Source organism: Pseudoalteromonas sp. S2893 (assembly GCF_005887105.1).
In the GTDB taxonomy this organism is placed as follows: Bacteria; Pseudomonadota; Gammaproteobacteria; order Enterobacterales; family Alteromonadaceae; genus Pseudoalteromonas; species Pseudoalteromonas atlantica.
In genome coordinates this window covers 115343-173013 of sequence record NZ_PNCY01000016.1, presented here as the reverse complement: position 1 = coordinate 173013, position 57671 = coordinate 115343, and the positions used below count along the sequence as shown (strand labels likewise).

The 57671-nt window shown below is 41.5% G+C and carries 42 protein-coding genes and 1 tRNA gene (2 of these 43 running past the window's edge); 10 read left to right on the top strand and 33 right to left on the bottom strand.

What is annotated here, in order from left to right:
• The 5 genes from CWC04_RS10755 to CWC04_RS10735 form a co-directional block, all read right to left on the bottom strand.
• Positions 1-203, bottom strand: partial view of an EpsG family protein gene (locus CWC04_RS10755; protein ID WP_138685399.1) — the 5' end (the start) only. Its footprint begins 871 nt before the window's first position; the window shows 203 of its 1074 coding nt (coding positions 1-203); the start codon lies at positions 201-203; its stop codon lies beyond the left edge, outside the window.
• 214 nt (positions 204-417) lie between these two features.
• Positions 418-1380: a Wzz/FepE/Etk N-terminal domain-containing protein gene (locus CWC04_RS10750; protein WP_138685398.1), complete on the bottom strand. Its 963-nt coding sequence runs from the start codon at positions 1378-1380 to the stop codon at positions 418-420.
• A gap of 244 nt (positions 1381-1624) precedes the next feature.
• Positions 1625-4303 (bottom strand): SLBB domain-containing protein, encoded by a 2679-nt coding sequence (locus CWC04_RS10745; RefSeq protein WP_138685397.1) that lies wholly within the window; start codon positions 4301-4303, stop codon positions 1625-1627.
• A gap of 121 nt (positions 4304-4424) precedes the next feature.
• A complete protein-coding gene (locus CWC04_RS10740; protein ID WP_029773724.1) occupies positions 4425-5207 on the bottom strand; it encodes a DUF481 domain-containing protein in 783 nt (260 codons plus the stop codon).
• A 190-nt stretch (positions 5208-5397) separates the two neighbouring features.
• Positions 5398-6216, bottom strand: coding sequence for a mechanosensitive ion channel family protein (locus tag CWC04_RS10735; protein WP_024032471.1), 819 nt, complete (start codon positions 6214-6216; stop codon positions 5398-5400).
• A 264-nt stretch (positions 6217-6480) separates the two neighbouring features.
• On the opposite strand from CWC04_RS10735, the gene CWC04_RS10730 reads away from it, so the two are divergent.
• The 7 genes from CWC04_RS10730 (at position 6481) to CWC04_RS10700 (ending at position 21584) form a co-directional block, all read left to right on the top strand.
• A tRNA-His gene (locus CWC04_RS10730) sits at positions 6481-6556 on the top strand.
• A 234-nt stretch (positions 6557-6790) separates the two neighbouring features.
• Entirely contained in the window at positions 6791-8119 is a 1329-nt protein-coding gene (locus tag CWC04_RS10725; protein ID WP_138685396.1) for a porin family protein, read from the top strand.
• A gap of 11 nt (positions 8120-8130) precedes the next feature.
• Entirely contained in the window at positions 8131-9261 is a 1131-nt protein-coding gene (locus tag CWC04_RS10720) for a FecR family protein (protein ID WP_138685395.1), read from the top strand.
• A gap of 86 nt (positions 9262-9347) precedes the next feature.
• A complete protein-coding gene (locus CWC04_RS10715; protein ID WP_138685394.1) occupies positions 9348-16871 on the top strand; it encodes an Ig-like domain-containing protein in 7524 nt (2507 codons plus the stop codon).
• Positions 16872-16874: 3 nt separating this feature from the next.
• A complete protein-coding gene (locus tag CWC04_RS10710; protein WP_138685393.1) occupies positions 16875-17723 on the top strand; it encodes an MBL fold metallo-hydrolase in 849 nt (282 codons plus the stop codon).
• 80 nt (positions 17724-17803) lie between these two features.
• Positions 17804-19951: a CHASE2 domain-containing protein gene (locus CWC04_RS10705; protein WP_249326127.1), complete on the top strand. Its 2148-nt coding sequence runs from the start codon at positions 17804-17806 to the stop codon at positions 19949-19951.
• Positions 19923-21584, top strand: a complete 1662-nt coding sequence (locus CWC04_RS10700) for an HD family phosphohydrolase (protein ID WP_126005727.1) — start codon at positions 19923-19925, stop codon at positions 21582-21584. The genes CWC04_RS10705 and CWC04_RS10700 overlap by 29 nt, the downstream gene beginning before the upstream one ends.
• A 446-nt stretch (positions 21585-22030) precedes the next feature.
• On the opposite strand, the gene CWC04_RS10695 is transcribed toward CWC04_RS10700, so the two are convergent.
• The 12 genes from CWC04_RS10695 to prlC form a co-directional block, all read right to left on the bottom strand.
• Positions 22031-23458, bottom strand: coding sequence for an NAD-dependent succinate-semialdehyde dehydrogenase (locus CWC04_RS10695; RefSeq protein WP_138685391.1), 1428 nt, complete (start codon positions 23456-23458; stop codon positions 22031-22033).
• A gap of 396 nt (positions 23459-23854) precedes the next feature.
• Positions 23855-24193, bottom strand: coding sequence for an ISC system 2Fe-2S type ferredoxin (gene fdx, locus CWC04_RS10690; RefSeq protein WP_004585776.1), 339 nt, complete (start codon positions 24191-24193; stop codon positions 23855-23857).
• A 10-nt stretch (positions 24194-24203) separates the two neighbouring features.
• Entirely contained in the window at positions 24204-26066 is a 1863-nt protein-coding gene (gene hscA / locus CWC04_RS10685; RefSeq protein ID WP_138685390.1) for a Fe-S protein assembly chaperone HscA, read from the bottom strand.
• A gap of 41 nt (positions 26067-26107) precedes the next feature.
• Positions 26108-26635, bottom strand: a complete 528-nt coding sequence (hscB, locus tag CWC04_RS10680) for a co-chaperone HscB (RefSeq protein ID WP_004585774.1) — start codon at positions 26633-26635, stop codon at positions 26108-26110.
• 96 nt (positions 26636-26731) lie between these two features.
• On the bottom strand, positions 26732-27055 hold the full coding sequence (gene iscA, locus CWC04_RS10675) for an iron-sulfur cluster assembly protein IscA (protein ID WP_138685389.1): 324 nt from the start codon (positions 27053-27055) through the stop codon (positions 26732-26734).
• Positions 27056-27064: 9 nt separating this feature from the next.
• The gene (iscU, locus tag CWC04_RS10670) at positions 27065-27448 is read right to left on the bottom strand and encodes a Fe-S cluster assembly scaffold IscU (protein ID WP_004585772.1); all 384 of its coding nucleotides are present in this window, start codon (positions 27446-27448) and stop codon (positions 27065-27067) included.
• A gap of 42 nt (positions 27449-27490) precedes the next feature.
• On the bottom strand, positions 27491-28708 hold the full coding sequence (locus tag CWC04_RS10665; protein WP_004585771.1) for an IscS subfamily cysteine desulfurase: 1218 nt from the start codon (positions 28706-28708) through the stop codon (positions 27491-27493).
• Between the two features lie 25 nt (positions 28709-28733).
• Positions 28734-29225 carry a Fe-S cluster assembly transcriptional regulator IscR gene (iscR, locus tag CWC04_RS10660; protein WP_004585770.1) on the bottom strand — a complete coding sequence of 164 codons (492 nt, stop codon included), beginning with the start codon at positions 29223-29225 and terminating at the stop codon, positions 28734-28736.
• A 220-nt stretch (positions 29226-29445) separates the two neighbouring features.
• On the bottom strand, positions 29446-30174 hold the full coding sequence (gene trmJ / locus CWC04_RS10655) for a tRNA (cytosine(32)/uridine(32)-2'-O)-methyltransferase TrmJ (protein WP_054982876.1): 729 nt from the start codon (positions 30172-30174) through the stop codon (positions 29446-29448).
• A 99-nt stretch (positions 30175-30273) separates the two neighbouring features.
• On the bottom strand, positions 30274-31029 hold the full coding sequence (locus tag CWC04_RS10650; RefSeq protein WP_138685388.1) for a class I SAM-dependent methyltransferase: 756 nt from the start codon (positions 31027-31029) through the stop codon (positions 30274-30276).
• 50 nt (positions 31030-31079) lie between these two features.
• Positions 31080-32261, bottom strand: a complete 1182-nt coding sequence (locus CWC04_RS10645) for a response regulator (RefSeq protein WP_138685387.1) — start codon at positions 32259-32261, stop codon at positions 31080-31082.
• A 131-nt stretch (positions 32262-32392) separates the two neighbouring features.
• A complete protein-coding gene (gene prlC / locus CWC04_RS10640) occupies positions 32393-34444 on the bottom strand; it encodes an oligopeptidase A (protein WP_126005717.1) in 2052 nt (683 codons plus the stop codon).
• A 226-nt stretch (positions 34445-34670) separates the two neighbouring features.
• Between prlC and gorA the strand changes: the two genes are divergently transcribed.
• From gorA to CWC04_RS10625, 3 genes are all read left to right on the top strand, one after another.
• Complete coding sequence (gene gorA, locus CWC04_RS10635; protein ID WP_055254577.1) at positions 34671-36032, top strand: glutathione-disulfide reductase; 1362 nt, start codon at positions 34671-34673, stop codon at positions 36030-36032.
• A 313-nt stretch (positions 36033-36345) separates the two neighbouring features.
• Positions 36346-36921, top strand: a complete 576-nt coding sequence (locus tag CWC04_RS10630; protein WP_249326125.1) for a hypothetical protein — start codon at positions 36346-36348, stop codon at positions 36919-36921.
• A gap of 209 nt (positions 36922-37130) precedes the next feature.
• On the top strand, positions 37131-37967 hold the full coding sequence (locus CWC04_RS10625; RefSeq protein WP_055254579.1) for a mechanosensitive ion channel family protein: 837 nt from the start codon (positions 37131-37133) through the stop codon (positions 37965-37967).
• Positions 37968-38017: 50 nt separating this feature from the next.
• On the opposite strand, the gene tldD is transcribed toward CWC04_RS10625, so the two are convergent.
• The 16 genes from tldD to CWC04_RS10545 form a co-directional block, all read right to left on the bottom strand.
• Positions 38018-39457, bottom strand: coding sequence for a metalloprotease TldD (gene tldD / locus CWC04_RS10620; RefSeq protein WP_024032486.1), 1440 nt, complete (start codon positions 39455-39457; stop codon positions 38018-38020).
• Complete coding sequence (locus CWC04_RS10615; RefSeq protein WP_138685385.1) at positions 39454-40281, bottom strand: carbon-nitrogen hydrolase family protein; 828 nt, start codon at positions 40279-40281, stop codon at positions 39454-39456. The genes tldD and CWC04_RS10615 overlap by 4 nt, the downstream gene beginning before the upstream one ends.
• Positions 40278-44135: a YhdP family protein gene (locus CWC04_RS10610; RefSeq protein ID WP_138685384.1), complete on the bottom strand. Its 3858-nt coding sequence runs from the start codon at positions 44133-44135 to the stop codon at positions 40278-40280. Before CWC04_RS10610 ends, CWC04_RS10615 begins: the two co-directional genes overlap by 4 nt.
• The gene (rng, locus tag CWC04_RS10605; protein ID WP_004585759.1) at positions 44135-45607 is read right to left on the bottom strand and encodes a ribonuclease G; all 1473 of its coding nucleotides are present in this window, start codon (positions 45605-45607) and stop codon (positions 44135-44137) included. The genes CWC04_RS10610 and rng overlap by 1 nt, the downstream gene beginning before the upstream one ends.
• 1 nt (position 45608) lies before the next feature.
• Positions 45609-46178, bottom strand: coding sequence for a Maf family protein (locus CWC04_RS10600; RefSeq protein ID WP_024032489.1), 570 nt, complete (start codon positions 46176-46178; stop codon positions 45609-45611).
• Positions 46178-46657 carry a rod shape-determining protein MreD gene (gene mreD / locus CWC04_RS10595; RefSeq protein ID WP_004585757.1) on the bottom strand — a complete coding sequence of 160 codons (480 nt, stop codon included), beginning with the start codon at positions 46655-46657 and terminating at the stop codon, positions 46178-46180. Before mreD ends, CWC04_RS10600 begins: the two co-directional genes overlap by 1 nt.
• The gene (gene mreC, locus CWC04_RS10590) at positions 46650-47492 is read right to left on the bottom strand and encodes a rod shape-determining protein MreC (protein WP_024032490.1); all 843 of its coding nucleotides are present in this window, start codon (positions 47490-47492) and stop codon (positions 46650-46652) included. The genes mreD and mreC overlap by 8 nt, the downstream gene beginning before the upstream one ends.
• Positions 47492-48535 (bottom strand): rod shape-determining protein, encoded by a 1044-nt coding sequence (locus CWC04_RS10585; RefSeq protein ID WP_002958401.1) that lies wholly within the window; start codon positions 48533-48535, stop codon positions 47492-47494. The genes mreC and CWC04_RS10585 overlap by 1 nt, the downstream gene beginning before the upstream one ends.
• 136 nt (positions 48536-48671) lie before the next feature.
• Complete coding sequence (locus tag CWC04_RS10580; protein ID WP_004585755.1) at positions 48672-50711, bottom strand: SUMF1/EgtB/PvdO family nonheme iron enzyme; 2040 nt, start codon at positions 50709-50711, stop codon at positions 48672-48674.
• 176 nt (positions 50712-50887) lie between these two features.
• Positions 50888-54568 (bottom strand): H-type lectin domain-containing protein, encoded by a 3681-nt coding sequence (locus CWC04_RS10575; protein ID WP_249326123.1) that lies wholly within the window; start codon positions 54566-54568, stop codon positions 50888-50890.
• A 56-nt stretch (positions 54569-54624) separates the two neighbouring features.
• Positions 54625-55110 carry an agglutinin biogenesis protein MshP gene (locus CWC04_RS10570; protein ID WP_249326121.1) on the bottom strand — a complete coding sequence of 162 codons (486 nt, stop codon included), beginning with the start codon at positions 55108-55110 and terminating at the stop codon, positions 54625-54627.
• Positions 55100-55939 carry a PulJ/GspJ family protein gene (locus CWC04_RS10565; protein ID WP_138685381.1) on the bottom strand — a complete coding sequence of 280 codons (840 nt, stop codon included), beginning with the start codon at positions 55937-55939 and terminating at the stop codon, positions 55100-55102. The genes CWC04_RS10570 and CWC04_RS10565 overlap by 11 nt, the downstream gene beginning before the upstream one ends.
• Complete coding sequence (locus tag CWC04_RS10560) at positions 55939-56481, bottom strand: type IV pilus modification PilV family protein (RefSeq protein WP_138685380.1); 543 nt, start codon at positions 56479-56481, stop codon at positions 55939-55941. Before CWC04_RS10560 ends, CWC04_RS10565 begins: the two co-directional genes overlap by 1 nt.
• On the bottom strand, positions 56468-56959 hold the full coding sequence (locus tag CWC04_RS10555; protein WP_121636902.1) for a type IV pilin protein: 492 nt from the start codon (positions 56957-56959) through the stop codon (positions 56468-56470). The genes CWC04_RS10560 and CWC04_RS10555 overlap by 14 nt, the downstream gene beginning before the upstream one ends.
• Positions 56960-56968: 9 nt before the next feature.
• On the bottom strand, positions 56969-57514 hold the full coding sequence (locus CWC04_RS10550) for a prepilin-type N-terminal cleavage/methylation domain-containing protein (protein ID WP_138685379.1): 546 nt from the start codon (positions 57512-57514) through the stop codon (positions 56969-56971).
• Between the two features lie 22 nt (positions 57515-57536).
• Positions 57537-57671, bottom strand: the 3' end of a protein-coding gene (locus tag CWC04_RS10545) for an agglutinin biogenesis protein MshB (RefSeq protein ID WP_126005698.1). The gene runs 450 nt beyond the window's last position; only the last 135 of its 585 coding nucleotides appear in the window; its start codon lies beyond the right edge, outside the window — the gene reads right to left on this strand; it ends in the stop codon at positions 57537-57539.

The following is a 57671-nucleotide window of genomic DNA, read 5'->3' as shown; positions in this document are numbered from 1 at the left end:
ATATAATTGTAAATAGCTAAGTACGTAGCAAAATCTTGTCCTGTATGCCAACGGACAGCTGATATGACAATTAAACAAGTTGCTATAACTAGTGAAAGAGTACTTTTGACACCTAGGCTCAATGTTCTTGTTTTGTCTATTTTAATGTTTTCTATATAGATAAAACTACAAAGAAACAAAAATAATAAAGCGTAAATAAGCATTTCTAACCTTTCAATACTGAAAAAGTTACACAAAGCCTAAAATGCTAGGTGCAAAATAAATAAGAAGTTCTTAAAGAGTAATTATACTATATAATTAGTGCGACAAAACTCCCATACTGAATAGTTTACTTAGCTATTCTCAAATTCCATAGCATCTTATATAACATTGTAATTACTCGCTTTTAGATTCTAATTAAAAGATGATTCAATCACCTTATTTGCTCTTAGGAATATAAAATCTAATAAGCACTATGATGACTCCAAAAAAACCGCCTAAAAGAGCACCTAATATACAAATGAGTGCGCGTTGAGGGGCTGATTTTTTCTCGGGTACTATAGCTGGGTCAATAGTTTTAAATACATATTCATCACGTACATTAGCGAACATAATTGTTTTTGCTTGTTCTTCTATCAAGTTATATAAAACTGTACGTATATCTGCGACTTGGGTTTGCTTCAATTGACGCATTAAAAATTCAGTACTTCGATTAGCTTCTTCAACATCACGGGTTTTCATTTCTAAATTAATATCTTCAATTAGCCAACTGACCCATTGCTTTGCGATAAAAGGAGATTGATGTTCTACTGATATGATGAACATTCCAGTCTTTTCGTCTGCATTAGCTCTCATTACTTCGCCGAAGACACTAAAAGCTTCTTGCATTGATGGTTTTGACTGGTAAGGAGCTTTAACTTCACGAACCCATTTATCGTTGGCTTTATCATAAAGTTCATCGTCATAAGTGATGGTATTATTTTTATGTTGCCACTCATTAATAGCCATTAAATCTGGTAAGATTTTATGCTTTTTTATAAAATTGGCTGCGAACTGCCGTGATTTAATCACCTCTAGCGCAAGCTGTGCTTTATTTATTGAGCCGCCCCCCAAACTCCCCCCAGCCAAACTTGCCAAACCGCCAAACTGGCTTGCCAATGCGCCTAAACCACCTTGCTGCTGAGCTTCTGCTGGTGCCAATAACGCTTCAGATTTATAAACATTCGGAAGACTAATAGCGTAAAAAACTGATGCCACAGCAAATAAAGTAGTTAAAGCAATAACTATCAACTTGCCTTGCCAAATAACGGTAAATAGCTCACGAAGGTCTATCTCATCATTGGTAATATTATCAGTCACTGAACCATTTGCTTGCTTTAGGTTATTTGAGTTGTTTTCCATCTAAATCTCATAAGTTTAGCTATCAAAATTGTACAAAATGAATATTACGTCTAGTTAGTGTATTAGAGCTAGGAGCTTTTCGTGCTACCCGACCCCAATAACAACAAATAGACCGCCTACCGTTGCATTTACGCGGTTTAATACTACGTCTACAGGTGCGCTTTAAACACGAGAGTATACTGAAGCGTTAAGAAGAAAACGTTTTTCAAATAAAGTCATTATCTTCCTGACGCCTCTATAAATATTAGATACCGCTTATAGCCGCTACTGCCACACCTAATTGGTATACAATTTGCGTTGCAGTACTCCAAAGCGTTAGTTTGTCCATATGGCTTGCATCCATTGGTATTACTATTGTATCACCAGGTTCTAACTGCTCTGAGTTATTAGCCGCAAACCAGCCGCCTGTGTTTGGTATTTTTACTGAGCCATTTGCTTTAATTATGTAAATACTGTCTTCATCAGCACGATCTTTAAGGCCACCACTTAAATCAATGTATTCATCAACACTTATACCTGCTTTGTATAAATGAGAGGTAGAGTAATTAACTTCACCTATTACGCTGATAGAGTCACGCTTACTTGGCACATATAAAACATCGCCGTCTTGAAGCACTAAGTTTTGTTTGTTTTCAACAATAAGTGGTAAGTCGATAACTAAACGCCCTACCGCTTCAACACTCGCTAAGTCATTTAATAACTTATTCATTTCATCATAAGAAAGTGAATTACTACTTACTGAGTTTTGAAAGCTCTTTGATGCAATATCACGACGTAACTCGGTTGATAAGCGAGCTAGCTGTTGTTGTTCTTGTTCTTTAATTGAGGCACGGGTGAATACAGCTGCTTTTTGTTCTGCAAACTCTGAGAAGCCACCTGCACGCTCAAGTAACTCAGTTAGTGTTTCGCCGCGGCGAATTGTGTATGTACCAGGGAACCTTAGCTCACCTTTAAGCTCTACTTTTACGTTTTCTTGCCAATTTGGGATAGCGAATACGTTAATGCTGTCTTTACTTTGCAATGTAATGTTGCTTTGTAAATCACCACGCATTGCACTTTCAAGGTCTAAACGTAAGTGTTCTATTTTAGACGCGTCACTTGCAACAATACGCGTAATCTCAGCTTGTTTTACGTAGGCAGATTCTAGCAAGCCACCTGCTGCGGTTACTAAATCACGTACATCACCGCCTACCATTAACGGGTAAACACCTGGGAATGTAACGTTGCCGCTAATTTCTACTAGCTGCATAGCCTGCTCAACTGAGGCTTGCTGCTTAAATTTGGCAATAATGGGGGCTAAAAGGTTATGGCGGCTAAATAAAGCGTAATCTTCAGGCTTTAACTCTAGCTCGGCTTCTTCTTTTGCTTTACGTTTTGAAATTTCGGCGATAGTAAGGGCTTTATTTTCTTCAAAAATAAACTCCTCTTCTTCTTGGTTTATACCGATGTATTTTTCAAACTCTTTTTGCTGATATGTATGCCATTGCTCAGCTTTAAGCTGTTGTTCTTGCTGCTCTTGGCTCAACGCCATATTAGCAAGTGCTGATTTTTCAGCTTCTTTTTCTTCAAAGCGGCTAAATACTATGATTTTGTCATTAGCTTTTAATGCTAAATTGTTTTCAGGGTTTTTAATAATTGCTTGTGCTACATCAAACTGGTGCGCTTCTATATCACCATTTATGTTAATTTCGCGAATAACTAAGCCGTAGCTTAAATCTGCTTGTGGCAACAAATCGCCACGTACTGATTTTAAAACATCAGAAATACGCTTACCTTGATACCATTGGTAATTCCCTGGGCGCGCTACAGCACCAATTAAGCTGATAGAGTTTTGGTATTGTGAGCTTACAGAATTAAAGCGTACACGGTCGCCATCTTGCGGGATGTAGTTAATTTGTGGCTTAGTAAAATCTACTGATAGCACTTCTTTGCGATCAAAATTGAAACGCTCTACCACTGCATTTTTAGCATAAGCACCCGGCCTTAGGCCCCCTGCCATAGTGAGTAACTGCTTAGCTGTTTCGCCTTTTTTAAGTTCAAATATTGCAGGGCGTTTAACTAAGCCATCTACAGTAACTTGGGCACCTACTGGTGGTACAAAAACAACATCGCCAGGCTTTAGTACTATATCGTTGCTGCTATCGCCATTGATTAGTAAATCGTAAAGGTCGAAATTAGCTACTGTTTTACCCGCGCGTTTTACTTGTATGTTACGCAGTGAAGCAATTTCAGACACACCACCACTTACAAACAAAGCATGTGATACGGTTGTTAAAGACGATACGCTGTAACTGCCTGGTTTGTAGGCCTCACCTAATACAAGTATGCGCATACTACGCAGTTGGCCCAGTGATACAAAGGCTTTTACGCCTATCACTTCTTGCTCAACTTTTACTTTTATTAGCTCTTTAATTTCGGCAAATGTTAAGCCTGCTACTTCTACAGGGCTTAAATCGGGAATGCTAATACGCCCTTCACGGTCAACAGTTACATCAAAACTATCGCTTTCTTTCCCGTAAAAGTTAATCTTTAGTTGATCCCCTGGACCTACTATATAAGTATCAGGTACGGCTGCATTTTCACTAGGCATAAATGTGGTGGGTTCACCGGCAAAAAGCTCGTAGCCGTAAGGCTTTAATTCTTCTGTTTTTGGCTTAAAACGCTCTTCGTCAGTTAAGTCTTCTTGTTCTTTTTCTGGGCGTTCGCCGATAGTTGACTGCTGCTCATTTGAGTCTGCGTCATTTGATTGATTAGCGCCGGTGATCGTAGAAATATCTACACCGTATTGTTTCGCTAGGGCTTCTTGCTGGGCTTTTGGCAACTTTTTAAATTGCTCAATTTGTGAGGCCGTTGGCGTAAAAGCCATGGTACTAAAACTACAAAGTAGAATAAAAGCACTAAAAAATTGTGTAAAAACTTTCACGAGTAGGTATATCCCTAGGTCTACAACCAAAATTGGTGGCTATAATACATTAAATCTAAACAAATAAAAAAGGGACTTTCGTCCCTTTTGTCACTTAAATGTCATTAAATACGGTTTTTGGTTAAAAACTGTAAACTAACGTTAATGATGTCTCTGTATCTGTGCTTTCTTCGTCATCAGCAACATCTGAGTTGTTGGTAACATTAAAAGCGACTTTCATTTGCAGCGAGCCATTTATTTTTGCTAGCAATGCAGTTTCTGAACGCGTTTTGGTGTTTGAGTCACCGTACTCAACTGATACAAGTTGAGTAAAACGTGCACTGTCTGAAATCTGCCAGTTGTAATCAAGTTTACCTAAAGCAATTACTTCACTGTCGCTTTCGCCTGCAAGTAGGTTACCGTCGTCATCAACTTGCGTGCTGTCGTCTGAGTATTCAAAAAATTTGTAACCCGGACCAAACTCTGCATTTAACCACATATCTGGTTGGTCAATTAAACGTAAGCCGTAACCAGCAGAAATTACAGATTCAGTTCTATACGCGCCAAAGTAGTCTGAAACGTGTGAACCATAAATGAATAAATGAGAATTCTTTTCATTTAATTTGTAATTACCTTGCGCAGATGCAGAGTACTTTTCGTTCGTACGCTGTTTGTCTTTGTCGCCGTTGTCATCCTCTACTTCATCTTCTTTATAGATGCCGTCGATTTTGTACTCGTTATTCCAGTTTTCTAGGTGATGTAATACCTTTAAACCGCCTTTTAACGTTGTAGTTTCAGTGTTACCACTAGTGACAATAGCACCTAGCTCGCTTGTTACTTCCCACGTTTTTTTCTCTGCGTCTTCAGCGAATGCGTTAGTTGCAGCAGATGCTGCAACTAACAGTGTTAAAAGCTTTAATTTCATTAAAAATAACCTATTTAATCCTAAAAATTATACTAATTCGCTTAATTAAGTAATCTATTTTGAGGCTGGAAAAACGTGTTGATAGCCAGGCAAAAAATTCGCTATTTAGTTGTTCTAAATGAGAATTTTTTAACGCAGTAAGCGACACGTTTAACCCCGCAAAATGATTAAGTATTATTGCGGATTTGTATTAGTCTTGCTTGTGTAAATGTACATCCATTTGTGGAAATGGGATTGTAATGTCTGCATCATCTAATGCAATTTTAATGTTCTCTAATAATGCCCAGTACGTTGGCCAGTAATCACCAGAGTTTACCCAAGGACGCACAATAAAGTTTACGCTTGAGTCTGCAAGTTCAGAAACTGCAACAGTATATGCAGGATCTTTAAGTAAACGAGTCTCTGCGTCAAGCACTGACTGTAATACTTCTTTTGTTTTACGTAAATCAGCATCGTAGCCTACACCAATTACTAAATCGATACGGCGAGTAGACTCACGCGAGAAGTTAGTAATAGCACCAGACATAATTTGTGAATTTGGTACGATAATTACTTTGTTATCTGGGGTGCGAAGCTCTGTAGAGAATATTTCAATTTTTTTAACTGTGCCCATTTTACCGCCAGCTTCAACAAACTCACCTGATTTAAATGGACGAAGTAATATAATAAGTACGCCAGATGCAAAGTTAGACAGCGAACCTTGCAGCGCTAAACCAACAGCTAGGCCAGCCGCACCTAAAATAGCAATAAACGAGGTTGTTTCTATACCGATTTGCGAAAGTGCCATTAAAATAGTGGCAGCAAATACGATGGCATAAACTATACTCGATACAAATGAGCCTACAGCTTTATCAACTTTCTTTTTATCGAATGTTTTTTCTGTTAAACCTGCACAAAACTTGGCAATACGGCTACCAAGTAAAAAGATAACAAGCGCAATAACTGCTTGAATACCGTAGTGTAAAATTAGGCCTGAGTTTTCGTTTAGCCAAGTAAGTATTGAATCCATAGTAACTCCAAATAGTTTTTATTAAGCAATTTCCCGCAAGTGAGTATACATTAATTTACATTTTATTCTCATTAAATAGTAAATTATCACTACAAAATAGTTTTTATTGTCAGCGCTATTACGCTACACACTCTTTATGAACCTTTACTGATTAGTGGGCAATTTTATGAAATATTTATTTTTTTTGATTTTTTTTAATTTTAGGCTTCACAACATTTATAATATTATGTATTATGCGCGCCACACCAAACGAGGTGTGTAGTGGCGGTTGTAGCTCAGTTGGTAGAGCCCCGGATTGTGATTCCGGTTGTCGCGGGTTCAAGCCCCGTCAATCGCCCCATTCTTTTCCTTTTGTTCCTGTTTTATCCTCCGTTCGTTTTTTCAATCTAAACTTACTCATCTATCTAATTTACCGAATATCTTACTTGATCAGATACTAATTAGTTTGCTGTTTACAATCGCACAATAATGCACCAATATACTTTACATATAAACAGAAAGTGCTACCTTATTAACGTTTAATAGCATTTAGTATTAGCAAACCACCACTTCTTCTTGGGATATTCTAACGAGCATGATCAAACACGCTATTTTTATTTTATTACTTGGTTACCTTTCTTTTGCTAGTTTGAATGCAAAAGCTCAAAATAATATTTCCTATGTAAAGCTACTTGGTGAACTGCAATATTTAATTTCGCAAAAGCAATTTGATGAAGCATACAAAAGCAGTCAAAAAAACTATAAATATTTGGGCGAACCTGACTTTGACTATTTGCTTGGGGTTTCAGCACTAAATTCTGGTCTTTCTGCTCCGGCGGTATTTGCTTTTGAGCGAGTAATAGAAGCAAAACCACAGTGGTATGAAGCACGTTTATATTTAGTAAAATCTTATATTGCTGCCAATAATTTACCTGCAGCTAACGCTCAAGCGACTTTATTAATTAATACTGATACTTCACCAGAAGGTGTAAAAAAAGCGGCTCGTTCTTTATTAGCAACATCACAGAACAAGCAGCGCTTAACAGAGCGTACATATGATCAGAGCATTGAGCTTGCATATGGTGTAGATGGTAACGTTAATGCAGGCACCTCTGAGGATACAATTTTAATCCCTAATTTGGGTGAGTTTTTACTATCACCAGAAAGTAAAAGCACCGACGATAATTATATAAAGCTAAATTATAAAGGGCGGTACTTTCACCCCATTGACCAGCGAAGCTCTTTTGCTTTAGGTGTAAATACCGATTGGTATAAATTTAATGAGCTATCTGAATACGACCGTATTAATACCAATATATCAGGTCGATACCAACAAAAGATAAATGATAATACCCTGTGGTATTTGCAAGCTGGTATTACGCCTTTACTGTTAGATGGCGAGCTATACAGAACAGAGACATCATTAACAAGTGGAGCTAGTTACCAATTTGATAAACAATTAAGTGTATTTGGAGCGCTATCAATTGGCCTTATGAATAATACATTTGACGAGAAACTAGATAACTCCTTTTACACTCTTAATATAGGTGCAAGTTATCTATCTCAAAAATGGTACCAAAGCGTTAGCGCAAACTTTAAAAATGAAAGCGCTAACATTGACGAAGGTGAGTTTAATGCAAGAAGCATTAGCGGAATTTATTACCAAATAAATGCATTACTTAGCCAACAATGGCAAGTCTCTGCACAAACGGGGTATCAATGGATTGAATATCAGGATGAGCACCCGCTATTTCTTCAAGAGCGAAGCGATAACCTATTGATACTTTCTAGCTCGTTACGCTACTTAGTTAATAAAAGTTTAGCGTTGCAATTAGCATTGAACTACCAAGACAAAACCAGTGATATTTCTTTGTTCGAATACGATCGCTTTGATACCAATATAAGCGCAAGTTACTCATTCTAATTAAGGTACTTATGAAACATTTAATTCCGGTATTAACCACCTTACTTTGTGTGAGTTTTTATTCTCAAGCGAGCACAACTGTTGCAGGAAAAACTATTTTAGCTCGGGGCGCTGTACTTGCTACAGATGCCGAATCCGCCCAACAACGAACACTTAAGCGACGCGACACGGTATATGGCGTTGATAAAATAACGACTGGCGAAAAAAGCAAAGCGCAATTTTCAATGTCTGATGGCGGCTTAATAGCATTAAAAGAAAACTCTGAGCTAAATATTGCTAACTATGAGTTTAATACAATGACTCAGCAAGGCTCTGCCTCTATTGAGCTAATAAAAGGCGGGCTACGCTCTATTTCGGGTGTTATTAAAAAAAATGGTGGCGCATACAGTGTTAAAACACCGGTTGGATCAATTGGTATTCGCGGTACCCATTTTGAACTACAGCTTATAGATGGTGATATGTATGTAGCAGTTTGGGATGGTGCAATAGATTTAACACTAGAAGATCAAAGCGTTGTATCCCTTGGAAGTAATGAGCCTTTTTCTTTTGCGCAGGTTACTTCATTAGGGCGCGTGATTAAAACAACTCAGGCACCTGCTGTTTTTACCCAAACCATAGCGACTATTAGTGATGACACAAGTGCTGAGCAACCAACAGAGCAGCAATCAATAGTACAAAACAATACTTCAGAAAAAACGACAGATGCCGATATATCAATAACTGATGTTTATGCTCAGCAGCAATTTCAGGCGGTAAATGATGCAACCTTAATTGACCAAATCGCGCAGCGCCAAGGTGTTTTTAATTACCAAGCAACCAGCTTTGATGTGTCGTCGAGCCTAGGAGAGGTCAGTGATTTTTCTATGTCTATGTCGGTAGATTTTGATAACGGCACAGTTCCCGATGGTGAAATTAGCTTTAATGATGCTGGCGGCAACTGGTATGCAGCTTACAGCGGCTTAATCGATTTAACCAAACTAGATTTAGCCGTTACATTTGCTTCTCATAATAACAATAAAGCAACTGGCCAAATTGATGCTGTGTTTTTAAATGACATAGATACCATCACGGGTGATTTTAGCCTTAGTGAAATTAATAACCCTGCTGTAAATGCCGGTGGCGACTTTAGATTAGAACCTTAAGTAACCTGCACTGTGGGTAATAATTTTCTTAACTAGTATTCAGGTTAAGTAACTTGAATATAAAGCTTTTTATTGGAGTATGTAGAATGACAGCAAAGAACCTTTTTTTGCTCGGTTCAATGGTTTTTTTGCTTAGTGCGTGTGGAGGCTCCGATGAGACAGCTCAACAAGACTCAGAACAGCTACCTGTAGAACAAGTTACACCCACCCCTTCTGCTACACCGATAAACCTTACAGGTATAACGGGTGACTCTGTTGTTACTAAAACACAGGTGTCGGGTGCCGTGGCCTCTAGCAGAGGGGTTGTAGGCACAACGGTTGCAAACTCTCAGGCTACAATAACTCTTTCGCAAACTAATGAAGTGATACAAGGCAATATCACTTTTTTACTTAGCGTGTCTGATCCCGATGGCATTAGCGCAGTAAATTTAGTACTACCAAGTGTAAATAAAAGCCTAGCACTTTGCACACAAGCATGTGGAACAGATTTCGAGCAGTCGGTTATAGGGTTGAGCCCTTACTTTTATGGCGTTGACCCTGGTGATCTGCGTTTAGAGATATGGATCACCGATAGCCTTAACAACCAGGTACTTGCAGACGCAGTGACGGCTAATTGGCAACCCTACCCAATAGAAGGCACAACTGCACAGCGAGACGGCCAAACGATTAATTTAGCGTGGCAAGAAAACGAAAACTTAAACCGCTACAATATTTACTTAGCAACCGAAGCAGGCATTACCACCAGCAATATAAATACGCTAGAAAATGGCCAGCAGTTTTTGAGCGTATCTGGCTCTAGCTTTAGTGTAGACAACCTATTAGCTGATAAAAGCTATCAAGTTTTAATAACTGGTGTAGATGGCAGTGGTGAAAGTGGCTTTGCAAAATTAATTAACGTAGCACCGCAAGGAGGAGAGCTAAACTTTGCGCCAAAAGCGGTAAACGATCAATTTTTAGTTAATGAAGATCAAGCCTTGCAAGGCAACGTTTTAACTAACGACACTGATGAGTACCAAGGGGAGCTATATATAAACACAACCCCTTTAGTTACACCTCAGCATGGCAGTATTTCACTCAGCGAAAGCGGTGATTTTACTTATACCCCACGAGCTAACTTTAACGGCATTGATGCATTTAGTTACCAAGTAATTAATGAACTTGGGATGACAGATACCGGTATTGTAGAAATAACGATTAATGCTGTAAACGATGCCCCCATAGCCCTTAATAACACATACAATATAAGTGCTGCCGGAACGTTATTAGTTGGCGCCCCCGGCTTATTAAATAACGACAGCGATATAGACCAAGATCTACTCACTCTAGATACAACGCCTGTTAGCCTACCGAGTAAGGGTACTCTCACACTTGTTGCTGATGGCAGCTTTGAATATGTAGGTAGTGCAAATATGCAAGGCACTGATAGTTTTCAGTACCGTATTTTTGATGCTCAAGGTGCTGAGGCTATTGCAAGTGTTACAATTAATGCACTGGATCAAAATAGCCCGCCTACTGCTGCAAACGATAGCTATAGTGTAGATGAAGATACCACACTTGTAGTTGATGCAAGCCAGGGTTTACTTGCTAACGACACAGACCCTAATAATGATACTTTCATCATTGATGATACTTATATTGTTTCACCTGCCCATGGGCAATTGCAATTGGCTACCGATGGTAGTTTTTCATATATTCCTGATGCTAACTACTACGGTATCGATGAATTTCAATACCAAGTGATCGACAATTTCGGTGCCACGGCCACTGCAACGGCAACACTCACAATAAATAGCAAGCCTGATACCCCTAATGCCCAAAATGATGAATACCAATTTCAGTATAATCAAACATTGGTTATTTCAGCTGAAAATGGCTTACTTAAAAACGATGTAAACATAGAGCCAGGTAATCTCACCGTTAACACCACTCCCGTAGTTAACGTACAAAGCGGTACTTTGGCACTTAACGTTGATGGGTCATTTTCCTATCAACCCGATTCAGATGCATTAGATGTTGATAGTTTTACTTATTCAGTTTCAAATGAACAAGGGCTAACATCCACAGCACAAGTTGTGTTAAGTAAAACAGGGTCTAACTCCCCTGCTGAAGCTAATGATGATGAATATACGATATTAGAAGACAGCCCAGCTACTTTGTTAAACGTATTAGAAAACGATACAGATGCCAACGGCGATACACTTACCCTTACTAATGTTACAAATACAATCGGCAGCGCACGCATTGTAAACAATAAAATTGAGTATACACCTGAGCCCAATTACTTTGGTGAAGTAACCCTAAACTATACGATTTCTGATGGCATTGCCGATGGCACGCCAGCTCAAAGTAGCGCAATAGCCACCCTCATTATTATACCGGTTAACGATGCCCCCATTGCGGTGGCTGATAGCGCCGCAATGCAAGAAGATGCATCGCCAATTTTAGTTGATGTGCTTGCCAACGATACTGATATAGACAGTAACAATTTAACTATAACAAGTGTTGGCACCGAATTTGGTTCAGCCAGCATTGTTGATAATAAAATTCAGTATAGCTCTGCACCTAATACCCATGGCGTGGCAATTGTATCGTACAGTGTATCCGATAATAACGGCGCAGAAGCAACGGCTAATTTACAAGTAACCATTTCGCCAGTTAATGATGCACCCATAGCAAATGCCGATAGCATTACCATTACAGAAGACGCTACTGCTACCTTAATAAATGTATTAAGTAACGACACAGACATAGATGGTGATACCTTAACTCTTAGCTCTGCTAGCAGTGATATTGGTAGTGTCTCAATTGTAAATTCTCAAATTCAATATACCCCTGCAGAAAACGATAATGGCACTGCAACAGTCGGCTATACAATAACCGACGGTACGCAAAGTGCTTCTGGGGTACTTACAGTAACAATTACCTCTGTTAATGATACGCCGGTAGCAAACCCTGATACCGCAACCATTTTAGAAGATGCTGCGCCAACGAGTATTAGCGTGATAGCTAACGACACAGATGTAGACAACGACCCCCTTGCTATTAGCACAGCAAGTGCAAGCACCGGCTCAGTATCGGTGTCTGGCAGTAACCTAGTTTACACACCTGAGGCAAACTTTAACGGCCAAGCCGTTGTAAATTACACACTTACTGACGGCACGACTACCGCCGCAGGTGTGCTTACGGTAACGGTAACAGCAGTTAACGATGCACCTGTTGCTAACCCCGACTCAGCGACTATTTTAGAAGATGCTGCAGCAACAAATATTAACGTACTTGGCAATGATACAGATGAAGAAAACGACGCTCTTTCTATTAGTGCGCTAACGACCACATCAGGTGCAGTTACAAGTACAGGTAATGATGTAATCTTCACGTCTGAGGCTAATTTTAATGGCCAAGTAACGGTAAATTATACCCTAAGTGATGGTACTGATACGGCTATGGGCGTACTAACAATAACTGTAACGCCCGTTAACGATGCCCCAATTGCAAACCCTGATTCTGCCACAATTTTAGAAGATGCCGTAACAACAAACATTAATGTATTAAGTAACGACACAGACCCTGAAAATGACTCGCTCACGATAAGCGATGCAAGTACCAATACTGGTAGCGTTTCGGTAGCCGGTAGCAACCTTGCTTATACTCCAGAAGCCGATTTTAACGGTCAAGCAGTTATAACTTACACCCTAAGTGATGGCACCGATACAGCCTCTGGGGTACTTAATATTACGGTTACACCGGTAAACGATGCGCCAGTTGCCAACCCTGATACTGCCACAATAAATGAAGACAGCTCGACTACTGTAAATGTAGTGGCTAATGATACTGACACTGAGGGCGACTCACTCACTATTACCACGGTTTCTGCTGACTCAGGAAGCGCAACCATTGTGGCTAATCAAATACAATATACACCGCAAGCTGATTATAACGGCACTGCAGTTGTTACCTATACAATTAGTGATGGCGAGGCGGCTACATCAGCTACACTTAATATCACAATCAATTCAGTGAACGATGCACCGGTAGCAACCCCAGATACTGCCACTATTTTAGAAGATGCCGCAGCAACAAATATTAATGTGTTGGGCAACGACACTGATGTAGAAAACGATACACTTTCTATTAGTGCTGTAACTGCCACATCGGGCACGGTAACAAGCTCTGCAAGTGATGTAATTTATACTCCAGATGCAAACTTTAATGGTCAAGCTACTATAAATTACACCCTAACTGATGGCACTGATACAGCCAATGGCGTGTTAACTATTACGGTAACCCCAGTGAACGATGCACCTGTTGCAAACCCTGATACTGCCACTATTTTAGAAGATGCCGCAGCAACAAATATAAATGTGCTGAGCAACGATACAGATATAGAAAGCGATACTCTTTCTATTACTTCTGTAAATGCTGATGTTGGCGCCATTTCTAGCTCTGGTGCTAACGTTGTTTACACGCCAGAAGCTAACTTTAATGGCCAAGTAATCGTAAATTATATCCTAAGCGATGGTACAGACACTGCTGCGGGAACATTAACCATTAATGTAACCCCTGTAAATGATGCGCCTGTAGCGCAACCTGATACAGCAACTATCAATGAAGATGCTCCCGAAACAACCATTGACGTTATAAGCAACGACACCGATGCAGATGCAACCGATACCCTAGCTATAACAGCCGTTACAGCAGATATTGGTACAGCGAGCGTTGAAAATAATGAGATTAAATATACTCCCGCCTTAAACAACGAAAGTACAGCAACACTCACCTACACGTTAAGTGATGGTACTGATGAGGTACAAGGTAATTTAACTATTACAATTGTAGCAATTAACGATGCTCCAACGGCAGTAAATCAAACTTTTGCTATTGGTGAAAATGCCACTGATGGAGAAACAATTGGTACTGTAACAGCGTCTGATATTGAAAATGACACCCTCACATTTAGCCTAAGCGGTGGCGAAACCTCATTATTTAATATTGATAGCAATAGCGGGTTGTTAACCGTAAATAGCAACAGTGCCTTTAATTTTGAAATAGCTACACAGCACACAGTTAATATAGATATTACCGATAACGGCTCTCCAAATGAAACCACTACAATAACCATTAATGTGAATATTACGGATGAAGAAGACCCGTTAATTCCTGTAGAAGATGATACATTTGGACGAGCGATTAGCGAACAGTTAGATCTTTCGAGCGTTTTTTCAAACGGTGAATTTAACGATAGCATTGAGCTTAACACTAACCTTTATTTTGTAGGTTACAATAACAACACAGATACAGATATCGTTGTTGTTTCTTATACCAATACGGGCGATTTAAACACTGCATTTAATAGCAGCGGCTTTAAAACGATAGATTTTGGTGAAGATGAAACAGGCACAGCTATTATCTCTGGTAATGGCGAGTTATTTATAGGTTATTCAAGCTTTAATGGCTCAGAAACTGAAGCATGTTTATTAAAAATGAGTGCTGCAGGCGTTATAAGTACTAACTCTGGCGACGCTAACAGCGGTACTAAATGTACAACACTGGCTAGTGAATCTGTAATAAACGACCTTGAGTTCACCGACAATAAAATACAAGGCGTTGGCTACTCGGTAAATGGTTCAGACAAAGACAGTTTATTTCTTAAATTTGATGTATCGACCCTCGCTTATGAATCAGGCAGCCCAGGTATAGTAGATGTAAGTGGCCAAAACCTGGATGATGAATCGCACGCTATTAAAAACTTTGGTAACTCTAATTTACTTGTAGTGGGAAGCAGCATAGGTGAAGAAGGTGATTTAGATGCAACCATCAGATACCTTATTCCGGATGGCAACAATAACGGAAGTTTTAACTCTGGCGATGCGCTTATATTAGATTTATCGGACGAAGAAGGTGACGATGAGCTACTTGCAGTTGGTGGAGTAGACGCAGCTAACTTTAATGCCTTTGTAGGTGGGTATATTACTCGCTCTTCAGGTGAGAAAGAGGCTGTAATGATCTCAATTGATAACAATGGCAATATTGATGAAAATATAGGGGATGAAGGAATTGCCGTATACAATATTGATGAAAACTCGGGTTCTGCTAATGGCGGCGCACAAATAACGGGTGTGCAATACGCCCCTATGAGTAATCAAATAATCCTCTCAGGTACTACTGGTATGGAAGCCTCTGATGATACTCAAAACGAGCAACTATTTTCGGCGCGAGTATCTATATCTGATGGCGCGCTTGACACTAGCTACGGCAATGCAGGCATAAACATCGTCTCTAACGTTATCAGTCATCAATCTGCTAATGCATCAACTATTGATGAAAATGACACTCTGTGGCTATCAGGCAAATTTAACGATTCATCTAATGAGCCCTTTGTAACGTCAATAACGAGTGATGCAAATTTAAACACCGACTTTGCAATAAATGGCTATACAAGTATAAATGACTTAAGTGTTAGCTCAGACGACTTATCGATGAATGTATTGCAGCTACAAAACGGCGTGCAAGCCAATAAGTTTTTAAGTGCCTCTATTGCACAACTTAATACTAATAATAAGCTAGTGCTCACTCGCTATAGCAGTGCAGGCATTATTGATACCAGCTTTAGCCTTGATGGTAGTAAAGCCTTAAATATTAATGTTGCGTTTAAAACCATTACTTTAAAAGAGCTTAGCGATGGCAGCATCATTATTGCGGGTACACTCATAAACGGTTTAAACGAAGAAGGCTTTATAGCAAAAGTAGACCAGGACGGTTACCTAGATGAAAGCTTTGCCAGCGAAGGTATTTATACCACTGTAGATATATTAAATATCAATGTTAACTTTGCAGATGTTGCAGTAGATAGCAGCGGCTATATTGTTGCTGTAGGATCTTCGACTAATGCTTTAAGCGTAACAAGATCGTTTGCAACGATGTTAAAAAGCGATGGTAATTTAGAAAATAGCTTTGCTACAAGCGGTGCTTACTACGGCAGCGTAAATGAGTTTTTTGAAACACTCTATATAGATGCAAATAAAGATATATATATTGCAGGCAAGCAAGTATCTGGCAGTGACTCGCAATTAATAATGTTGAAAATAGACGATGATGCTAACGCGCTATTTAGCTATACAGATAGCCGCTCTTCGACAGATATTAGTAATAGAGCAGCAAAAATACTCGCCGATAGCGCGGCAAATCTCTATTTAGTTGCTAATGAAGGCACCACGCCAAACCAAGCGGTGATCATCAAGTTACAACCAGATGGTAGCGAAGATACAAGCTTTGCCACTAGTGGTGTGGGGCAATATCAATTAGCACCAAGTTCTGATACTAAAGTTGCCGATGCGGCGATTGATACTACAGGTAATATAATTTTATCAGGCATGAGTGATTCTAAAGGGGTGATTGGCCGTATATTAGCTAATGGCACTATCGACACTTTATTTGGAGAAAATACGCTTGGTTATTATCAGGCTAATCAATGCGATGGCACACATCAGTTTACATCAATGCTTTTACAAACAGATACCCAAGTGGTACTTAGCAGTACATGCTTTGATAATGCCTCTAATAATGTCAGTTTATCTAAGTTTAACTTTTACCCTGATGGAGTTAAGCCCTAAATTATGAAAGTTAAATTTTATGGCGTAAGAGGCTCAATGCCATCTCCGGGTGAGCATACGCACCAATTTGGTGGTAACACCTCATGTGTGTATGTTGAGCAAACAAATGGCAAAAGCCTGATACTCGACTCAGGAACGGGCATTGCACAGTTAGGTGAAAAGCTCATAGAGCACACGACCCCCATTGCAATTTTATTAACGCATAATCATTGGGATCATATTCAAGGCTTTCCTTTTTTTAAGCCTATTTACCAAGCCGATCGCGATATAACCATTGTTGTAGGTGATGTTGAAGACGAGCAAACTAAAAATGCGATTTTAATGCAAATGTCTGGCTCTTTTTTTCCGGTTAGCTACCAACACTTACCTGCAAACATTACATTAAACACTCAGCTTGCTTCTCAAAAAAACTTTACTCTAAATAGTTTTAACGTATTTACCGCGCCGTTAAATCACCCAGGCGGGGGCACAGCGTATTGTGTGCATGCTGAAGGCAAAAAAATTGCTTATATAACAGATAACGAATTGGCCCCACCCGGTGTTGTTAAAACCACAGTTACCCAGTGGGCTGAGTTTATTAAAGATGCTGACTTATTAATTCATGATGCACAATTTACTACCGAAGAGCTCACGCTTAAGCACGGTTGGGGGCATAGTACATTTAAGCAAGTAGCTGAATTAGCAATGCAAGCGTGTATTAAAAATTTAGCGATTATAAGCCACGACCCAGCAAGAACCGATGACGAGCTACTCGCAATAGAAACACATTTACAGGCAAATTATGGCGAGCATATTAATATTGAATGTGCCAGAGAAGGCCGAACTTTTGAGTTTACGCCAAGTAAGGATTAATAGTTATTTCTCGCGTTTATATTCCTAAAATTTACCGCCACCTATTTGTAGGCTTAACCATTACGCTGCTTATAGCTGCTGTGGAATTATTCTCTAGTGGCGCATTAGCCAAGCTGCTCAATAGGGTCGAAGGTATTATTTACGACTCTAGGCTATTGCTAACTTTACCCGATACTCCCCGTCAGCTCGACGAAACCGTTGTTATTATCGACATAGATGAAAAAACGATGCAAGAGCAAGGGCGTTTCCCGTGGAGCCGGGCAAAAATGGCAGACCTGGTAAATAAACTCACAGAGGCCGGTGTTGTAGTTATTGCATTTGATATATTTTTTTCTGAACCGGAAACAAACCCTGTTAACCAAATTCAATCTAGAGCCCCTGATTTATTAAGTGCATACAAAGTAGCGTTAAATGATATTAAACATCAGGTAGACGCTGATACCACCTTTGCTAAAGCACTCAATAGTAACGATACCGTATTGGGTTTTTTATTAAACAACGATACCTACAAACAGCGTAACCCGTTGCCAGAGACAAGCGTACTATGGCCAAAGAGCGAGCAAAGTAACTCCCAAGTAACCCAGTTTTTAGGCGCTACTGTTAATATACCTATGCTGCAAAATAGTGCTACGGGCAACGGATTTATCAATGCTCACAGCGAAAACGACGGATTTATCCGTAAAGCGGCACTGGTTAATAGAGTAGGTGATAAGCTCTACCCTTCTTTAGCACTTGAGGCAGCACGTTTATATACCTTAGCGGACAGTGTTGAAACACGCGCGAGTGCCCAAGGCGACCTGACTTTTTTTGAAGGGGTTAAATTTCATGAGCATTGGATTCAAACAGATGAGTACGGCCAAATTTATATCCCGTACAAAGGCCGTGCTAAAAGTTTTCAGTATTACTCTGCCACAGATGTATTAACCAAAAAAGTTACCGAGCAGCAATTAGAAGGCAGCGTAGCATTTATTGGTACATCCGCAATTGGTTTAGCTGATTTAAGAGCAACACCAGTGGGTTTACAATACCCAGGGGTAGAAGTGCATGCCAATATTTTTGAAGGGCTACTCCATCCAGAAATTTTACCTTCTCAACCCACATGGGCTTTAGGGGCAACATTATTAATAATTACCTTTGTAGGCTGTTGCTTATCGTTTTTAAGTTTTCGTAAAAGCGCCCGCTTTATTGTCACTCTTTCAGTGAGTATGGCTGGGCTAGTTATATTGCTTAATTTTTATTTATGGTCAGTACAAAAAATTAGTCTGCCGCTATTTATGCCGCTGTTACTTATTTCCCTATTAGCAGCCTACTTTGTTTTTATTGGCTCTATAGCAGAAATGAAGCACAGCCGAAAAATTAAATCGATGTTTAATCAGTATGTACCGCCTGACCATATTGAGCAGTTAATTCGCCAACGTAAACAGCTTACTCAGCAAAGTATAAAACGAAATATGACCGTATTATTTGCTGATATAAGAAGTTTTACTGCGCTGTCGGAAGGAATGAGCGCAAATCAATTAAGTGATTATTTAAATCAGTACTTATCGGCGACTACAAAAGTTATTTTTGATCACAGCGGCACAATAGACAAATACGTAGGCGATATGATTATGGCCTTTTGGAATGCCCCACTTGAAGATAGCGACCACGCAAAACACGGTGTTGAAGCAGCAATGGCAATGGTAGCAGGCCTTACAAGCCTTAATAAAGCATTTGCTGAGCAGCAGCTTCCTCCCATTAGCATTGGTGTGGGTATAAGCACTGGCGAAATGAATGTTGGCGATATGGGCTCGGTGTACAGAAAAGCCTATACAGTACTTGGAGATGCAGTTAATTTAGGCTCAAGAGTAGAAAGCTTGACCAAATTTTACGGGGTAGCTATTCTGGTTACAGAAGAGACAATGCTTGCTTGTCCACATATTGCATTTCGCTTAATTGATAAAGTACAGGTAGTGGGTAAAGCAAATGCAACTGAGCTATATGAGCCTGTCAACTTTATAGCTGATATAAGCGAAAGCCAGCTATTTGAAATTAAAAAGTCGTTCACTGCTATGCAGCATTACAATAATAAAAATTGGCAACTCGCTCTATCGTTATTTGAAGAGCTAAGTGAAACTGCCTTATTGAGTGATCACGTTTACCACATTTTTATTAACCGAATTAAAAATACCGATTTGCAAACTTTAGCACAGGATTGGAATGGCGCCTTTATCCACAAAACAAAGTAGTAATAATATGTCTGAGTACATTAAAGATAGAACAAATCTTCATCACTTTATTGATATTAGTATTAGGCTAACAACAGAAAAGGATGCGAGTAAACTTCTTGAAGAAATTCTACAAGTTGTTATGTCTATTTCTAACTCTGACGCGGGGACTATTTACTCTATTACAGATGACAAGCAGCTAAAGTTTGAAACGGTTATTAATAAATCTTTAGACCTCTATTTAGGGGGAGCTTCAGGGAAGCCCGTTGACTTTCCTAATATAGATTTGTTTATAGATGGAAAAGAAAACGAAACAGCTATTGTCGCTCATGCGGTTAACTCTGGTGAGATTATTAATATTCCGGATGTCTACGCGGCCCTGCCCTTTGATATGAGCGCTGCGCGTAATATGGATGCGCGTACGGGGTATCGTACTCAATCTATGTTAACGATTCCGCTAAAAGATCATACCGATGATATTATTGGTGTGATCCAACTGATCAACGTAAAAGATCAACACGACAATATAATCACTTATAGTGACGAACTTGTCACATTGATACGATCATTTGCATCGTTAGGCGCTATATCACTGACAAACTCTACCCTTATTAAGGGAATGGAAGAGCTATTTTCTAAATTTGTAGAAACCATTGCTATGGCCATCGACGAAAAGTCCCCTCATACAGGCGGACACTGTAAGCGAGTTCCTGCGCTTACTTTAATGCTTGCTGATGCTGTGCATAAAATTGACCGTGGTCCCTTGGCTAACTTTTTAATGAGTGATGCAGACCGCCATGAGCTAGATATAGCAGGCTGGCTTCATGATTGCGGCAAAATAGCGACCCCCGATCACATCATGGAAAAGTCGACCAAGTTAGAGACTATTTTTGATCGTATTGAACACATTGAAGCTAAATTTGAAGTTATTAAACGTGATTTAGAAATAAGCTATCAAAAACAAATTATCTCTGCAATGAAGCTCAATAGGCCAATTGAGGTTTTACAATTTGAGCGCTTACTCGATACCGAATTAAAACAACTTTCTTTAGATCGCGCGTTTTTGCAAAGAGTTAATGTGGGTGGCGAATTTTTATCAGATGAAGATGTTGCGAATATTGACCGCATTGCATCTCACTATCATTTAACTATAAACGGCAAAGATACCCCGTTACTAAACGCAGATGAAGTAGAGAATTTACAAATACGCAGGGGCACACTAACGCTCGGCGAGCGCGACGTTATGAAGCGCCATATGGATGTGACTAAAAATATTTTAGACACACTGCCATTCCCTAAACATTTAAGTAATGTGTCTGAATATGCATTGGGCCACCACGAAAAACTAGATGGTACAGGCTACCCGCAAGGATTAACTAAAGAGCAAATGTCGATTCCGGCAAGGCTAATGGCCATTGCAGACATTTTTGAAGCCTTATCAGCAGTAGATAGGCCTTATAAAAAAGCAAAGCCTGTGAGTGAGTGTTTAGCTATTTTAGGAAAAATGGTAGAGAACAACCATTTAGACGCCGATATATTCGCGGTATTTGTAGAGAGTGAAGTGTATAAGCACTACATAAATGAGTACGCAATTGCAGAGCAATTAGACTTTGTTGATTTAACCACCCTACCGGGCTATTCACCTATAAAATAAGCCAGCTAAACTTACTCAAGCTATAAAAAATGCCACCTTGCGGTGGCATTTACACACGGGTTATTTCTACAAGTAGAAATTCTTTTTATTTTTGATTATTTTTAAACAAAAATTATGCCGTAAATGTAGCACTTAGGCCTATATCTAGCAATAAAAAGGTAACCTGTAGTTATAAACCTGTACCAATTCCGCAATAATATTTAATCATTTTATGGGGCTAAACGTGCCGCTACCGGCGTTAAAAAATGCTCATTTACGACTGCATGGATGCACAAGGTAGAGCAATGCAGGCGCAATTGCCAAGAACAACTAAATAGCGAATTTTTTGCCTAGCTATCAACACGTTTTGCCATCCCCAAATTGATCACTTAATTAAGCAAATTGGTATTAATAACCTAAGCCGTGCTGGGTAACCAATTTTTCATAGTTTATGGTGTCATCATTTTTTAAACTTTGATACACACATATTTTTCTTCAAGGTATTCATCAAGCCCTTGATGGCCCCCTTCTCGGCCTAAGCCTGATTGCTTAACTCCACCAAACGGTGCCACAGGGTTAGATATAACCCCTTCGTTAACACCAACCATGCCAAACTCAAGCCCTTCGCTAATACGATAGATCTGCTTGATATTTTGACTATAAAAATAAGCCGCTAAGCCATATGGAACATCGTTAGCAAGGGCTAGTACTTCGCTTTCCTCATCAAAAGGAATAACCGTTAATACCGGGCCAAATACTTCTTCGTGGTATATATCCATTTCGGTCGTTACGTTAGTAACAATGAGCGGGTTTTGAAAGCTGCCGCCTAAATCGCCGTTATCCCCTATTAGGTCTGCGCCTTTATCAAGTGCATCTTGCACAAGCTGCTGCACTTTTTCTTTCGCTTTTGGGTAAATAAGGGGGCCAATGTCTACGTCCTCTTCAAACCCATTGGCTACTTTTAATGCGGCTACTTTAGGCGTAATTTTACTCAGCACTTCATCTAAAATACTGCGCTGAATAAAAATGCGGTTTGCGGCTACACATGCTTGGCCACTGTTTCTAAACTTAGCCGCCATGAGGCCGTCGATTGCTTCGTCTATATCGGCGTTATCAAAAATAATAAAGGGGGCGTTTCCGCCAAGTTCCATGGAGGTACGTTTAATCGTACCCGCACACTGAGAAAGTAACTGCTTGCCTACGCCTGTTGAACCTGTAAAAGTAAATTTGCGCACCACTTCTGAGTCTGTAAGTATTTGTCCGACTGTTTTTGCGTCTTGCGAAATCAGTACGTTAAAAGCTCCTTTTACAAACCCGGCTTGATCGGCAAGGTATGCCAACGCCAAAGCACATAAAGGCGTATATTCAGAAGGTTTTAGCACAAAGCTACAGCCTGCAGCGTATGCTGGCGCCACTTTACGTGTCACCATAGCAACCGGAAAGTTCCAAGGAGTAATGCCAGCCACAACGCCTACAGGTTGTTTAAAGCTCGTTAATCTATGTGTATCGTCGGTTGGGGGGATCACATCGCCGTAACTGCGTTTAGCTTCTTCTGCAAACCATTTTATAAACCCAGCGCCATAGTCTATTTCACCTAACGACTCTTTAAGCGGTTTACCTTGCTCTTTTGTCATTAGCTCAGCAAGCGTTTGCTTGTGTTTTATTATCAGCTCATACCAACGCATTAGCGTATTACTTCGCTCAGTGGCATTGGTTGATTTTAACTTAACAAACGCACCTTGCGCTGCCTTTATTGCGCTATTAACGCCTTGCTCGTCTATATCACTTACTTCAACAATACTTTTTTCGGTCGCGGGGTCGTCAACGCTAAAACGTTTATTGGTTTTATAAAATTCACCATTAATAAACGAGTCACAAAAAATTAGATTACTCAAAATAGACCTCCGAAATAGTTTTATGGGTTAGGTAAAACGCGTAGCAGCGGGTTTAGCCAAAAGCGATAATTCCTTGACTGTAATTCGACCTGTAAAACGTGATCACTTTAGATCTAGGCCTATTTTAAAAACGCGACATAAAGTCGCTGCTACGGTGTAAGATGTAGCAGCGGGTTTACCCCGCGATTATGATTACGTGATCATTCATTTAAAAACGCGACGTAAAGTCGCTGCTACGGTGTAAATGTAGCAGCGGGTTTACCCCGCGATTATGATTACGTGATCATTCATTTAAAAACGCGACATAAAGTCGCTGCTACGTGCTTATACAATCTCTTAAACAAAAAAGCCGCTGTAAAAAACAGCGGCTTTTAAAAAATTCTCGTTAATTAAAAACTAGTGCTCTTCATTAACGATATTGAGATTGTACTTAGGTATTTCAACCACTAAGTCTTCATCTCTAATAACTGCTTGGCATCCTAAGCGAGATTCTGACTCTAAGCCCCATGCTTTATCTAGCATGTCGTCTTCTAGCTCATCGCTTTCGTCTAGTGAGTCAAAGCCTTCGCGGATCACTAAATGGCATGTAGTACATGCACACGATTTTTCACATGCGTGTGGAATGCTAATGCCGTTTTTAAGGGCCACATCAAGGACTGTTTCGCCCGCAGGCGCTTCAAGTGCTGCACCGTCAGGACATAATTCCGGATGGGGAAGAAAAATAATTTGTGGCATTCTAACCTCTTTAAACGTTGTCTACTGACTGCCCTGTAAGGGCCTTTTTAATTGATGCATCCATTCTGCGCGAGGCAAAATCGCTGCTAGCGTTATCTACTTTTTCAATTGCGGCTTTAATTTCACCTGGTTGCTGTGCGGTCTCGCGCACTTTAGCAAGCTCGCTTATTTCAGCTTTTAAATTAGCAAGTTGAATATCGTCGAGCAAGTCACCGTCGCTAGCAAGTGACGCCTCTAGTGCTTCTATAACACGTAGCGCTTCTACTTGTTGCTCTTTAAGCATACGTGCTTGCATGTCACCTTTAGCGTTGCTCATTGACTCTTTGAGCATGTTAGCTACTTGGTCATCAGATAAGCCAAACGATGGTTTAACTTGGATTTCAGCTTGCACACCCGTTGATTTTTCCATTGCTGATACACTTAACAAGCCATCGGCATCCACTTTAAAGGTAACACGAATATGTGCAGCGCCTGCTGCCATAGCCGGTATGCCTTTTAAGCTAAATTTAGCCAGCGAGCGGCAATCGTCAACTAGTTCGCGTTCACCTTGTAGCACATGTAAAGACATTGCCGTTTGGCCGTCTTTAAAGGTAGTAAATTCTTGCGCACGAGCAACAGGAATAGTGGTATTACGCGGGATTATTTTTTCTACTAACCCACCCATCGTTTCAAGGCCAAGTGACAGTGGCAATACATCAAGTAATAGCATGTCAGAATCGGGCTTATTACCTACTAATACATCAGCTTGTAATGCTGCACCTAGTGCAACAACACGATCCGGGTCGATTGATGTTAGCGGCTCTTTTTCAAAAAAACCTTCAACCTGGCTGCGAACCAGTGGCATGCGAGTTGAACCACCTACCATTACAACTTGCAGCACTTCTTCGTTTTCGATGCCGGCATCTTTTACTGCACGACGACACGAACGAAGTGTTTTTTTAACAAGTGGCATAGCCAGCTCGTCAAAGGTTTCGCGTGTCACTTCTACGGTGTGTTTTTGCTCGTCAAATTCAAGCACTACATTTACTTTTGCGTACTGGCTTAGCGCTTCTTTACAGGCTTTTGCTTTATTAATAAATAAGCGAAGCACAGAAGGCGATAATGCCGAAATACCGGTTTGTTGCTTAAAGTAATCGACTAATAACGAATCGAAATCATCGCCACCTAAGCTTGAATCACCGCCAGTTGCCATTACTTCAAACACACCTTGGTGTAAGCGAAGTATTGAAATATCAAAGGTGCCGCCGCCTAAATCGTAAACAGCAATGATACCTTCTTGGCCCGAGTCTAACCCGTAAGCGACTGCCGCAGCGGTTGGCTCGTTTAATAAACGTAATACGTTAATGCCAGCAAGTTCGGCTGCATCTTTAGTGCTTTGGCGCTGTGCGTCATCAAAGTACGCAGGCACAGTAATTACTGCACCTAAAATCTCTTGATTACCAAAGCTTTGCTCTGCACGCGCTTTAAGTGCCGCTAAAATATGGCTAGAGGCTTTAACAGGGCTGATTTTTCCGGCATCGGTTTGAATGGCAAGCGAGCCGTTATCTTCACAAAACTGGTACGGTAATTGGCCGTAGCTTTGCTCTATTTCGGCTTGGGTTTTACCTAAAAAACGCTTAACCGAAATAAGGGTATTGGCTGGGTCTTGTGTTGCAGCTTGTGCAGCATCGGTACCTACCGTGATGCCGCCAGCTTGGTAACGCACAACCGATGGCAACATGGCTGCACCAAGATCATCTGTTAATGTGCGGGCTTCGCCACTTTGTACCGTTGCAACCAATGAATTAGTGGTACCTAGGTCAATACCTATTGCTAATTTGTGTTCATGTGGTGCCGCGCTCTGCCCCGGCTCAGCAATTTGCAATAATGCCATAATGCTCTTTAAACTCGTGTTGCTCGCTTTACAGCAAGTAATTAATCGTCAAATAAACTGTCTTCAATACGCTCAAGTTCGTCTTCTAATTTATATACAAACTTTAATTTGCGAATGTTGTCAGCAGCTTGTTGATATTGCGCCTCGTCGTTACTTGCAAGTTGCTCGGCAAGTTCATTACTGTATTGGATTTTTAATTGCTTTATTTGTGATTCAAAATTGGCGATAGCGGCCTCAGGATTACTTGCTGAAGCGAGCTCTTCAAGCTCTTCACGCAGTTCCATTTGCTGCATTAAGAACATTGGATCTTGCAGTGTTTGTTGCTCAGCTCGAATATCAACACCTAGTTCGCTGAGCATATATTCAGCTCGTTTTACTGGGTGTTTTAGCGTTTGTAGCGCATCGTTAATTTCAGCGGTACTTTGTACGGCCATTAACTTATCACGGCTGCTCGCATTAGCGTGGCGATCGGGATGCACTGCGCGCTGCAGCTCTAGGTAATGCTTATTTATTGTTGCCAAGTCAATGTTGTAATCAACTGGTATTGCAAATAACTCAAAGTAACGCATAGCTTCAACCAATAAAATTTAGAAATACAAATTTCACAAATAACAAAGCCCTACAATTACTGGCAGGGCTTAAAAATACTACAAAGGTAGCTGAGCTTAAACAGTAAAGCTTTCGCCACAACCACACTCGTCGGCTTGGTTAGGGTTATTAAATTTAAACCCTTCATTTAAGCCTTCTTTGGTGTAGTCAAGCTCAGTGCCGTCAATGTAAACCAAGCTTTTAGCGTCAACAATTAAGGTAACGCCTTTAGCTTGAAAGGTTTCATCGTCTTCGTTAAGCTCATCAACAAACTCGAGTACATAAGCAAGACCTGAACAGCCCGTCGTTTTAATGCCAACGCGCAGGCCTAAACCTTTACCGCGGTTTGCTAAAAATGATTGTACGCGGTTTGCTGCCGCATCTGTCAATGTCACTGCCATGAATTTCTCTTACTTCGCTTGTTTGCTTTTGTAATCAGCAATTGCTGCTTGAATTGCATCTTCAGCTAAAATTGAACAGTGAATTTTCACTGGTGGTAATTCAAGCTCTGCACTGATATCAGTGTTTTTAATAGTTGATGCTTCGTCTAGTGTTTTGCCTTTCACCCACTCTGTTACAAGTGATGATGAAGCAATTGCACTGCCGCAACCGTATGTTTTAAATTTTGCATCTTCAATAACGCCTTCAGACGATACTTTAATTTGCAATTTCATTACGTCACCACATGCTGGTGCGCCAACCATACCCGTTGCCACTGACGGATCATTTTTGTCTAAAACACCAACGTTACGTGGGTTTTCTACGTGGTCGATTACTTTATCACTATAAGCCATAATTCTATCCTCATTACCTGCTACGGTAGGTGCTCACTCGTATTAGTGGTGAGCCCATTCAACTGAATCTAAATCAACACCTTCTTGATGCATTTCCCATAAAGGAGACATCTCGCGTAGGCGACCGATAGAGTTTTTCATTAATTCAACGGTGTAATCAATTTCTTCTTCGGTAGTAAAACGGCCAATACTAAAACGAATTGAGCTGTGTGCTAGTTCGTCGTTACGGCCAAGTGCGCGTAATACATATGAAGGCTCTAAGCTTGCTGATGTACACGCAGACCCTGATGATACCGCGATGTCTTTTACTGCCATAAGTAACGACTCACCTTCAACAAAGTTAAAGCTGATGTTTACAATACCTGGTACTGATTGGTCTTGTGCGCCGTTAAAGTATACTTCGTCCATATCAGCCATAATGCCGTCAATTAGGCGTTTACGTAATGCGCTGATGTGTGCGTGGTCTTTTTCAAAATCTTGCTTAGCAATTCTAAATGCTGCACCCATACCTACTAGCTGATGAGTTGCAAGTGTACCTGAACGCATACCACGTTCATGGCCTCCACCGTGCATTTGCGCTTCTAGGCGAGCACGTGGTTTACGACGAACGTAAAGTGCGCCAACACCTTTAGGGCCATATACTTTGTGGCCTGAGAACGACATAAAGTCAACTTTAAGCTGTTGTACGTCGATTAATACTTTACCTGCGCTTTGTGCTGCATCTACGTGGAACATAATTTTACGTTCGCGACACATTTCGCCAATAGTATTGATATCTTGAATTACACCTAGCTCGTTATTAACGTGCATAATGCTGACAAGAATAGTGTCGTCACGCATAGTTTCTTCAAGCTTTTTAAGATCTAACAGGCCGTTTTCTTCAACGTCCATGTAGGTTACTTCAAAGCCTTGGCGCTCAAGTTCACGACACGTATCGATTACTGCTTTGTGCTCAGTTTTAGCGGTAATAACGTGCTTACCTTTCTTTTTGTAAAACTGCGCTGCACCTTTAATTGCAAGGTTATTTGATTCTGTTGCGCCCGATGTGAAAACAATTTCACGCGGGTCGGCATTAATTAAATCGGCAATGTCTGTACGCGCTTGGTCAACTACTTCTTCAGCTTGCCAACCAAAACGGTGCGAACGTGACGCAGGATTACCAAAATTACCGTCCATTGTCAGGCATTGCATCATTTCTTTTGCAACACGCTCGTCAACAGGCGTGGTCGCTGCGTAATCTAAATAAATCGGTAACTTCATTTCTCTCTCCGCTGCAGGTCAACTTTTATAGTTGACAGCTTACTTGAATGTTTTCCAACTGCTTAATTGCATTATTGATGCTGTTATCTTGGCGAGATGCGATTTCTTTCACATCTGATTTTTCCACCAATTCAGCTAAGGTAATATTATTTAAAAACTCTTCGATACGTGCGCTTAAATCAGACCATAGGTTATGAGTTAAACAACGCATACCGCTTTGACACCCGGTATCGGCACCTTGGCAACGTGTTGCATCTACCGATTCGTCTACGGCGCTAATTACATCGCCAACAGAGATAACCGCGGCTTCTCGGCCTAGCAAATAACCGCCGCCAGGACCACGAACCGAGCTCACTAAGCCATTTTTACGTAAACGGGCAAATAATTGCTCAAGGTAAGACAAAGAAATTTCTTGTCTTTGTGAAATATCAGCAAGGGCAACAGGACCTACACTCGCATGTAGTGCAACATCCAGCATAGCTGTTACGGCATATCTGCCTTTTGATGTTAACTTCATAACGCCCCCCGCACAAAAGAGTGCAAATTTTAATTACCAGAGTAAAATAGTCAAGTATTATCACTTGATAAAAATTTGATTAAAGAACACTGTTCTATTAACAAATTTTTAATACCTGACCTTTTTGGTCAAGTATTGGGTGTATTGTAATTACTTGAGTGTTTTAGTCAAGTATTAGCTCGTTATTTACCCGCAGGTTTTTATAACCAATCGCTATACCTTACTTAGGAATAGATTTATTAATTGAGGTAAGAATGCCGCGCAGTATGTTTAGCTCTGCCTCTTCTGGGCGTGCACGGTTAAACAAACGGCGTAGCTTGGTCATTACTAAACCTGGATGCTGCTTAATAATAAAACCGGTGTTATCGAGCGTCTCTTCTAAATGCTCGTAAAATAACTCTGTTTGTTTTGAGCTTGGGTAAGCAGTCTCATCGTCTGCTTGCTCAGCCTTTGGCTGCTGATTTAAAAACGCCATACGCGTTTCGTAGCTTAGCGTTTGCACCGCCATAGCTAAATTAAGCGAGCTGTACTGTGGATTTGCAGGAATACATACATGGTAATTACACAGCTGTAGTTCTTCGTTAGTTAATCCGCTGTTTTCACGGCCAAATACAAGCGCTACAGGACCGTTTACAGCCTCAGCAACTAGCTTTTCACCGCACTCACGTGGCTCAACCATAGGCCAAGACAGCGTGCGTGAACGAGCACTCGTACCAATAGTTAATGCACAATCGGCAATGGCATCAGCCACAGTGTCAACAATAACCGCATTGCCTAAAACATCGGTTGCACCGGCTGCTAAGGCGCTTGCATGGCTGTCTACTTCACAAGCAGGGTCCACTAAATACAGTTTTGATAAACCCATGGTTTTCATGGCGCGAGCCGCCGAACCAATGTTGCCAGAGTGTGAGGTATTAACTAAAACGATGCGAATATCATCTAAGATCATTGCTGTGCTACTTTACTATGCCAAAAAATTGTGCGAATTCTAACATAAAAGCGCGCTAAGATCCTAGATCCTTAAAGCCGATCAACACGCTAAATACCGTTAAACCATGGCCGCTTTTACATACACATCAAAACGATTCTTTTTTGTTTTAATTTGCATGCTGGGGGTTTGATTGTTTAAAAATGGGGCGTAATCGGGGCGTTTAACTACCACACGCTTACTGGCAAGTGGATAGGCGAATTCAAGTAAGTCATCGGCGTCGGTGTCTGCGCCTACTAATGCCTGAAATACGCGCATTTCTTTTTTAACTAACGCTGATTTCTCTCGGTGTGGAAACATAGGATCTAAATACACTACATCGGGCATGCTCTCGCACTGCTCTAACAACGTGTGGCTTGAGCCAAACACTAAGCTCATATTTTGCTGCATCCACGAGCCAATCTCTGCATCTTCGTAAGCGCGTTTTAAGCCATCAAACAATAAAGCCGCTACCACAGGGTGGCGCTCATGCAGTATAACCTTACAGCCAAGTGACGCTAGCACAAAGCCATCTCGGCCAAGCCCGGCGGTGGCATCAAGTATAACAGGGGTTGCGCCTTTATTTAACCCTACCGCTTTTGCGATTGACTGGCCTTTGCCGCCGCCAAACTTACGTCTGTGAGCAACTGCACCTGTTACAAAATCTACGTTTATTGCGCCAAGTTTAGGCTCGTCGCTTTTTAAAAGGCTAAGGCCCTTATCGTCGTAATGCAGAGTAAAACCGCTACAACTTTGCGCCCATTGGGCTAAGTTAAAACGCGTTTCTAGCTCATTTAAATATGGGCGACACTCTTTAAAAGCACACTGAATAACCACTACACACTCCGACGAAAAATTTCAGCTGCAGTATAACAAGCGTTAAAGCACTAAAATAGCTCTATATCGCTTTGATGCGCAAGACTATGTGAGCTGGCCTCCTCTACTTTAGAGCGTAAGCTGCACAATAATTCGTTGCGGCTCTCGGTCACTTGTTTAAGCTGGTACTTTATAAACGCTAAATCACTATTTGCGGTTACTAGCAGTTGCATAGTTTCGTCTAATTGCGACATGTATAAAGTTAAATCGGCAGGATTGGCGTGTGCTTGTGTTTGCTTAATTGCACAGTTAAGTTCATGAAGCTGCTCTATAAACTGCCTTGTGTAGTCGTTTTGTACAACATTTTGGCTAGTAAGCTGCTTTACTATATCTTGCAAAGCAGTGCTAATTTGGGTGGCTTGTTCAAAGCTATTTTCGTTTCTTTCCATAGCAACGACCTTTTCGTTTGTCACTTCGAGTATGTGCGGGAATAAGTCTTTATAACGGCCGTATAAAGCACGATTATCAGCCGGCATATTTTTAATTAATAAAGATATTTTGGGGTAGTTAATAATGGTGCTGTTACCAATATCCACAAATCGACTGGCATTACGGTGCTGCTCTAAAAGCTCCTGCTCGAGCGGGCATACACCACTTTCTAAACTATAAAAATAGCTCCCCCCCTGATACCAAAACACAATAACCACGTCTAAATTAAACGGGCTAAAAAAGGCAAGTAAGTGCTCGCTTAACGAGTGAAAGTTATGACAGTGATAGCTTTGCCCCACAAACCTAACAATACGCCCCATATCTCCCGACTCCGCCAAAGCCATTGCGGCGGTATCTTGCGCTTTAGCTACATCAAATTTTAGCTTTTCACATTGCTGCCGGTACTCATAAAGCACTTTAATGCGTGCCATTAGCTCTTCGGTGTTGAAGGGTTTTATTATGTAGTCAGACGCGCCTACGCTGTAGCCTTTTACTCTATCGTTAAGCTCCACCTTAGAGGACAAAAACATAACGGGTATATCGTGTGTTGACTCATCTTCTTTTAATGCTTGGCATACTTGGTAGCCGGACTTACCGGGCATTTCTATATCAAGTAAAATTATGTCGGGCGTGTGCTTTTTGGCTAGCTTAAGTCCTTGTTCGCCATCTTTAGCGTGAATAAGCTTACAAAAGCCCGCTAAAGCCTCTTCAATAATTCGATGAACATACAAATCGTCATCAATCGTTAGTACCAACTTTGCCATGCCCTAGTCCATTTTGCTGCGTATACACAAAGCATAGTACGGGAGGTTAAAATTACTAAAAACAATTGGCCAATATATTAAAAAACATAAAAAAAGCGCCATATAGGCGCTTTATAAGGTTAAGTAGTTGTTTATGCAGCTATACCACTGTGACGTAGTAAGGCATCAACATTTGGCTCGCGACCTCGGAACTTTTTAAATAACTCCATAGGTTCTTCACTGCCGCCTTTTTCTAAAATATTTTCTAAGAAGGCTTTACCTGTTTCGGCGTTAAAAATACCGTCTTCTTCAAATTTAGAAAATGCATCGGCAGAGAGTACCTCAGCCCATTTGTACGAGTAGTAACCGGCGCTGTAGCCACCTGCAAAAATATGACTAAAGCCATGTTGAAAACGATTAAACTCAGGCGGGTTAACCACCGACGTGCGGCTACGTACGTCGTTTAAAATCGCTTGAATTTGGCACTCTTGGTTTGCCTGGTAGTCGTGGTGGATTCTAAAATCGAACAACGAAAACTCAATCTGACGCAGCATTTGCATGCCAGAATTATAGTTTTTAGCAGCCAGTAGCTTATCAAGTAGCTCTTTTGGTAATGGCTCACCACTTTCAAAGTGGCCTGAAATAAAGCTCAGCGCTTCTTCATCGTAACACCAGTTTTCTAAAAATTGGCTTGGTAGTTCTACGGCATCCCATGCAACGCCGTTAATACCAGCAACAGGAGCAGCATCGACTTGGGTAAGCATGTGGTGTATACCATGGCCAAATTCGTGGAAAAGCGTGGTTACTTCGTCATGTGTAAATAGCGCCGGTTTGTCGCCTACCGCTTTATTAAAGTTGCACACTAAGTATGCCACGGGTGTTTGTAATTCGCCGCTGGCGCGCACTTTACGCCCCATACAGTCATCCATCCACGCGCCGCCACGTTTGCGCTCGCGTGCATATAAATCAAGATAAAAACGACCGCGCAATGTGTTACTGCTATCAAAAATTTCAAAAAAGCGAACATCGCTGTGGTAGCTATCAAAGTCGCTTACTTCTTTTACCTTAATACCAAAAAGGCGGTTAACGGTTTCAAATAAACCGCTAAGTACTTTATCTGCAGGGAAATAAGGGCGCAGTACTTCATCTGAAATTGCGTATTTTTCTTGCTTGAGCTTTTCGCTGTAGTAACCAAAATCCCATGCTTGAAGCTCAGTAATACCATGGTGTTGCTCAGCATAGGCTTTTAGCTCTGCCACTTCTTGCTCTGCTTGAGGCTTAGACTTAGCGGCTAAATCTTCTAAAAATGAGAAAACTTGCGCTGGCGACTCGGCCATTTTAGTTGCTAATGATTTTTCAGCGTAGTTATTAAACCCTAATAGCTGCGATAGCTCATGGCGTAGTGCAAGCTCTTCTTTCATAATGGCTGAGTTATCAAACTCACCCGCATTAGGGCCTTGATCTGAAGCGCGCGTACAAAATGCTGTGTAGGTTTCTTTGCGCAGTTCGCGGTTATCTGCATAGGTCATTACCGGTAAGTAAGACGGAAAATCAAGCGTAAATACCCAGCCGTCTAAACCTTTGCTTTTAGCTGTTTCGCTAGCAAGCGCTAATGCCGACTCTGGCAAGCCTGCCAATTGGCTTTCATCGGTAATGTGTTTATGCCATGCAAGCGTTGCATCCATTACGTTGTTGCCAAATTTAGAGGCAAGTTCAGATAAACGCGTGCTAATTTCGCCGTAGCGCTTTTGATCTTCTGCTGATAATGCAATGCCTGAAAGTTTAAAATCACGTAGGGCGTTGGTGATGGTTTTTTGCTGCGCAGTGCTGAGTGTTTTAAATTCATCGCTGTTATAAAGCGCATTATATGCTTCGTACAGGCCTTGATGCTGCCCGACAAATGTTGAGTACTCAGATATAAGTGGTAAACATTGCTCGTAGGCTTCACGCAGCTCGTCGTTATTCATGACTGAATTAAGGTGCGATACTGGTGAAAACATACGCGAGAGTTTATCGTCGGCTTCTTCAAGGGGTAATACTAAATCGTTCCATGTAAACGAGCCTTTTTCTAACACGTCATCTATGGCTTTACGACATTGCTCTATACCGTGCTTTAGTGCCGGTACTACGTACTCTGGCTTTATTTTTGAAAACGGGGGTAAGCCTTCTAGGCCAATGAGTGGATTTATTTGTGCTTCGCTCATGAATTTTCTCAATTTAATTGACTATGAATTTGAAGTTGGGGCAAAACGGTGAAATACAAGCCTCCATTAATGGGTCTAATATAGCTTAGGATGAAACTGATCGGCATAATAAACAATTTCGTTTGTTGTATTTATCAGCTTTTTAGCGCGCCGCGCTGGGTGACTTGCACTTAGCATATGCTATCATCGGCACATTATAGTTAAATATATTTTTTGAGGATAAAACATGGCTCAGCATTTTGATTACATTGCGATTGGTGGTGGTAGTGGCGGTATTGCCTCTGCTAACCGTGCGGCAATGCGTGGCGCTAAAGTAGCGCTTATCGAAGCAAAACACATGGGCGGCACCTGTGTTAATGTAGGCTGTGTGCCTAAAAAAGTAATGTGGCATGGCGCACAAGTTGCTGAAGCAATTAACTTATATGCACCTGATTACGGCTTTAACGTAGAAGTAAAAGACTTTAACTGGAGCAAACTCGTTGAGAGCCGCGAAGCGTACATTGGTCGCATTCATAAAGGATACGACAACGGTTTAGCTAACAATGGCGTAACCGTAATTAATGGTTTTGCTAAATTTGTTGATAGCAAAACCGTAGAAGTAAACGGCGAGCATTACACGGCTGACCATATTTTGATTGCAGTAGGTGGGCGTCCGCATACTCCTAATATCCCAGGTGCTGAGTACGGTATAGACTCAAATGGCTTTTTTGAATTAACAGAGCAGCCAAAGCGAGTAGCGGTAATTGGCGCAGGCTACATTGCTGTAGAACTTGCCGGTGTACTGCATGGTTTAGGCACAGAAACTCATTTATTTGTACGCAGACACGCGCCGCTTCGTAATTTTGATACGCTACTGGTTGAAACCCTAGTAGAGATCATGAAAAAAGAAGGCCCAACACTGCATACCGAATGCTCGCCTAAAGAAATTGTTAAAGAAAGCGATGGTAGCTTAACCATTCATTTTGAAAATGGTTACAGCCAAAATGTTGACCAAGTAATTTGGGCTATTGGCCGCGAGCCAAGCACCGATGTAATTAACATTGCAGCAGCAGGGGTTGAACTAAATAGCTCTGGTTATGTAAAAGTAGATGAATATCAAAATACAAACGTACCTGGTATTTATGCTGTAGGCGATATTATTGAGCACGGTATAGAACTTACGCCTGTCGCTGTTAAAGCCGGTCGCACCCTATCAGAGCGTTTATTTAATAAAGACCTACCTGATGATTTAAAAATGGATTACAGCCTTGTACCTACTGTGGTATTTAGCCACCCACCTATTGGTACTATTGGTGAAACCGAGCAAGAAGCTATTGCTCGCCACGGCGAAGAAAACGTAAAAGTGTACAAGTCGGGCTTTGCCGCTATGTACACAGCCGTTACACAACACCGTCAACCGTGTGCAATGAAGCTTGTATGCGTAGGCCCTGAAGAAAAAGTAGTTGGCTTACACGGCATTGGTTTTGCCGTTGATGAAATGATTCAAGGCTTTGCGGTTGCTATGAAAATGGGCGCAACTAAAGCTGATTTTGATGCCGTTGTTGCACTGCACCCTACAGGCTCAGAAGAGTTTGTGACGATGCGCTAAGCCTATTCTGCTTATAACGTTAAAAGCCCTTACAATGTTTTAGTAAGGGCTTTTTTATGCTTTACGCATTTAACCCTATGCAGCACAACTAATTAACTCAACTTATTACAAAAAACACATCATAAATACATAAGGTAAAAATATAACCCATTAATTTAACAGCAAAAAACTTAGACCGATAAATATATAAAAAGTTTCTATAATGTTTTGGCTTTTAGCTATTTTTATAATTAAACTGCCGCGCATTGTTTTCTATTTGAGCTTTTGTATGTTTTTACTGCGATCTTTTATTTACTTATTATGCTTAGCAGGTGTGGCTTTTTTAATTCAGCTTGAAGGTTTTGATTTACAGCAAAATGCACTTTACAGTGAAGAAACACTAACCGAACACATGCAAGATATTTTAACGTTTTTAAGTTGTATGCTGTTTTTCTACGCCTCACGTATTCACTCTGATCTTAAAATAGCCGCGCTGTTACTGGCTGCATTGTCGGCTGCTATGTTTGTTAGAGAATTTGACACCTACCTAGATATGTATGTGTTTGATGGCGCATGGCAAGCAATTGTATATACGCTGTTAGGGAGCGTACTACTTTACTTAAAAGCCCAACGAGGCTTTATTTACAGCTCGTTAAAAGCCTATGCGCAAACACCGAGCTATGGTATTTGTCTATCTGGCTTAGTGACCTTACTCGCTTTTTCGAGAATGATGGGCAAGGGCGAGTTTTGGCACTCAGTTATGGGAGAACAATACGTTCGGGTCGTTAAAAATATTATTGAGGAAGGCATAGAAACCCTAGGTTACACGCTTATTTTTATCGCTGCTATTGAGCTTGTATTGTTTTGCCAAAAATACGCGCAAGCCTCTATTACAGAGCAAACAGCCTAGCTGCTAAGTAATACCGGTTTAATTAAGTATTAGCCATTCTAGCGTGCAAAATAAAGCGCTAACAGGGTTATAACGCTATTCACCTATTGCTATAAATGGCTCATAACTTAATACAATTGGTATAAGTGATTTTATGTAGCTTAAATTTGCTAATTGGTTTGATTACTCAATATACTTAGCGTGCCTATTGCTACTCGTATTTGGAAGTTATGATTAAAGACATACTCATGCACCCTTTTTTAGTTTCTGTGCTCGTGCTTGCCATTGCATTTGTGCTTAAAGTACTGGTTGATAAACTAGCAAGAAACCGCGCAGAAAAAAAAGAAAAAGACATTCGTTACATCACTCATAACATTAAGCACTTTATTAATTTTGTTATGGTGCTGTCGCTGCTATTTGTATGGTCGACCGAAATACAAAATTTTGCGCTATCTATTGCTGCGTTTGCAGTGGCTATAGTGCTTGCAACACGCGAGTTTATACAATGCGTTATAGGCTTTTTTTACCTGGTTACCACCCGCCCGTTTAGAGTAGGTGATTGGATACAAGTAGGTGACTATTTTGGCGAAGTAGCCGAAACAGACTGGGTAAAAACCACCATGCATGAAATAGACATGCACACTTATCAGTTTTCGCGCAAAACAATTTATATTCCAAATAATAAGCTGATCACCAGCTCAATTAAAAACCTTAACTATGTAAAACGCTTTGTTACTCATCATTTTACTATTGTACGCAGAGAGAGCTTTAACCCTTATGTTATTCATGACGAATTAGTCAATCAGGCAAAGCTGTACTGCGAAGAGTTTCACGATGTAGCAACACGTTATAATTCGATGATAGAGCGTAAACTCGATGCCAAAATTTCAGGTCCGGCACCGGTTATTCACTTTGGCACTACAGAGCTTGGTGAGTTTAAAGCAAGCTTTACGCTATTTTGCCCAACCAACAAAGCGCTTGAAATAGAGCATAAATTAACTGAGTGTTTTATGGCTTTGTGGTACGAACAGGCGAAGAAGAACAAAGAAGAGCAAAGCGAGGCGTAAACCTCGCATTGGTAACCTATAAAGCGCGAATTGCTTCGCGCTTTATTGTTTTATGCGGTGCCACCTACTGTAAGTTGGTCTATTTTAAGGCTTGGTTGACCTACCCCTACAGGAACGCTTTGGCCATCTTTACCGCAGACACCTACGCCTTTATCAAGGGCTAAATCGTTGCCTACCATAGAGATATGCTGCATCACCTCTGGGCCATTGCCAATCAGTGTTGCACCTTTAATTGGCTGGGTAATTTTACCGTTTTCAATTAAATACGCCTCTGATGCGCTAAATACAAACTTACCTGAAGTAATATCTACTTGGCCGCCACCAAAGTTTGGTGCAAATACCCCTTTTTTAACTGAGCTTATAATATCAGCTTGGCTATGCTCGCCCCCTAACATGTAGGTGTTGGTCATACGCGGCATAGGTAAATGCGCATACGACTCACGACGTGCATTACCCGTTGGGTTTACACCCATTAAACGCGCATTGAGCTTATCTTGCATGTAACCTTTTAAAATACCGTTTTCGATAAGTACGTTATAAGCTGCAGGTGTGCCTTCATCGTCAACGTTAAGTGAACCACGGCGATCGGCCATGGTGCCATCATCAACTACTGTACACAGCTCAGACGCTACTTTTTGTCCCACTTTACCGCTAAATGCCGAAGCCCCTTTACGGTTAAAGTCGCCTTCAAGGCCATGACCTACCGCTTCGTGTAGCAACACGCCAGGCCAGCCATTGCCTAACACAACTTCCATTGTGCCAGCCGGGGCATCAATTGCCTCTAGGTTTACTTTAGCTTGGCGTACTGCTTCTTCGGCAAAGCCCATCCAGCGCGGCTTGCCTTCAACTAGCTCTTTAAAGTAACCATAATCTAAGCGTGCGCCGCCCCCTGCACCACCGCGCTCACGGCGGCCATTTTTTTCAAGTAAAACGGAGCAGTTTAAACGAATAAGCGGGCGTATATCGGTAGCAAACGTGCCATCGCTGGCAGCAATTAATACCTCTTCGTATACAGCCGACATTGAACTAATTACTTGCTCAGCATCAGGGGCGAGTTCGCGTATGTAGTTTTCAAGCTCACGCAATAAACTCACTTTATCGCTGTCACTCATGCTTGATATTGGCTGATGCGGGGCAAATTGCTCTTTTGCTTTTACATCGCTAAATACTTTAATGGTTTTATCTTCGCCTGCATCGGCAATGCTACGAGCCGCCGTTGCGGCTTTGTTTAACGCTTCAAGGTTAATGGCATCAGAGTAAGAAAACCCTGTTTTTTCACCACTAACGGCACGTACACCTACTCCGCGCTCAACATTGTAAGAGCCTTCTTTTACTAAGCCGTCTTCAAGCACCCATGACTCATGATGGCTTGATTGAAAGTATAAATCGGCGTAATCCACTTTATGCTGATGAATATACCCAAGCGTTTTTTCGAGTTCTTCTCGATTTAGCTGGCTGTCGTGTAATAAATGCTGTTCAACCGAATTCATAATAAATGCTCTCTAAATCGTTGATGAGATTGCACGGGCATATCTCTTCTAATTTTATTTAACTGGTTTAGGTCGGCGTAACCGCTTATAAACCCTACCCCACTTTCAAGCGTTGCTATTTGCTCGCCCCATGGTGAAATAATAATACTGTGGCCGTATGTTTGGCGGCCATTTTGATGTGTTCCATACTGCGCAGCTGCAATAACGTAACACTGCGTTTCTATTGCGCGTGCTTTTAATAAGGGTTGCCAATGTGCTTGCCCTGTAGGGACTGTAAAAGCACTGGGCACTAAAATTATTTCAGCCCCTTGGCGCGCAAGTGCACTAAATAATCCACTAAAGCGCAAATCATAACATACTGTTAAGCCAATTTTACCAAACGGTGTAGCAACAACCACCACATCATCGCCTGCCTGAGTAAAGTCTGACTCTCGATAGCTGGCGGTTTTATCGGCCACATCAACATCAAATAAATGCATTTTATTGTACGTGGCTACGCATTCACCTTGGCTATTAAATAAGTGCGAGGCCGCAAAGTATTTATTATTTTTGTGTGGCTCAGGGATGGTGCCCGCATTTAACCAAATATTATGCTCTTTACACAATGCACTTAATTGCTGCTTATAGTGTGTAATACGTTTAGCAACCGCTAGCGTATCATGGCCACTTTTACTAAATACTAAAAACGCCTCGGGTAAACATACAAGCATTGGCCTGGCTGCGGGGAGTTTATTTAACGCCTCGCCAAGGGTTGCCATGTTTTCGTCGGGGTTGGTGCCTGAGCACATTTGCAAAGCAATTATATTGGCGTTTAGCGTACTCATTGTGTTGCTGTTACCGCGGCATCTTTAAGTGTGAGTGTACTGGCCGCTTGCGGCTGATTTTGCGCAGCTTGCGGTAAGGTAACTTCTTTACTTTTACGCTCAAGCTCTTGTACCACAGGGTCATTCATTTTGCCGGTTACTTTAAAGTTAATTTCGGAGATCACCCTTGCTGAGTGAATAACCTTATCAAGCGCTAAAGCGGCAAGCCCTGTGACGGGATTAACCATCCAAGCCACAATAACCGGAATACTAGATGTTACTTGTGGTGCCACAGCTAAATCGTAATCTATTTCAAGGGTGTTTAAATTAGCATAGCCGTTAATCGTTAAATCGGCTGGCACGCCATCCATTTTGGTATTTTTTGTGTAGGCTATACCTTTATCTAGCTGCATAGAGCCTTTTAAGCTGTTGTAAAAAAAGCCTTTTGAAAATACATCTCTAAAATCGAGTTTTAATTTACGCACTAGCGAGTCAAGGCTAAGTAACGAAAATACACGTGCCCCACCATCACTTATTTCAGCAATGTGGCCTTCGCCTAAATCCCACTTAACTTCACCGCCCAAACTAGGTATATCAAAGTCATACGGGGCGCCTTGCCAAGCAAGGTTGTAGTTAATATCGGCTTTTGAGTCTTTTATAGCGGTGGTGATATCAAATTCATCAAATAGCGCGCCTATATCGTCACTTTTAAGTTCACCATTAAATTGCGTAAAGCCACCTTGCCATTGCCCTTTGGTACGTAAAATATGGTCGCCCTTATCAACCACAAGCTCAGAAATAGTGAGCTTGTCACCTTCCCCGACCAGCGAAGCGCTCACTTTATCAAGCTGATAACTTGCCACTTTACAATCTGCACATTCAAATTCAATGGCTGGTACTGTGTTAAGCCACGCTAGGTTTTGCTCTGGCAGTACATCGGTGATCTCAAGATCTTCTTCTACTTTAGGTGCAAAGTTGAGTCTTAAGTAATCGCTATTTATACGTATCGGCTGGCTTGGCTGAGAGCTAGGAATAAACACGTCAGCACGCAGCTCTTTGGCATTAAGCTTTAAATATAAGTCGTTTTGCTGGGGCGCTAAGCGCATTTCAAAATCGTTAAAAATAATGTCGCTAGCATTAACCTTATCAATATGCGCAACCACTTCATTTAATGGCGGCATAATCCCCTCAGACTGCTGGTCTGGCTTAGCTTGAGCGGCTTTAATTATTTGGTCTATTAATTCAAACCATGCTTCTAGTTGCGTTTGTTCAAGGTTAATATTAACGCTTAAATCTTTTTGATTTAGCCCTAAATCTTGCTCACCAAGTACAATATGCATATTACTAAATTGCGGCTGACCGTTTTCTAAAATCGCGTTAAAATATAGCTGCTGATTAGCATTAGCCGTAATAAGGTTTGAAATATCATCGCCTTGCACTATGCCCGTTAACGGCCAAACCTGTTCACTTGTTTTGCCATAGGGCGCTGGTAGTGTGCTCGTTAACCCTCGTAGCTCTGAGCTAACCTGAGCGCGGTAATTAAAGCCTTGCTCGGTAAAATTAAGTGCAAGGCCTATATCAACTTCACTTTGCCCACTCAGGTACCCTTTCAGTACACCTTGCGCCTGGGTTGTTAGGGTATCTGCATTTAGTAACGCCGTTATATCAATATTAGCGGTGTACTGCTGTGCTTCGCTTGCACTATTATAGTTAATGCTAAGCGGCATACCCAACCATGTAGCGCTGGCATTTTGCATGCTAATTGTATCGTTTTCAAAGCTGAGCTCGCCGCTTAGTTTTTCAAGCGCAATGCCTGGGGCTGCAATATAAACAGGCAAATCGTTTAGTTTTACTTTGCCGCTGACACTGGCTCCACCTTTAAATTTAGAGCCAATCAAAAGAGTTACGCTTGCATCGGCTTGACCTTTACCTTGCACCACTTCAAAAATATTGGCCAGTGGGTTTGAAATCGGGGTGGCTGCAAAAAAGTCATGCAGTTTTTCCATTTGCGCGCGTTTATCTATTTGTACAATGAGTTCATCAGCGTGCATTAAATCGGCAATACTCACTTGCACGCTATCGCCTACTTCTAAATTAACTAACTGGCCTTGCTGGCTGTAAATATCCATTCGCTCGTTGGCAAAGTGCAACTGCACATTGGCGTTAGTTACTGCCGGCCAATTGGGGTCAAACGCGTATGTTGCATTATCTATTTGCGCGAGTACATCAAATTGGCCGCTGCCATCGGTGAAAGGAAAACCTGAAAGCGGGCCTGCAAATAATACTTGCGCCTTAGCTACTTCGCCCCCTTTTATTGCACCGTTTAAGTAGCTTACAAGTTGAGGGCTCATTGCCTTTAACGGAAAGTAGTGCCCAGCTACTGTGGCATCCTCTGCATAGGCTTCTGCGTATAGATCTAACCGAGGATCGTCGCTAAGGCTTACATTTAGCTCAGCCGCTAAGGTAACTTCGTTATTATCAAACCAAATATTATTACTGCTTACATTCCAGTAATTATCTGTTTTTGCTAAATCCAGATCGATATTAATTTGGTTGTAATCAATATTTTTACTAAAGCTGTCGCCGGTTATTAAAGTCCCGTTTTCGCCAAATAGCTGCACTCGCCCGCGCTGCTGATTTATAAGCCCCGAGACTCTAAGCGCCTGCGCTGCAGGGATACCAGACACTTCTTGCCAGCCAATATTATTAGCTGAAAACCATAACTGCCATTGCTCATCTGGATTAAGTTCTAGGTAGGCTTGATCGATAAAACCACTTGGTTTGCGGTTTAAAAGTGGCTGTAATGCTTCAAAATTAGTTAACGACGCCAAGTTACTCAGTAAAGAAAGATCAACCTGCTGCAGCCACACTTTATTTTGCTTACCTAAGTTTGCCTCAAATTCTAGACTTGGCCAGGTTGTGTCGTTATTACTAAATGTTAGGCCCGTGCTTTTTAAGTGCCAAGCGTTTGCCTCAGGAAATAAATGAAACCCCCCTTCGCTTAAGCTTACTTGTTTAGCTTGTTGGTTCTTTTGCCAGTGCACAAAGCTAGGTAACCACTGCATTTTTACATCGCTGATAAAACCATTTTCGAGCTTAAGCCAAGACTTTAAGTTTATGTCGGTGTAAAGCTGTTGTTTTTCAGTATTAATATATTGCGCCAACCAATTAGACACATCTACGCTATTTGCTTGAACGTAAATGTCACCCGCAATTTGCTCTATAGTTTTGCCACTAAGCGCTATACGTGCGTCAAAGCTACCCACACTAATGCCGGGCAAGGCGAGGCTGCCGCTTCCTAAATGCTGTTCATCTTGGTTTTGCCATACTATGTTTTCGAGTAATAGTTTGCGCTCTCTACCATCTTCTAAAATAAAATTAATACTCGAATTTTCAATAGCAAAATGCCCTGTATCTCCTAAAAAAAGCTCTTCAATTAGCTCTTTTTGTTCAAACGAGACATCATCGTTATTGGTGTTATTAAATAAATTTTGAATATTTACACTGGTATGAAAGCCATTAATAACAAAGTAATTAGACTTTAACTGAAAGGCTTTAATGCTCTCCCATAGGTTAAGCTCTAGGCTTGTTTTGGCAATAGTGAGCGATATAGGCGCAGTTTCGTTATCCTTAAAAGAGAGATCTTCTAATACCAAGGCTGGGCCGGCGCCATGCCAACTGGCAGAGATTGCGCCTATAGAAAGACTAATGGCAAATTTATCGTGCAGGTAGGTTTCTATATCGCCTTTGTAGTCGTTTGCATAAGGTAAGGTGTACTTTAAAATAGAAACAATCACGGCCAGTAATACTAAAATTATGGCGCAGGTTTGCCATAACTTTCTAAAACAAAAAAAACAGACCGCTTTCGTTTTCATTACATCATTACCACATCAAACTGCTCTTGGCTGTATAGGCTCTCTGTTTGAATATTGACCTGCTTACCAATAAATAGTTCAAGTTCGGCAAGGTTATGATACTCATCATTGAGTAAGGCTTCACTTACAGCCGGCGCCGCATACACCATGAATTTATCGGCATCGTAGGCACGATTAACGCGCACTATTTCGCGCAGTATTTCATAGCATACGGTTTCGACTGTTTTTTGTGAGCCACGTCCAGAGCAAGCCGGACATACATCACACAAAATATGCTCAAGGCTTTCGCGGGTGCGCTTACGGGTCATTTCTACTAAGCCTAATGCGCTTAAGCCGTTTATGTTGGCTTTTGCACGGTCTTTAGATAGTGCTGACTCTAGAGAATGTAATACTCTGCGTTTATGATCTTCGCTGATCATATCGATAAAATCGATAATAATAATACCGCCTAGGTTACGCAGGCGTAGCTGCCTAGCAATGGCTGATGTGGCTTCCACATTGGTATTAAAAATGGTTTCTTCTAAATTACGATGCCCTACAAACGCACCTGTATTCACATCAACTGTGGTCATCGCTTCGGTTTGGTCGATAATTAAATAACCGCCTGACTTAAGCGTGACTTTACGATGCAGTGCTTTTTGAATTTCGGTTTCAACGTCAAATAAGTCAAAAATTGGGCGCTCACCTGGGTAGTACTCAAGTGCTTGCGAAAGCAAAGGCACAAACTCTTCAGTAAACAGCTTTAGCTCTTGATAGGTTAGCTTAGAGTCAACTCTAATACGCTCCATATCTTCACCTACGTAGTCGCGCAGGGTTCTAAATGCAAGCGTTAAGTCTTCGTGTAATATACTGGCTTTATTGGTTTTTTTACGACGTGATACAATTTTTTGCCACAGTTTTCGTAAAAATTCAGCATCGTGTCTTAGCTCCGCTTCACTGGCGCCCTCTGCCGCTGTACGAACAATAAAACTGCCATTATCGTCGCCGTATTCTGCCACTATTTTTTTAAGTCGCGCACGCTCTTCTTCGGTTTCAATACGCTGACTAACACCTACATGCGTAGCGTCTGGCATAAACACTAAATAGCGCGAAGGTATAGTGATATCAGTAGTAAGCCTTGCTCCTTTAGTGCCTAGTGGGTCTTTAACCACTTGCACCATAATGTATTGGCCTTGGCGTACTAGCTCACGTATGTCTTGTACTTTTTTAATTGGCTCGTCGTCTACACCCTCAACTATTGAGGCACTATTGACTATGTCTGATGCATGTAAAAAAGCGGCTTTTTCTAGGCCTATATCTACAAAGGCTGCTTGCATGCCTGGCAGTACGCGGCTTATTTTTCCTAAATAAATATTGCCTACAATACCTAGGTTGCCTATACGCTCTAGTTGAATTTCTTGTAATACACCGTTTTCGATTAGGGCAACACGGCTTTCACTTGGCGTGACATTTATTAGTAATTCTGTACTCATGTTACCTTCTTAAGAATGCTTGTAATAATTGTTCGGTCTCGTATAAAGGTAAGCCTACAACAGCAAAATAGCTACCCGCAATGTGTGTAACAAAGCGACCACCTAAGCCTTGAATGCCATAACCACCGGCTTTATCTTGTGGCTCGTTTGACTCCCAATAGCTATTTATTTCTTCATCGCTGAGGGTTTTAAAGGTCACATCGGTACTCACCACACAACTTAGTACATCTGTTTGTGTAGCAAAAGCAACGGCAGTAAGCACTTGATGTGTATTACCAGATAAACGTTTAAGTGTTGTTATGAAATCGTTTTTATCGCGTGGTTTACCCAATGATTCGTTATCAATAACAACCACAGTATCGCTACCAAGCACTGGACGGTCTGTGTAACCAAGCGCTACGCCTGTTTGCGCTTTTAAGCGAGCTAAGCGCTCAACCAATGCATGAGGCTGCTCGTTTGCAAGTGGGGTTTCATCTGCATCTACACTAAATTGTTCAAACTCAATGCCTAACTGACTCAATAACTCTTTACGTCGCGGGGAGGCTGATGCCAAATATACTGCGGTTGTCATTACCTGATCCTAAAATGTCTACGGTATTTGCGAAGAAGTAAAAAGACCCAAAACCAGCTGACCATACCGGTCGCCACTGGCCACAGGTATTGTGGATTAAAATAAACACCTAATAAAAAGTGATTTAACCAAAATTGCATTAAGTGATACAAGGTTAAAAATAAGCCCACTAATAAGCTTTGCTGCCAAAGCGAAAAGTTACGTATTTTTTGAAAGTTACTTGCGGTCACAAATATACAAATAGAATACGTGAGTGAGTTAACCCCTAATGGCGAGCCTAAGGCTAAGTCCATGAGTAGGCCAACAACCCACGCGGTACCAATATTTAATCTATGCGGCACTGCCAGCGACCAGTACATTAATACCAGTAACACCCAATCAGGTCTGAAGGGCTCAAACGAAAAAGGCAGTGGCATTAATGCCATAATTAAAGCAAAAAAGATGCTTAGGGCAATTAACAATGAATAACGATTAATCATCGCTGATTTGCTCCTGTTGATTGCGCCATAAAATAACCAACAAACGAATACGGTCTAGCTGTGCAATAGGCTCTGCAAACACTTGAGCAAATGGGCGCCCTTCATCGCGGTTTATTTCGGTGACAACGGCCACCGGATAACCTTCAGGAAACGTACCGCCAAGCCCCGAGGTCACGAGTACATCGCCAATGCGCACATCAAGGCTATGAGGTACATGCGAAAGCTTAACAACGTTAATTTTACCTATGCCTTCAACTACCGTGCGTACGTCGTTTCGTAGTATACGTACCGGCGTAGCATGAGTTGTGTCGGTCATTAGTAGCACGCGCGATGTGGTAGAGCCTACTTTTGTTAATTGGCCAACAACCCCCATTTCATCAATTACGGCTTGGCCTTCGCTTAGGCCGTCGGTGGTACCGCGGTTAATAACCACTTGATGACTATAAGGGTTTGAATGTACAGAAAGTACTTGGGCTATTTTTTTACGATTAGATTGCTTAGCCGATGAGCCAAGTAAAGCGCGTAGCTTTTGGTTTTCGCGGGCTAAAAATTGGTATTGCTGCAATTGCTCGCTTTGTAGCATTTGCTTTTTTTTCAGCGCTTCGTTTTCGCTCAGTAACTGATCGCGGGTATGCAGGCTTTTAGCACCTAAGCTAAATATTTCGTAAGGTAGGTTGGCAACGTAAATTAATGGGCTAACAAGTGTATTAAGGCTTGTACGTACAACCGTACCGCCTTGTGTAAACTTATCGCCCGCAATGAGTACTATGCTCAAAAGCACTGCGACAAAAAGTCGCAGTTGCAAAGAGATGGTTTGTCCAAACAGTAATTTCATTAATCGTAACTAAAAACGTCACCACCATGAACATCAATCATTTCAAGTGCTTTACCGCCGCCACGTGCTACACACGTAAGTGGATCATCGGCAACAACCACAGGAATGCCTGTTTCTTCCATTAATAAACGATCTAAATCTTTTAATAGTGCTCCACCGCCAGTCAGAACCATACCGTGAGCTGAAATATCTGATGCAAGCTCCGGTGGAGACTGCTCAAGTGCAACCATTACCGCACTTACAATACCCATTAGCGGCTCTTGGAGTGCTTCTAAAATTTCGTGCGAGTTAAGTGTAAATGAGCGAGGAACACCTTCGGCTAAGTTACGACCGCGTACTTCAATTTCAATTGGTTCGTCAGTTTTAAAAGCAGAGCCAATTTGATGTTTAATATTTTCAGCCGTTGCTTCACCAATTAGGCTACCAAAGTTACGGCGTACATAATTAATAATGGCTTCATCAAATTTATCGCCACCAATACGCACAGACGATGAGTAAACAACACCGTTTAGTGAAATAATAGCAACTTCGGTAGTACCACCACCAATATCAACAACCATAGAACCGGTTGCTTCTGATACTGGTAGCCCAGCACCAATTGCTGCGGCCATTGGCTCTTCAATTAGGTACACTTCGCGCGCGCCGGCACCCATTGCTGATTCGCGGATTGCACGCTTTTCTACTTGGGTTGCACCACACGGTACACAAATAAGTACACGCGGGCTTGGGCGCATAAAGTTATTGTTGTGCACTTGTTTTATAAAGTGTTGTAACATTTTTTCGGTTACATAAAAGTCGGCTATTACGCCATCTTTCATTGGGCGAATCGCTTTAATATTACCCGGTGTACGCCCTAGCATTTGTTTTGCTTCTGTACCCACAGAAGCAACACTTTTAGGTCCACCAGCGCGTTCTTGACGAATAGCTACAACTGAAGGTTCGTTAAGTACAATACCTTCTTCTTTTACATAAATAAGGGTATTGGCTGTACCCAAGTCGATCGATAGATCGTTTGAAAAAATACCACGGAGTTTTTTAAACATGAGGCTGGATGACCTTTGAAATACGTTCTTATGTTAGCTGCACTCACTTTAACATGCCTAATTAGATGAGCAATATAAAGCGCAACTACCTTTGTTAATTTGTGAAAAAAGGAAGCTAGGCTTCCTTGGTTAAATGCTATCGTTCGCGGACTAAGCGAAAGCCAATGTAGTTAGATCTAAAATCTGGCGCTAAAATTAATCGTGTTGAAGCACGTGCAAGGCTTGGTGCAAAGTTCCACGCTCCGCCTCTTACTGCAACATCAGATTCGCCTGACTCTTTAGCTGTCCATTCCCACACATTGCCTACGGTGTCGTATAATCCAAATGCGTTAGGAGAAAAAGAACCCACCGGTGCTGCACGTTTGTTTGACCATTCGCTACCACACCAACCACAGTTAGCTAAATTTTTACCTATTTCGTTACCCCAAGGGTATTCTGTTTCTGTACCTGCGCGAGCGGCGTATTCCCATTCAACTTCATTAGGTAAACGGTACTGCTGCCCGGTTTCGCCAGAGAGCCATTCGGCGTACGCTTTCGCGTCGTTAAATGTTAAACACACAGCAGGAAAATCGCTGCTTTGTTCAAAACCTGGGTTACGCCAGTTTAAATTAGCTTCCCATACGGGTTCGCCATTTAAATAATAAGCACACCCTTTGCTTTGCTCTGCTTGTGTTTTATACCCAGTACTTGCTACAAACGCTTCGTAGGCACCTACGGTAACCTCTTTGGTTTGCATTGCAAATGAGCTGGCGATCACTTTTTCAATAACCGGGCGTTCATTTGCTAAACCATTGCCGTTAATATCGCCCATCTTAAATTTACCGGCGGGCACAACTACAACATTATTTTGTACATCAGCAGAGCGATTAGTGCTTGCTGTACGACTTACAGGTTTTGGTTGCTCGCGAGTGTAAGCCGGTGCAGCAATCGACTCAGACTTTTTTACTAAGTTAGCATGAATAGTCTGTGCTTTAGTTAAATCAACTCTTACTTTGTAAGGCTTATAACCTAATTTACGTATTTCTACGTTATGCACACCACGCGGTAAACGCGTAACTAAACGCGTAGAGCCAAAGCTCACCCCATCAATAAACACTTCATCATCGTAAACATTTGAACGTAAAGTCAGCTCAACTTGCTGATTTTTCTCTTTATTTATAATTGATGGATAGTTTTTTTTTGTAGGTGCAGCTTTCACTGAGTAATCGCGCACTGGCTGATTGTTCATTCGCGATACAGACACAGTGTCGGTATTATCCGCGGCGTTGCTGAATGTTAACTGACTATCAGAGTAGGTTGTACCGTAACCAGGCTGATACGCTGTCGCGAGTGGCGAGCCATATTCAGAACAATAACGGTTATCTACGTTTAATAAGTTACATAGGCGGCTGCTGTTTACTTCGCCGCGCATGGTTACGCTTAAGTTAACGTTGTAATTGCCTTGTCCGCTAAATGCACTGTTAACTACATGGCTACTTAAAATTTGTACTTGTGCGCCTGCCATGTTGCGTTTTGGTTCAACAATTCGCTCTTCTGTTAAATTAGCAAATATTTGATCAACAAAGCGCTTAGTGGCTTTTTGTAAACCCATTTGCTGGCCGCGTTGCTCACAGGCTGCGAGCGTTTCGGTACGCTTACAGTTAATTGTGTGGTTTACTTCCAGTGTACCTTCGCGGGTAAACTCATTACGTAAACGCTCGACTCGGGCTGTAGTTAATTGCTCTTTTAAGCTTTCTAAGGTGTTTAAAAGCGTATGTTTTGCAACACGAATTTGCTCTATATCTTTACGATGAGATGCAATTGCCGCCAACTGCATTGAGATGTCGTCTTTATTTTGCTTATGATCAACCACTGCTTTTTGATAGCGCGATTGGGCAGCACTAATATCAAGCGTAGGATCGTCAATTAAGCGGCGATACATTTCGTTCATCGCATCAAGTGCTTGGTTTTTCTCTTTATCCAGCTCTGTAGAGCGAGAACGAAGTAGTTCAAGTTGGTTTTGTAACTGACTTTCTTCTTTTAAGTGTTTTTCAAGTATTTGTGTCGAGTTATCGTATTCTGTTTGTTTAATACTAATCTCTGATTCAATTCCGGTTACTGTTGCTGTGTCTTGTGCAAATGCACTACTAGCTAACAAACTAGCGGAAATTAACAGAGATAAAGGAGCAATTCGCATATATTCCAGTCCCAAAAAGCGGCAATTATTTGGTCGTTATTATTGTTTATTAGAGTGTACTCTCTTTTGAAAGCTGAACATTTTTCAACCATCAAAAATCAATACACCCAATGCCTTATGCTATGTACTTGAAGCACAAAACACAAGCTTTGTTCAATTATTATCTTAGTTTACAACTATTCTCTTGTTTCACGCCAGTAAATAACCCGATCATTTCCTCTAAAGCGACCAAATTGCAAAATAGCATGGGGATCTTGCTGTGAATTATCACCAAGCCAATCCCACTTTAACCAATTTTCTGTTTCGTATTCTAATGTAAATGTACCACTGCCATTTGGTGTTGCATAAATAGCATTGTTTGTAGGGTAGCTGCCTGCCTCTAATGAACCCGCTGCACCTGCACCATACTCATAGCTTAATATTGGCGTTGATGGAGATATTTGGGATAACTGCGGATGCTCAAATACACTGCAGTTATCTTCGGTATTTAATACAAAGCCTGTTCCATTAAAGTACTGAGCCTGCATAGGCACACGTAATGAGTCTAAATCTGAGCCCGCATTGTTCCCTAGCACTAAGCGTCCAAAGCGAAAGTCTATTGGCACATCGTTTAAACGCACGCTATTGCAATCAGTGCTGCAGCTTGCTTGCGTACTCGGCTCATCGTTAGCATCAATTAACGTAGCGCCTTCTGTATTAGTGACGGTGGCCATAAGGTTAACCATAGTAAATGGGCCGTCGGGGTTATTTATAGCCAAGCGCGTTAACATGGCAGTGCTGTCGCTCATTTGCCACTGCCCATCGGCTAGGGTGTTCCAACTATTGCTGCTTATATTGGCTAACCTGCTGGTTAGCGTTGTTGCTGGTACATAATTACCAGCTTGATTGTTTTCGGCATTTATTTGTACTTGGGCTTTTTCAAAGCCTTGTTTGTAATTAGCCATTAGCTGGTTGTTATGATTAAGCGCTTGTACCGTAAAACCAAGCTCAAATGGCTGATCTAAATAGGTTAAATTACTGCCTAACTGTGTACATTGCGCAGCAGCTTGAACACCTAATACTTGATAGTGCGATGGAGCAAACCGCCCTACGTTGTTTAGCTGCCCTTTTACATCGCCCACACCAAAATAATCGCCATCTTGTAAACCCGCAAATACGTTTATAATACCCACTTGGTCATAAGCGTACTGCGATATGGATTCACTCAAGCTTCCCGTATCAGTAAAGGCAAGGGTACTTAGCGCTTCAATTTGCCCCTCATTACCAGAGCTGGGTAATACTAAGCTATGTGTTACTAAAGGAGACTCGCTAATGAAGTGTTTTGCAATGGGATTACTATGAATAGCGCTATAGTTATCAGGTATCCCATCGTTGTTATTGTCTTGCCCTGCGCGCCACTGTACTGCATTCATTTTTAAATCAAATGACTCACCCGTTAATCTAAATAAACTATCGTTTGCTGTTTGGGCATAGCCGTCACTTGCAACTTGCATCGCTAATCCAAAGGGCTTAACTACATATTCGTTAGAGCTGCCGGTTAAGCTTACTGATAAATTAGTTACTGGGTCTAATACAATTGTTGCCCGTGCATTTAAACTTAATTTAGCGGCATCAGGGTAGTTAATAGCAATAGGGGCTTTTGAGTCTTGATCAAAGGTGAGCGAAAAAGTTTGATATGCTTGCTGCACTCTATACGTATTCGCATTATTACTAAGTTGTATTGGATCTGAACACGCAGCGCCGGTACTGCAGGTATAAGCTAAATCTAAATCAACTTGACCACCGGCAGGGAATGCGGCTTCGCATACGCCTGTTGTGGTATTTGTTTTAACCGCTTGAATGGATAGCTCGGCGGCATTAAAACCTTCGCTAGAGGGTTTACCAGATAATTGAGTGGGAATATTCACTGTATTGGCTGTGTCGTTATTAAAAATAAACCCTGCATCAGAAAAAACCACTTTGCACCCTCCCAGCCCTACGTTACTACCATTAATATAACAACGCAGCGGTGCAGATGGGTCGGCGGTATTATAGCCAAGTGTGACGGTCCCTGTGGTGCGCTTTGCAAGCGCTACTGTGGCAGAGCCTGTAAAGGTAATATTTTCACCGCTTACCCAGCTTTGTTGACCACTGTTATCTGGAGACAGATCAAGTGCGGAGGGCTCATCGTACAGTAAATCACATGCATCGTTTGCACAGGCGGTTAATGTCATTTCTTTTGCTTGGCAGGTTAAACCTTGGTTATCACTTAATGATATGCGGTAGTGATCAAGCAAAACCGGCGTAAAAATACCGCAAAACCCAGGAATACTCTCTGGCACTGTTAACGCATCAAACGTAGAGCTGCCCTCGGTTATTACTTGTGTTGCAGCGGTTATAGAGCCCTGGTACGTGACATTTTGGGCAATTCTTACCTCCCCCGTTGCGACAATGTATGCAGCAATATTTGCATCGGCCGCAATGGCAACATCACCATCGACATATATAGCTAAATACGCTCCTTCCTCAACCGCAATATTCGTTTTGCCTATGTTCAAAAATGCGCTAGAAATTAGCGACGATGTATCTTTTAAAAAGATACGGGTGGGCGCTGTTACCTTGTACTCATCTTCCAATAAGTTAAGTGCTAGTTCGTCATAAAAATAATCACCAGCTAACGATACAGGCACATCACCGGTAGAGCTTCCATCGTTTGTGACCGTGGGTACTTGCGCAGCTTGATTTGGCTCAAGGGAGTTATACCCAGTGGCCACACAGCCTTGGCCATTACACAAAGGCGGGTTGGTGAGTGCCGTTGATATTAAATTAGTGGTGGTAATAAATTGTGCATTGCTATCGGTTATTTCCACACCTTGAACAAGCTGCACTTGTCCATCATTGTAGGTAGAAATAGCGCCAGGAAATAAAGTATCGCAATCTAAAATATCGCCATTAAATACAAACGTACTGGTCATAGCTAATATAGAGGCTTCTTCTTTTACGTGGTTACGCTCTCTGTCGCCATCACGGTCTTCATCAACCACCAGCCCTAACCGATCCGCTCTTAAATTACAGCTGCGCAGCCACCCACCGTCTTCTTCAAGTCGGGAATTTTTACTTGCCACCACCAGCGGTGCCTCACTAAAGTTATTGTTAAAATTAAAGTAGTTACACCCATCATTCCAACCATCAACTTCGAATCCTGTAAAAAAGGTCTCCCACGACACTTCTACCCCATTGTCATCGGTAAAGGTGCGATTACTGCCAGGCTCTACAGCCATGTAGGCCACCGTTTCAGTTTGAATAACACCTAATGCGGTTTCTGAGGCCTCTAACGCTATATTTACCCCGCTTGTAGATAAGGAACCACTTTGCACTGCAATGGTTAAAAAAGGCACAAGCGCTTGAGACGGCGGGTTACTATCTAAACTATTTAGTGTTTGTAACGAATGAAAAAAGTTAGGCCTTACGGCAAACGGTTTATTAAAAGTCAGTGATTTGTAACCTTTAGGCGTGATGGGGGCAAACCCCGACTTATCACCGTATTGTAGCTCAAGGCGTAAGTCGGTGTTTCCCACTTCCATAATGGTCCCATCAGGAAATTCATGCACTCCATATTCTACCGCTAAATAGTGCGCGCCCATGGTTATATGCTCACCATCTTCTCCTGAGGGCTCAAGTGGCAATGCTTCAAACCCTGTGGTTGTTACATTGCGTATTCTCACTATAGCGGGGTTACCGCCTTGATTAGTGGACAACATAAATACCGCAGGAGGGGTTATGTATTGCTGCTGAAAATTTATTTTTGTCCATATGGGTGAAGTGTACGTGTCTTGTAGCTCTATAAATCGCCCTTCAATTTTAGGCGGTACAGCCATAGCGCATCGACTTAGTAGCAAACTTATTAAACATAAAATACAGAGGGTATATTTGCTCATGGTAATGTTTTAGCCTCCACACTTAGAGTACGTTGGGTTTGCCAATATTCCTTTTGACATGCTGCACCGGCAGCACAATCATTGGTGGCGCACGTTGCAGAGCTTTGTAAGTAGTAAATATTTACGGTGCCAGAGCGGGTGCTGCTATCGGGTAAGGCTATGTATTCACTACAGCTCAGTTCAACTTCACAATTGGCTAGATAGAGGGTGCTAAAATTCCTACTGGTGGTTACTGCACTGCATGTTTGCGCAGTGCTATTTAGTGCAAAAATTTCGCTTAAGCCGGTTTCTAATCCGCTTTGGGCTGCCATGTAAGCGCGCGCACCGTAATACTCAATGGTATTTTGCTGCGCCGCACCCGATAACACTTTAGAAAGCGCCAGCCCTAGTGCCAGCAAAGTGACAATGATCACCAACGTAATTATGAGCAAATTACCCTGCTGCTTTTTAGCAAAACTGATGTTTTTTATATTAAGGGACATTAGGCACATGCACCTCATGGCTAATACTTATTTGTTCGGTGTCGTTAAACCCCATTTGCGCAAACACATTAACAACCGCGCTGCGCTGTAGCGAAATCTCACTTAACGTAAAAAAGGCTCTGCTCGTTAAGTTATTGGCAATATAATTACTCATTAAATCGCGTTTAACGCCCGAGCTAACCTGTAAGCTGGCGGCGTTTAATTGATTTGTAGTAAAGCCGTAGTTGCTATAGCGATACAGTGAATTACCTTCTACACAAAAGCTAACGGGCTGATCTAATAAATAAAGACGCTTACTCGGTGACTCTTGAGCAAATGCTTTGCTAAATTGCCATGTATCTAGCTCACTTGTAACGGCGCTGTAGCCGCTAACTTGTAGGCGCTTGTTTTGACTTTCATCGTATATATCGCTGCTATTTAATGGATAAATACTTGCCCAATCGTTTATTTGTGGCTCAGTTAAATTATTAAGCACAAAATTCACGGCGGTAATCTCAAAAGGGGCACTAGTGGGTAAGTAATCGGTATAGTGAGTGGCAGATAAAAACGGCGTAAATTCTAAACACTGCTGCGTGCTACACGATCCATTGCTGGCGTTGTCGCAATTTAAGCGCAGTGAGTTAGGGGTTGCGTGGCGAAGCTCTTTACTTAATCGGGTTAAAACAAAGCGACTTTGCGCCACCGCTTCTTGACGTTTCACACCTTGGCTGTAAATATTAAATCCAGCGCTAATAAACGAAAATGACGCTACGGCTAAAATGCCAATAATTACCATCACAAGTAATAGCTCAACTAAGGTAAAGCCACGCTTTTGCTTTGCTCTATTCATTAGTAATTACCTTTATATGCACTAAAGCCGTACACTTGCCCCAAGGGTGAGGTTACTTCAATGGTAATTCGTTTAAAGGCAACGCCATCGTTATTGGTTGCCTCGTTTAGGTCGCTGTCGTATTGCACGTTCACAACCAGTGAAAAGTCGCTGTATTGCGCTAATGTATTCCCTAAACTATCACTAATAGGCTGCCCTGTGAGCGCAATGTAATCATCAACATCGTTAAAATTAGCCCGTGCTTCACCGCTATCAGCACCAAGCTCAGAATGAGTACTACAAGGCTGGGCACCTAAGCTTGTTTCGGAGCAGCGTCTAAATGGTGGCGTGCGCTCGCTATGTTCATCAAATGATTTAGCTAATATTTCGTTCATTAATGCTTGCCCAAGCTCTGAGGCCCTGAGTGCGACAATAGGCTCGGCACTTTGTTTTGCTTGAGGTGCTATAAGAGCTGTAATAATACTTAGCGCAATAGCAAACATCACAATGCCAATAATCAGCTCAATTAAGGTAAAGCCTGATTGTATTTTAGGGGCAGGCATAAATAAGCCCTTCACCGCTAATGCACACCGCGGCTAGACCCAAGTCAATTTTACATTGTACTGTGCAATTTTGATCTGCTCGCCCAAGTGGGTCAAAGTTAATTTGCGTAAACACATTAGCATTGCTATCTAAGGCATTAAATCGTACGTCGCTGCGCTCGGTATTGATAGCAACAACTAAATACTCGCTATTATTGGTACTTGGGCCGCCAGTACAGGTTTCTGGCTCTGGCCCCGCAACCAAGGTAGGTGAAATATACAGTTTATGGCAGCTGCTTGTTGCAGTATTTTGCATCGCGCGTAATTGTACTGTGCGTAGGGCGTTTAATACCCTATCTCTGTATGAGTATGCTTGCTCTGTTGAACTTCCTAGCAACTTGGGCACTGCCGTTACCGACAGTATGCCCAAAATAACTAAAGTAATAATTAATTCAACCAGTGTGAAGCCACGCAATCGTTGATTACTACTGCTATTCATTTATGTAAATTAACACCCACTCGTAATAAGCGTAACAGTAGGAGGCGTTACAACTGTTTGTATTGGCGTTGTAGTCGTTGTTGTTGCTGATGCTTGTGTATATTCAATACGGCAATCATCAGTTTGCACATAACTATTAGGGAAAATTAATACCTGATCGCCCGTAGTACCTGTAGCAGCAACTGCTACAAGGTTAAAATCTGCAGAATCATCAGATGCAAATTCTACATCTAAAAAAGCTTCAAAAGCTGCTTCTGTCGCTGCAGGGTAGCCATACACTGTAGATACTGCATTGCCGGTATCAACAGTAACCGTTGCACTCGCTTTTTTGTGGTCACTTGCGATAATAGATTTACCATTTACGATATTCATACCACTGCGAATTGAGCCTTGTAAACCTTCGAGTGTAGAAGCGTTAGCATCACCCTGCAGGTTTAAAAAACGAGGGGCAGCGGTCACCGCTAAAATACCTAAAATTACAATTACAATTATTAGTTCAACAAGCGTAAAACCTGCTTGCTTATTCATTGGTTGTTTTAATGACTGCGTTTTCATAAGTAAGCCTCTTTATAATTACTTAGTTTTTAAAAATTTGCACTTTGCCTGTTGTTGGAAAGTACGAAAACCCTACTTTTTTAGCCATAACGGCGCCATCGGTAGGTAGGTTATTGGTGTTTAAATTATGAGTTAAATAATAAATACACTGGTTGTT

What these genes read in the sequence shown, in the direction of transcription:
- CWC04_RS10750 (WP_138685398.1), bottom strand. Translation starts at nt 1,380, where the DNA reads ATGGAAAACAACTCAAATAACCTAAAGCAAGCAAATGGTTCAGTGACT.
- CWC04_RS10740 (WP_029773724.1), bottom strand. Translation starts at nt 5,207, where the DNA reads ATGAAATTAAAGCTTTTAACACTGTTAGTTGCAGCATCTGCTGCAACT.
- CWC04_RS10735 (WP_024032471.1), bottom strand. Translation starts at nt 6,216, where the DNA reads ATGGATTCAATACTTACTTGGCTAAACGAAAACTCAGGCCTAATTTTA.
- CWC04_RS10725 (WP_138685396.1), top strand. Translation starts at nt 6,791, where the DNA reads ATGATCAAACACGCTATTTTTATTTTATTACTTGGTTACCTTTCTTTT.
- CWC04_RS10720 (WP_138685395.1), top strand. Translation starts at nt 8,131, where the DNA reads ATGAAACATTTAATTCCGGTATTAACCACCTTACTTTGTGTGAGTTTT.
- CWC04_RS10715 (WP_138685394.1), top strand. Translation starts at nt 9,348, where the DNA reads ATGACAGCAAAGAACCTTTTTTTGCTCGGTTCAATGGTTTTTTTGCTT.
- CWC04_RS10710 (WP_138685393.1), top strand. Translation starts at nt 16,875, where the DNA reads ATGAAAGTTAAATTTTATGGCGTAAGAGGCTCAATGCCATCTCCGGGT.
- CWC04_RS10700 (WP_126005727.1), top strand. Translation starts at nt 19,923, where the DNA reads ATGGCGCCTTTATCCACAAAACAAAGTAGTAATAATATGTCTGAGTAC.
- fdx (WP_004585776.1), bottom strand. Translation starts at nt 24,193, where the DNA reads ATGCCACAAATTATTTTTCTTCCCCATCCGGAATTATGTCCTGACGGT.
- hscA (WP_138685390.1), bottom strand. Translation starts at nt 26,066, where the DNA reads ATGGCATTATTGCAAATTGCTGAGCCGGGGCAGAGCGCGGCACCACAT.
- hscB (WP_004585774.1), bottom strand. Translation starts at nt 26,635, where the DNA reads ATGCGTTACTTTGAGTTATTTGCAATACCAGTTGATTACAACATTGAC.
- iscA (WP_138685389.1), bottom strand. Translation starts at nt 27,055, where the DNA reads ATGGCAGTGACATTGACAGATGCGGCAGCAAACCGCGTACAATCATTT.
- iscU (WP_004585772.1), bottom strand. Translation starts at nt 27,448, where the DNA reads ATGGCTTATAGTGATAAAGTAATCGACCACGTAGAAAACCCACGTAAC.
- CWC04_RS10665 (WP_004585771.1), bottom strand. Translation starts at nt 28,708, where the DNA reads ATGAAGTTACCGATTTATTTAGATTACGCAGCGACCACGCCTGTTGAC.
- iscR (WP_004585770.1), bottom strand. Translation starts at nt 29,225, where the DNA reads ATGAAGTTAACATCAAAAGGCAGATATGCCGTAACAGCTATGCTGGAT.
- trmJ (WP_054982876.1), bottom strand. Translation starts at nt 30,174, where the DNA reads ATGATCTTAGATGATATTCGCATCGTTTTAGTTAATACCTCACACTCT.
- CWC04_RS10645 (WP_138685387.1), bottom strand. Translation starts at nt 32,261, where the DNA reads ATGGCAAAGTTGGTACTAACGATTGATGACGATTTGTATGTTCATCGA.
- prlC (WP_126005717.1), bottom strand. Translation starts at nt 34,444, where the DNA reads ATGAGCGAAGCACAAATAAATCCACTCATTGGCCTAGAAGGCTTACCC.
- gorA (WP_055254577.1), top strand. Translation starts at nt 34,671, where the DNA reads ATGGCTCAGCATTTTGATTACATTGCGATTGGTGGTGGTAGTGGCGGT.
- CWC04_RS10625 (WP_055254579.1), top strand. Translation starts at nt 37,131, where the DNA reads ATGATTAAAGACATACTCATGCACCCTTTTTTAGTTTCTGTGCTCGTG.
- tldD (WP_024032486.1), bottom strand. Translation starts at nt 39,457, where the DNA reads ATGAATTCGGTTGAACAGCATTTATTACACGACAGCCAGCTAAATCGA.
- CWC04_RS10615 (WP_138685385.1), bottom strand. Translation starts at nt 40,281, where the DNA reads ATGAGTACGCTAAACGCCAATATAATTGCTTTGCAAATGTGCTCAGGC.
- CWC04_RS10610 (WP_138685384.1), bottom strand. Translation starts at nt 44,135, where the DNA reads ATGAAAACGAAAGCGGTCTGTTTTTTTTGTTTTAGAAAGTTATGGCAA.
- rng (WP_004585759.1), bottom strand. Translation starts at nt 45,607, where the DNA reads ATGAGTACAGAATTACTAATAAATGTCACGCCAAGTGAAAGCCGTGTT.
- CWC04_RS10600 (WP_024032489.1), bottom strand. Translation starts at nt 46,178, where the DNA reads ATGACAACCGCAGTATATTTGGCATCAGCCTCCCCGCGACGTAAAGAG.
- mreD (WP_004585757.1), bottom strand. Translation starts at nt 46,657, where the DNA reads ATGATTAATCGTTATTCATTGTTAATTGCCCTAAGCATCTTTTTTGCT.
- mreC (WP_024032490.1), bottom strand. Translation starts at nt 47,492, where the DNA reads ATGAAATTACTGTTTGGACAAACCATCTCTTTGCAACTGCGACTTTTT.
- CWC04_RS10585 (WP_002958401.1), bottom strand. Translation starts at nt 48,535, where the DNA reads ATGTTTAAAAAACTCCGTGGTATTTTTTCAAACGATCTATCGATCGAC.
- CWC04_RS10580 (WP_004585755.1), bottom strand. Translation starts at nt 50,711, where the DNA reads ATGCGAATTGCTCCTTTATCTCTGTTAATTTCCGCTAGTTTGTTAGCT.
- CWC04_RS10575 (WP_249326123.1), bottom strand. Translation starts at nt 54,568, where the DNA reads ATGGCTGTACCGCCTAAAATTGAAGGGCGATTTATAGAGCTACAAGAC.
- CWC04_RS10570 (WP_249326121.1), bottom strand. Translation starts at nt 55,110, where the DNA reads ATGTCCCTTAATATAAAAAACATCAGTTTTGCTAAAAAGCAGCAGGGT.
- CWC04_RS10565 (WP_138685381.1), bottom strand. Translation starts at nt 55,939, where the DNA reads ATGAATAGAGCAAAGCAAAAGCGTGGCTTTACCTTAGTTGAGCTATTA.
- CWC04_RS10560 (WP_138685380.1), bottom strand. Translation starts at nt 56,481, where the DNA reads ATGCCTGCCCCTAAAATACAATCAGGCTTTACCTTAATTGAGCTGATT.
- CWC04_RS10555 (WP_121636902.1), bottom strand. Translation starts at nt 56,959, where the DNA reads ATGAATAGCAGTAGTAATCAACGATTGCGTGGCTTCACACTGGTTGAA.
- CWC04_RS10550 (WP_138685379.1), bottom strand. Translation starts at nt 57,514, where the DNA reads ATGAAAACGCAGTCATTAAAACAACCAATGAATAAGCAAGCAGGTTTT.